The sequence below is a fragment of the Arthrobacter sp. MYb23 genome (genome assembly GCF_002979775.1).
Lineage (GTDB): Bacteria > Actinomycetota > Actinomycetes > Actinomycetales > Micrococcaceae > Arthrobacter.
The window spans coordinates 1-56624 of the sequence record NZ_PCPR01000029.1 but is presented as its reverse complement, the minus strand read 5'-3'; the positions used below and the strand labels follow the sequence as shown (position 1 = coordinate 56624).

Below are 56624 nucleotides of genomic sequence, written 5' to 3'. Positions count from 1 at the left end.
ACTCCCGGTTTCACTCGGCCACAGGGCTGCCCCTCGCACCTTACGGACAGAAATGGACCGCAATGCTGGCTACCGTGGGAAACAAGGACGCTGGGAAACGAGGACACTGAGAGAGGCGTGGACATGCGAATTGCAGTGGCAGCACCAACCGGCCATGTAGGCCGTCATCTTGTGCCGATGCTGATCCGGGCCGGAGTGAAGCCGCTGGTGCTGCTCCGCGACCCTGACCGTCTGGCTCCGGATATCCGCTCCGAAGTAGATGTGGCAAAGGTTGACCTGCTCGACTCCGACGCCGTGGTCCGGGCCGTATCCGGCGTCGATGCCCTTTATTGGGTTGACCCGCCTCCGGCTGGCGGTAACCCTCTGGCTGAGTACAAATTGGCCGCCGCCAGTGTGGCGCGAGCAGTCAATGAGGGCGGCGTGAGCAGGGTGGTTTTCCAGAGCAGCGTCGGGGCTGAGAAGCGGCACGGTGTGGGCGAAATCGATGGGCTGGCCGCTACCGAAGTTGCCCTGAACGCGACGGATGCCAGTGTGATCCATCTGCGCTGTGGCTATTTCTTCACCAATCTTGAGTACCAGCTGGACGCGATTCGAGCAGGAGTGATTCAGGTTCTCCTTCCCGTCAATCAGTCCATGCCCTGGGTCGCGCCCCGGGATATTGCCGAGGTGGCAACCGGACGCTTGCTGTCGGAGGAGTGGCGGGGGCATCACGTTCAGGCCGTTCACGGACCGGCTGATCTCTCGTGGCTGCAGGTGGTCGGGATCATTTCCAAGGTGGTGGGGAAGCCCCTCGACGTGGAACGGATTGCCGAAGAAGCCATGCGCGGCACCTTGGCTGGCTTCGGGATGAGTGCTGAGCAGGTTGACTCATTGGTGGGCATGTCCACGGGGTTCCTCGGCGGTTTTACGCCTGAGCAACAGAGATCAGTCCACAGCACAACGCCCACCACTTTGGCGGAGTGGGCCTGTGCCGAACTGAGGCCGTTGCTCCAATGAGTCCTTTTTAGGTCATATGACCTAGAATCTTTCATATGAACGATCTCCTCGAACTCGATACCGCCGGTCCTGTACTCATCGTCGGCGGCTACGGCACCGTCGGCACAGCCCTCACACACCTGGCTGCCACTGAATGGCCCCTGCTGCTGACGGGCAGGAACCCCGAGCGCGGCAGCCACCTGATGGGCGGCAGGGTGGCAGGTCAAGGTGTGGCAGTCCAGAAATGGGACCTCAACCAGACTGAGCCCTTCGCCGCCAAGGTCAGAGCAGTCATCAGCACCGTCAACGACCCCCACGACAGGGTGCTTCGCGCCGCCGTCGGCTCCGGCATTCCGTACGTTGACGTCACCCGTTGGACCAGCCGCGTCACCAGGGCCATCACCTTGGCCACCCTCCTGAAGCCGACAGCTCCCGTGCTGCTGAGTTCCGGATGGATGGGCGGTGTGACCAACATTGTCGCGGCCTTCCTGGCCCAGGAAGTGGGCGGCGCTGAACAGGTGGACGTCGCCATCCGCTATGACACCAGCGATCAAGCCGGCGTGGATTCCGTCGACTTCATTGACAGGCTGGGAGTGGACTTCGAAGTACGTAAAGGCGGTAAGGCCGCCGTCGTCCGCCCCCTCACTGACACGCGAATGGTGGATATTGCCGGGCACCGCACCAAGGTTGCCCGGCTCGATACGCCCGAACAGTTCACGTTGCCGCTGACTCTGGGAGCTGGCACGGTAGCCACGCGGATCGGGTTCAGTTCCAATACCTCCACGACGGCGTTGCTCGCCGCGCGCACGGCCGGCCTGTTCCGCTGGGGTAGCGGGGAACGGTGGGCGCCGCTGCGGCGGTCACTTTTGTACTCGCCCGGATCGGGTGGAATCGCGCATGTCCGCGTTGACGTGAAGGGGCCGCTCGGGGCAACAACGGCTGTCATTTCTGATCCGCAAGGACAGGCGCACCTCACCGCCTTGGGTGGCCTGCTGGGACTGCACAACGTCCTCGAAGCAGCAGCTGAGCCGGGCGTCGCCTTTCCCGAATCCACCCCGGCGCTGGGCTCAGCAGTCGCGAAACTCGAATCACACGGTGTGACAATATTGAGGTCATGACCGAAAGCAAGGGCGCCCTGAGGAAGGCGGCGCTCCTTGACGCTGCTGAAGCAGTACTGGTCACCAAGGGCAACGCAAACGCCGCGATGCGGGATTTTGCCGCGGCCGCCGGCGTACGAATCGGCCACCTGCAGCACTACTTTCCAACCCGCGCCGACCTCATCCGCGCTGTCCTCGAAAGGACGCTGGACCGCTCACTGCAACGGCTAACGGAAGTTGCAGGACTCGATCTCGAACCCGAGGCGGCGGGCAGCCTGACCCGGGACGATTCCCGCCGACTTCTCACCGCACTGCTCCAGGAGCACTCGGACCTCGAGGACGTGAAAATGCACCTTGAGATCTGGGCCCTGGCGTCCTCGGACGAGCAGGCGGCCTCTGCCCTGCGATCCTTCTATGCACAGTACGCAGCCCATGTGCAGGGTGTGGTTCGGCGGGGGAGGAGCGACCTCCATGACTCGGCCGCAGCTGGCATCGCGGCTGCGATCGTGAGCCTCTTCGAGGGCGCTGCTGTGACACGCTCGGATATCGCCGGCCTGCGAACAGAGCCCGGAGACGAAGCCATCATCCGCACGGCCCAGTGGTTAATCCACGGACAGGAACCATCTCAGTGACTCAGCTTGTTCCTGCTCCAGCCCAGTTCCGCTGGCAGCAGCTCGAATTCGGTGTCTTCATCCACTTCGGCATCAACACCTTTGCCGGCAAGGAGTGGAGCGATGGCACCCTTCCGGCGTCGAGTTTTAACCCGACAGAACTCGACGCCGGCAGCTGGGTCCGCGCGGCCAAGGAGGCCGGTGCCCGGTACTTGATCCTGACGGCCAAGCACCACGACGGTTTCTGTCTCTGGCCGACGGACACCACAGACTACTCCGTCGCGTCGTCGCCGTGGCGGGGCGGTAAGGGAGACGTTGTCAGGGACGTTGCCGAAGCCTGCAAGGAGCAGGGGATGGGCCTTGGGCTCTACCTGTCACCGTGGGATCGCAACGCTGACTGCTACAGCGATCCCGCAGCTTACGACGACTTCTATGTCCGGCAACTCACGGAGCTCTGCACTGGATACGGGCCCCTGATGGAGTTGTGGTTCGATGGCGCGGGCTCGGTGGGCCGCGAGTACAACTGGGACCGGATCATCGCTGTTGTTAAGGAACATCAACCCGATGCCATGATCTTCAACATGGGTCAGCCCACCATTCGCTGGGTGGGTAACGAGAATGGACTGGCCTCGGACCCCGTCAACTATGTGGTGGACCGCACGTCCGACACCCAGTACACCGATTCCAGCTCCGGGCTGCCCGCCGAACACTACTTGCCGCCGGAGTGCGACGTCTCCATTCGTCGCGGGTGGTTCTGGCACCCGGATGACGAACCAAAATCCGTGGAACATCTGCTTGCCATCTACTACCAATCGGTGGGAATGGGCGCGAATCTCCTCTTGAACCTGCCGCCAGACACCCGCGGGCTGATTCCTGACGAGGACGTCCAGGTCCTCACCTCGTGGAAAGCGGAGGTGGATCGTCGCCTCTCCGGGGCAGTTGAGGCGTCTGTGGAACACTACGACGGCGGAGCGACCCTGAGCTTCCCGGCTGCAGTCACGTTCAACCATCTGGAGCTGGTGGAGGACCTCAGCTCGGGGCAGCGAATTGCCCGCCATGTGGTGATGACCGAAGGCGAGAACATTGTTAAGGGTATGACCGTGGGCAGCCGGCGCATCCACCAACTGCCCGTCACCACGGCAACAGAGTTGGACGTGACGATGGCGGGCGGCGGCCGCCTGGTTTCGGCGCGGGTTTATACCGGTGCTCTCGACGCCGTCGTTCCAATAATCCCCGACGGATATGAAGCCCCCACGGACGCGCCGGAGTAGTTCTTCTGCACCGTCCTTGGCCCGAGCCTAAATTGTCGGTGCCTGCTGACATGGTTAGTTCATGGAGCGGATTCGGGAAAGTCGAGCGGGGGCAGTGGCACCTGATGCCCTTGTTCGTGCGCGACTGACAAGTCCCTTCAGCCTGACAAATCCTGTTCAGCCCGGCACGGCTCTAGCGGGCATTGTCCCGGCGGCCACGGTCAGTGGCGATTTGATCGAGCAGTTGCGGGTGTTGGAGGGGATGAAGTCCGCTATCACGGCTTTGCAGGCGCGGGTTGCTGTGGCTTTTGATCTAGCCCAGCGTGCCGAGCAGGCTGAGGCCGGTGTTCCTGCGTCCGAGCGTGGTCAGGGGGTGGGTGCTCAGGTGGCGTTGGCGAGGCGGGAGTCCCCGAACCGTGGCTCGAGGTTGCTGGGTTTTGCCAAAGCTCTTGTTACGGAGATGCCACACACGTTGGCTGCGTTGAACTCGGGGCAGCTCAATGAGTGGCGGGCCACTCTCCTCGTGAGAGAGACAGCTTGTCTGAGTGCTGAGGACCGGGCTGCTGTGGACGAGGAGCTTGCCCCGGATGCCGGGACCTTTGAGGGGAAGGGCGATCGGGCGATCGTTGCGGCGGCGAAGGCTGCTGCGTACCGTCGGGATCCGCGGTCGGTAGCGGGTCGCGCGAGCCGTGCCGCTGCGGAGCGGACCGTGAGCCTGCGTCCTGCGCCGGACACGATGACGTACCTGACCGCGCTCCTTCCCGTGGCCCAGGGGGTGGCGGTTTATGCGGCCTTGAGCCGGGCCGCTGATTCGGCCCGTTCCAGCGGCGATGTGGGATCCAGTGGTGGCTCGGGGTATGGCGGAACTGCGAGGTCTGTCGAGGTTGTCCCGACCCGTGGCCAGGTCATGGCTGACACGCTCGTTGAACGCGTCACCGGTACTCCGGGCGGGTTTTCGGGGATCAACCTGGACCTCGTCATGACCGACCGCACTCTCTTCCAAGGCGACAGTGAGCCAGCGCGGCTTCAGGGGTACGGAATCGTCCCGGCCGACTGGGGACGGGAGCTCCTCGCTGTGGGGCCGGCCGGAAGCTCAAGCCCGCCGGCCAGCTCCGGACGGTCAGCGGGCGCAACGCAGGAAGCCCAGACAACACAGGCGGCCCAGTCAGCGGGGGCGGCCACAGCAACACGGGACCCGGAGTTCGATGTTTGGCTTCGCAGGCTCTACACGGCGCCAGCTACGGGAGAGCTCCTTGCTATGGATTCCAAGGCCCGGTTCTTCACTGGCCGGTTGCGGCGTTTCATTGAGATCCGGGACGATACCTGCCGTACGCCCTACTGCGACGCGCCTATTCGACACATTGACCATGTGGTTCCGTGGCGCTCCGGCGGAAAAACCAGCCTCGCGAACAGTGCCGGGCTCTGCGAAGCCTGCAACCACACCAAGGAAAACCCCGGTTGGAGCACCACATCCCTGCCCGGCGACACCAACGCTGTGCACACCTTGGAAATCAGCACCCCCACCGTGCACACGTACAAATCCAAGGCTCCACCCCTGCCAGGGCATCAGCCCTTCAGAACGTAGACGTCCGCCAGAGACACCCCAGCGCTTCCACCGACCTCACACGCGCACGGTCAAACAAGCTTGGGAAAAAGTTTTGAAAAAAGTTTGTACCCCGCGTAACCCTTTGGGGTGCCGTGACGATTACGTCTTTGAAAGGGCCGAGCTGGAATTTGTCCCCCATCATGTTCCAGCTCGGCTCTTCCTTGTCTCGGGGAGATTGGTCTCGTAGCAGTTTGTCCCGGGGAGTTTGTCTCGGGGAGTGGTCTCGAGGGTGTTTGCTAGGCCAGCGGGTCCTCCTTTGGAAGGCCGGGCAGAGCAGTTACCCTTGGTGGGGTCGTCCGTTGGTGACATGGCGGATGTCCAGGTCCAGGCAACGGACCTGCCGCCGATCGAAAGCCTCATTCCTGTGACCGACGCATTGACCGATGAAGCGCTACATGCACTCAAGGGCAATAACGCGGAACTGTTCGGCGCCGTCTACCAGGCGTATGCCGGCCAGGTTCTCGGTTATCTGACGGCTAAGGGTGTATCAGATCCGGAAGCAGTCACGCAGGACGTGTTCCTTGCCGTCCTGCCCCGGCTGGATGACATCAGCGGCGGGGTCCATGGCCTCCGAACCTTCATTTTCTCGGTGGCTCATGCCCGCATGGTGGATGAGCATCGGAAGCAAAGCAGGTCGCCGGAACAGCACGAGTTTGAGCCGGACCGGGATACCCGGGAAGTGAGTTCCGCAGAGACGGAAGCTATGGGACTCCTGGCGCCCAAGGAGGTCATGAGACTCCTGGACTACCTCGGCGACGAGCAGCGGGAGGTCTTGACCCTTCGCATCGTGGCTGGCCTGACCGTTGAGCAGGTTGCCGACATCATGGGGAAATCCGCCGGGGCAGTGAAACAGCTGCAGCGGCGGGCACTTATTACACTCCGTGAGCATTCGGCTGTAAAGGAATACGTGGCGCCATGACATCCAGAGATAGCGAACGCGAAGCGATGGTGGACGGGCTACTGCTCGACGCCGACGCCGCCGACTCGTCTGACGTCCGGCTTGCTCTCCTCTCCATGGGGTCCTTCGCCAACCTTGCGGCCCCAACTCCGGGTCCGGAGCTTTCCGCCATGCTGGCTGGCCCGCATGATGAAGTCAGCAAACGCCGTTGGAGGCACAAACACCGCACCGCCGTAATAGGCGTTGCCGTGGTGGCAGCCATGGGCTTGGGCGTCAGTGGAGTTGCTGCCTCAAGCTCCGGGTTCACCCGGAACCCGTCCTTCATAGATGAACTTTTGGGCAACGTCCGGCCGCAGCCTGCAGCCGCCGCGCCCGTACTGCCAATTCCCGACGCCCCGCGCGTCATCACAGAACCCGCCCCGGTGGTGGATCCAGCTGCGATTCCGACCATCCCGGCCGCTGGTTCCATACCGGTGCCGGGCAGTGTTGCACCTGCCGAAACTCCCGCACAGGCACAGGCACAGGCACAGGTACAGGCGCAGGCACCCGCGCAGCCGCCGGCACAGGCAAAAGTACAGTCACCGCCGCAGGCACCTGTCGTGGTTCAAGCGCCTGCCGCTGCCCCGGAACAGCCGTCCTCAGGCACCGCCCCACAGCCCAATACTCCGCCGAATCCAGCCTTGAGCCCGCAGGCAAAGCCCGGCTCGGGCAAGGAGGGGAAGCAGCAAGCCGCCAGGCCCGATGCTTCGCTGCAGGGTGCCGGTAAACCAGCAAAGACTTTGCCCGGGGCGGATGGAGCCAAACCAGGACACCTGCCTCCCGGACTCGGCAACGAGCGGGCTGAAGAGCAGTTCAAGGACGCCGCGAATAAGTGGAAGCAGTGGCTTAAACGTTAGGCAAGCACCTGCCGCTTGGAAGAGATCACCCCGGTGTCGAAGCCGGCCAGGTGGAGCCCGCCATGGAAGCGGGCGTGCTCTATCTTCACACAGCGGTCCATCACCACGTTCAGGCCCGCCGTCTCGGCATCGCGTGCAACGTCCTCATGCCACGAACCAAGCTGCAGCCACAAGGTCTTGGCCCCTGCGGCGACGGCTTCATCCAGCACTCCGGGGAGGTCGTCGTGCTTGCGGAACACGTCCACGATGTCAGGCGACTCGGGCAGATCCGCCAGTGACGCGTAGGTCGGCTGGCCCAGGATTTCCTTGACCACGGGGTTCACGAAGTACACCTTGTAGCGTGTTGACGACTGCAGGTAAGTGGCCACGAAGTAGCTGGCCCGGGACGGTTTGTCCGAGGCCCCCACAATGGCGATGGACTTGGCCTGGCGCAGGAGTGACAGGCGCTCGGGCGCGGAAGGGCCTTCCCAAGAACGTTCTGCGGTGCTCATGCTTTCGCTCCTACAGTCTGGGTGCCAACAGTGCAGGCTTCCACGGGTTCTTCAACAACCGCGGAATCAGCCGACTGTGCTTCGGTCAGTGCCTGATCGAGGTCCCAAAGGATGTCCTCCAAGTCCTCCAGGCCCACGGAAATGCGGACCAGGTCCTCGGGGACACCGGCGGACTCGAGCTGTTCGGCGCTGAGCTGCTGGTGCGTTGTGGACCCGGGATGGATGACCAGCGTGCGCGAATCGCCAACGTTGGCCAGGTGCGAGGCCAACTGCAAGGATTCGATGAACTTCTGTCCTGCCGCGCGTCCGCCGGCCACACCGAACGAGAAAACAGAACCCGGGCCCTTGGGCAGGTACTTTTGTGCTCGTTCGAAGTGCGGGTGCGAGGGCAGGCCGGAGTAGTTCACGTAGGCCACGCGGGGATCGGCGTCGAGCCATTCGGCCACAGCTTGTGCGTTCTTCAGGTGCTCGTCCAGGCGCTGGGGGAGTGTTTCAACGCCCTGCAGCAGCTGGAAGGCGGACAGCGGTGAGAGCGCCGGTCCGATGTCGCGCAGATGCTCGCAGCGCAGCTTGGTGAGGAAGCCGTACTCCCCGAAGTTGCCCCACCAGGAGACATTTCCGTAGGAGGGCACGGGTTCGGTCATCATGGGGAACTTGCCGTTGCCCCAGTTGAATCGACCGCTTTCCACGATCACGCCGCCCAAGGTGGTGCCATGTCCGCCCAGGAACTTCGTGGCTGAATGGATCACGATGTCGGCGCCATGCTCGAACGGCCGCACGAGGTAAGGCGTGCTCAAGGTGGCGTCAACCACCAGGGGGATACCGGCGTCGTGCGCTACCTTGGCCAGCCCCGCGAGGTCCTGGACTTCCGACGACGGGTTGGCCACCACCTCGACGAAGAGCGCCTTGGTGTTCTCCTGAATGGCTGCGGCGTAATCGGCAGGATCCGTTCCGGGCACGAACGTGGTGTCCACGCCGAAGCGGCGAAGGGACACGTCCAGCTGCGTGACCGTGCCGCCGTAGAGCTGCGATGCCGCCACGATATGGTCGCCGGACTGGGTCAGCGCGGCGAAAGTAATGAACTCGGCAGCCATGCCCGACGACGTTGCTACCGCCCCGATGCCACCCTCAAGGGATGCGATGCGTTCTTCGAAAGCGGCCACCGTGGGGTTGCCGATGCGCGAGTAGATGTTGCCGTACTTCTGCAGCGCAAAGAGGTTCGCGGCATCGTTGGTGTCTTTGAAAACGAAGGACGTGGTTTGGTAGATCGGCACCGCCCGGGCGCCGTGCTCGGCGTCGGGAGTGCCTCCGGCATGCAGGGCGCGGGTGCGGAAACCGAAAGTGCGGTCAGCCATTAGACGGCCACCGATTCGGCGACGGGGGTGTTGGAGAGATCCAGCTCAGTGCCGTTCTTGCGGGCAAGGTCAGCCTCGAGTTCGCGGACGATCGGCAGGATGTCCTGGCCGAACGCGGCGACTTCTTCCTGGAAGTGCAGGTAACCGGTGAGGAACAGGTTCACGCCGATCTTCTTGTACTCCACCATCCTCTCGGCAATCTGCTCCGGGGTGCCGATCAGCTGGGTCTTGAAACCGTCGTTGTACTGGACCAGGTCCTCGAAGGAGGAATCAGCCCACATGCCCTTGCCGTCCTTGGTGGACGGGCCGGCTTCCTGCACGGCGTCCCGGAACCCCTGGACGGCGGGCTTGTGTGCCTTCTCCACGATCTCGCGGAGGGTATCGCGGGCTTCCTTCTCCGAATCGCGGGCAATGACGAAGCCGTTGAGGCCGAACTTCGGCAAGGACAGTGCGCCCTCGGTGCCGCGCTTTGTCTCACCGGATGCCGCCACCACACCGGCGATGTTTTCCTTGAAGCCCTCTAGGTCCTTGCCGTTGGAGAAGTACCAATCGGCGACGCGACCGGCGGTGGCCTGTGCCGCCGTCGAGTTTCCACCGAAGAAGACCTCCGGGTGGGCGCGGCCGGGAACTTCAACGGGTGCTGGGTTGAGGGTGAAGTCGGTGATGTTGTAGTACTTGCCGCCCTGGCTGTAGCCCTGCTCGGTCCACAGGCCGCGGAGGACCTTGATGAATTCCTCGGTGCGGACGTAGCGTTCGTCGTGCTCCAGCCATTCGAGGCCGAAGTTGGTGAACTCGCTCTTGAGCCAGCCGGAGACGATGTTGACTGCAGCGCGACCGTTGGAGATGTGGTCGGCCGTGATGATGAATTTTGCCAGCACGCCGGGGTGCCACATGCCCGGGTGGACGGCGGCGATGACTTTGAGGCGCTCGGTCGCAGCCAGCAAAGCGAGGCTGAACGACGTCGCCTCGTGCTGCTTGTCCGCGCCATAGGAAGCGGCGTAGCGGGTCTGGGTGAGGGCGTACTCGAAGCCGGAGTTTTCTGCGATCTGCGCCAGCTTCTTGTTGTAGTCGAAGTCCCAACCGGTTCGCTGCTCGATGGTGGACACCACCAAACCACCGGAAACGTTGGGAACCCAATAGGCAAACTTGAGCGGTTCGGAGAGCCGTGCGACGTTGCTGATCTCAGTCATGAATTTTCCTTTACTAGGGCCCGCTCGCGCAGGACGTCCTGGATGCCGGCAATTGCCGGTTCGTTCTGGAGTGAGGTGGTATCGCCCAGGGCGGACCCCTCAAAGAGTTGGGTCAGCAGCCGGCGCATGATCTTGCCACTGCGGGTCTTGGGTACGTCAGCCACCACGACGACGTCGCGCGGCTTGGCGATGGGGCCGATCTCCTTGGCCACGTGGTTGCGCAGCGTGTTGGCGACGTGGGCTGCTGACTCGCTGGATGCGTCACCCGAGGCGTCGCCTCGAAGGACCACAAACGCGACGACGGCGTGGCCTGTGGTGGGATCGGCCACCGGACAGACCCCGGCCTCCACCACATCCGGATGTGAAACCAAAGCGGACTCAATCTCGATGGTGGACAGCAAATGGCCGGAGACATTCAGGGTGTCGTCCACGCGCCCAAGGATCCAAATGTCGCCGTCGGCATCGTATTTCGCACCGTCGCCGGCAAGGAACCAACCCTGCTCGGCGTACTGGCTCCAATAGGAATCGAAGTAGCGGCGCGGGTTGCCCCAAACCGTCCTGGCAATGGCGGGGCCAGGACGGTCCACCACGATGAAGCCCTGGACGCCGGGCGCTGAAAGAGCTCCGGTCTCATCCACTACCCTCGTGCTCACACCGGGAAGTGGCCGCGCGGCGCAGCCCGGCTTGAACTCCGTATCCGTGGGGGCGGGCGACATGATGGTGGCGCCTGTTTCGGACTGCCACCACGTGTCCACCACGGGAGCAGTGCCGCCGCCGATGTTGTCGCGGAGCCAGCGCCAGGCCTCGGGATTCACGGCCTCGCCTACTGTGCCCAGAAGCCGGATGGACGAGAAATCGTAGCTGTCCGGGACGCCGTCCGGGAACCAGCTCATGAGGGAGCGGACCAGCGTGGGCGCCGTGTAGTACTGGGTGACCTTGTAGCGTTCGATGATCTCGAAATGCCGGCCGGGATGCGGGGTGTTGGGCGTGCCCTCGAAGATCACCTGGGTGACGCCGTTGGAGAGCGGTCCGTAAATCTCGTAGGTGTGGGCGGTTACCCATGCCAGGTCAGCGGTGCACCAGTGCACATCGCTGTCCCGCAGCTCAGGGTCCGGGTTGCTGAACAGGTACTCGAAACTCCACGACGCCTGCGTGAGGTAGCCGCCCGAGGTATGGACCAGGCCTTTGGGCTTCCCCGTGGTCCCGGAGGTGTACATGATGAACAGGGGAGTCTCGGCGTCAAATGCCTTGGGCTCGTGGACGTCGGAGGCGGTGTGCACGACGTCGTGCCACCACACATCGCGGCCTTCCTGCATGGTGACGGTGTGAAGGTCCTCGGCGGGAGTGGTCCGGTTGATGACCAGTACGCGCTCGATGGCGTTGTCTCCGGAGACCGCGGCATCGGCATTCGCCTTGACCGGCACAGCCACCCCGCGGCGGTACTGACCGTCCGTGGTCACCAGGAGTTTCGCTTGCGTGTCCTCCACGCGGAAACGCAGCGCTTCCGCGGAGAAACCGCCGAAGACCAAAGAATGGATGGCTCCGATGCGGGCTACCGCCAGGGTAATGATGACGGTCTCGGGAATCACCGGAAGGTAGATGACCACGCGGTCACCCTTGTTGATGCCAAGTTCCAGGAGCGCGTTCGCGGCCTTGGATACCTCGCTCTGCAACTCCGCGTAGGTGATGGCACGCCGGTCACCCGGTTCGCCTTCGAAGTACAGGGCTACCTTGTCACCCCGGCCGGCAAGCACGTGACGGTCCACGCAGTTGTACGCGACGTTGAGTTTGCCGCCGTCGAACCACTTAATGTCAGGGCCCTGGGCCGCTTCCACGTCCGTGGGTGTCCAGCTGTAGGCGGTGTGCCAGGGCGCAGCCCAGTGCAGGCGGCGGGCTTGCTCTTCCCAAAAGCCAACGGCCGAGCCACTCTCATCAAAACCACTGCCATCAAAACCACTGCCATCAAAACCACTGCCATCAAAACCGCGTTGACGCGCCCGCTCGCCCAAGACAGCGCCGTGCACTGCGCCGTCCGTGGGCTCAGTCGAGGACCATCCCGAAGAGCCGTTAAGGGAGCCGGGCGCGTCAAGCAGCCCTTCTTCAGAGGCCGTCGCGTCCGAAGTGGTGTGTGAAATTTTGGGTACGGCTGACGTCATGGGAAATCTCCATGCCTGGAGTCGGCGCTGTGCGGACAAAGGGATGGTCGCCCTCTGTATCGCTGGGATGGTCGTTCTCCACTAAAGCCGATCGTTCATTTTGCTCATAATCAGGCGGTCGCCAGGCGTAATATTCACCGTTCCAGCCGCTGAGGCAGTTAAAGATGCAGAATATTCGGCAAAGTTGCTGCGAGGGGGCCGGGAGTAAGCTGGGGGCATGATGCATGTCAACGATCCGGCCGTCGTGGAGCGGTTGATGCGAACAAAGGGCACTTGGGCGATAGTGGGCCTCAGCACCAATCAATGGCGCTCCGCCTATGACGTCTCGCTCTACGTCCGGGACAAGATGGGCATGGAGATCATCCCCGTCAACCTCAAGGGCGAGGATGTGCACGGAGAAAAGGGCTACAAATCCCTGGCGGAGATCCCCGAGGCCAGGCACCCCATCGATGTTGTGGACTGCTTCGTCAACTCCCAACGCGTGGGGGCGGTGATCGACCAGGCGATTGCGATCGGAGCCAAGGCCGTGTGGCTGCAGCTGGGCGTGTTCGATGACGAGGCCACGCAGCGTGCGCAGGACGCTGGACTAGAGGTCGTGGTGAACTCCTGCCCGGCACGCGAGGGCTGGCATTACGGCTTGTAATTCGCAGGACGCTTTCCTCTGCTAGATTTCACCTGAATCATTTCTTGAGTCTTGGGGGACAGCCATGTTCGGCGGCCGATCTGCGATGCCATTTTCCGTTCCCAGCAGACGGGCCATGCTGGGTGTCATGGGCGCTTCCGTGGTGGCTGGCCTGACGGCATGCGGTGCCGCTGAAACGTCGACGCCGGCGCAGACGCCCAGTGGCGCTGCCGCCTCGCCCGAGGTGCCGGGCCCGAATGGCGCGCTGGCCGTCGGCGGCGAGGTTCCGACGTCGTCCGCTTCTCCAACACCCACCGCCACCAAGCGCATCCGGCGTACCTTCATCCCGGACTATCAACTGCCGCCGATTGTCGGAGGGCTGGCACCGGTGATTACCAAGATCGAGACCAAGCACCCAGTGGTATTCCTGACCATTGATGACGGCAACATCAAAACGCCGGAGTCCGTCAAGCTCATGGCTGAGTACGACTATCCCGCGTCACTCTTCCTCACCAGGGACACCGTGGCGGACAACCCGGCGTTCTTCAATGCGTTCAAAGCCCAGGGCAGCCTGATCGAGAACCACACTGTCACGCACAACATCAACATGGTGCGGCAGTGGGGTTACCAGCAGCAGGTGAACGACATGGTGGGAATGCAGGAGTACGCGTTCCAGCACTACGGACGCCGTCCCACCCTTTTCCGACCCCCGGGAGGCGCATACTCCAACGTGATGCGCCAAGCCGTTGCTGATGCAGGGATGAAGGCGATCGTGACGTGGGAGGCCAAGGCAAACGCCGGGAAGATGGACTACCAGGTGGGCAACTCCCTGCGTCCCGGCGATATTGTGCTCATGCACTTCCGGGCTGAGTTTGCAGCTGACCTGGCCGCCTTCCGCGCTGCCCAATTAGCTGCGGGACTTGAAGTCGTGTTGTTGGAGGACTTCCTGGGCGTCGCGTAGGGGTGGCCCCCAACAGCGTGGCCTCCAGCAGCGTGGCCCCCAGCAGCGTGGCCTCCGGCGTGGAGCGCCAGTAGGCTCTCCCCATGGACGTTCCCACTCTTCGCGAGATCTGCCTCAGCTTTCCCGGCGTGTTCGAAGACTTCCCGTTCGGCCCCGAGACCTCCGTGTTCAAGGTGCGGTCCGCCGTCGCTGGCGGGGCCCGGCATGAGGCCAAGATGTTCGCGTTGTCCTCCATGGATCCGGACAATTGGTCCGTGAGCCTGAAATGCGAGCCGGCATTGGCTGAACAACTCAGGGCAGCAAATCCGGAGATCACCGGCGCCTGGCATATGAACAAGACCCATTGGAACGGAGTCCGCCTGGACGGGGCCCTTTCCGATGACATGATCCGGGACATGGTGGAGGACTCCTATGACCTGGTGGTGGCCACGCTGAGCCGCAAGCAACAGGAGCAGCTCGGCTGGGCACGGCTCGCAAAACGGCAGGGCTCCTGACACGCCCGCAGACCCTCCCCACGGCGCTGACATGGGGCTAGATTGATACTGCATACCTAGAGACCTCAGCCACGCGCTGGTCAGGAGCGGTTTGATGCTGGATCAGAAGACGCCGGATCATCCATGGAACGTTCGCGACCCGGCAGCCTCCAAGGCCCTCGAATGTACCCGAATGGGCCGTGATGAGCGGAGCGAGCGGTGGATGATTGCTTTGCGCGTAGGTCCCCGCTCGTTTCCACAGGGTAAAAAGCGGCTCACCAAGGCCTGGGAGGGGTTCCGAATGGCCGAAAAATGCGCGGTACCACTGGGAACTGAGCGGCAAAGGTGTGTTGCCCGACATGCGATCACAGAGTGCGGAAAGGCCCTCGCAGGCGGCCCGTAGAAAGATCACACTTTGACAAATGTTGATCGAAAGTACCAAGAAAGATTGATTTTCGATCATTCCTGGTGAATTATGTCACAGAAGGTTGGTGCTGCCAGAGCGCCAACCCAGACTGTCTGACTGAACGGCTATCCCGCCGCAACAGTCCTGACACTACGAGTCACTGGAGGGTTTAGAAATGAACGTTCAGCACCAGTCCGTCGGCCGCCGTGGATTCCTGCGCGGAGCACTCGCAGCAGCCGTGCTCGTGCCCATGGGGGGAACCATCGCTTCCTGCGCCGCAGGCGGAGGCACCACCACCACCGGCCCCACAGGCACAGTATCGGACACCAACCCGTTCGGCATGGCTGACAAGGCCGCTCTCGACGCCGTGATCTTCAAGGGCGGTTACGGCATCGATTACGTCGAGTTCGCCGGCAAGATCTTCGAAAAGACGCATGAGGGCTCCACTGCAAAGATTTCTCCGTCCACGGACATTGCGCAGGAACTTCAGCCGCGCTTCGTCGGTGGCAACCCGCCGGACCTGATCGATAACTCCGGCGCGAAGGCCATCGGCTTCAGCACCATCCTTGCCCAGCTTGAAGACCTCACCAGCGTTGTAGAGGCCAAGAACCTTGAGGGCAAGGTCATCAAGGACACCCTGTACACCGGCGTACTGGCTCCAGGTACCTTCGATGGCAAGCTTGCTGCCTTGAACTACGTGCTGACCGTCTTCGCCGTGTGGTATTCGGACTCCCTGCTCAAGGAAAACGGCTGGACCGTTCCCAAGACCTGGGATGAAATGTACGCCTTGGGCGAGCAGGCAAAAGCCAAGGGCAAGTACCTCTTCGTCTGGGGCAAGGAAGCAGCCACCTACTACCAGGAACTGGCCATCGCCTCCGCCATCAAGGAAGGTGGCGACGAAGTCCGCATCGGCTTGGAGAACCTCACAGCAGATTGCTGGTCCCACCCGGCCATCCAATCCGTCTTCGCTGCACTGGATAAGATCGTCAAGGCCGGCTTCTTCAAGCCGGGTGGTTCCGGCACCCAGTTCACCGCAGCCCAGGCTCAGTGGAGCAACGCTCAGGAAGCCGTGTTCTACCCGTCCGGGTCCTGGATTGAGAACGAAATGAAGGACCAAACCAAAGCCGGCTTCAACATGATGGGTGCCCCGGCCCCGTCAGTCAGCGCCAGCCCCAAGATGCCGCAGACCGCACTTCACAGTGCTGCCGGCGAGCCCTTCATTGTTCCGTCACAGGGCAAGAACGCAGCCGGCGGCAAGGAACTGCTGCGCATCATGCTGTCCAAGGAATCTGCAACCAATTTCGCCAAGACCAAGCTCGCGCCCACCATCGTCAAGGACACAGTCCCGGCCGACGGTTTCGGTTCCACGGCCCTGGTTTCGCAAACGAAGATGCTCAGCGATGCCGGCGAGGACATCTACACCTGGAACTTCATTGACCTCTACGGAACCAACAAGGACCAGCTGGTTGTCTGGAACACCTTCCTGGACGGCAAGTCCGACGTAGCAACCCTCACCTCCGCACTGCAGAACATCTCGGACAAGGTCCGCAACGACAGCTCGGTCAAGAAGATCGAAGTGAAGTGACCTCAGTGAAAACTCAGCAGAGCCGGAACGACGACGGCCTGGCCGCCGTCGTTCCGGCGAAAGCCCCACCGCAAGTTATAAGGCGGCGGCGTAAGCCATTGACATGGGACAAGGTCAGTTTCTTTGCGGTGTTCCTCGGGCTGCCGTTGGCGATCTACCTATTGTTCGTGATTTGGCCCTTTATCCAGGCCTTCGGATATTCGCTGACGGACTGGTCCGGTTTCTCTCCCAACCAGAACTTCATCGGCCTCGAAAACTACGTGAAGATCTTTACCGACGACATCTTCATGAAGGCCATGGGGAACAACATCCTCCTGGTCATCTTCCTCCCCATCATCACCATCATCCTGAGCCTGGTGCTTGCCTCGCTGGTGACCGTAGGCGGGAGCAGCAAAGGCCAGATCAAGGGCTTGCGCAACTCCAGCTTCTACCGCGTGGTGTCGTTCTTCCCGTACACCATCCCCGCGGTGGCTATCGGTATCATGTGGGGTCAGATTTACGATCCCTCCGGTGGTCTGCTCAACGGCATCCTGACCGGCCTTGGTCTGGACCAGTTCAAGGACTTCGCCTGGCTGGGTGACAAGAACACCGCCATGATCGCCACCATGTTCGTCATTGTGTGGGGCTTCGTTGGCTTCTACATGGTTCTCTTCGTTGCCGGCATCAAGGGCATTCCCGCCGAGCTCTTCGAGGCTGCCAGGATTGATGGCGCAGGTCGCTTCCGCACCGCGGTGTCCATCACCATTCCACTGATCCGCGACAACATCCAGACCGCCTACATCTACATGGGGATTCTGGCGTTGGATGCGTTCGTTTACATGGCGGCACTGAACTCCGGTGGTGGTCCGGACAACTCCACGCTGGTCATGGCGCAACAGTTGTTCTTCACCGCATTCAGCAAGGGACAGTTCGGCCTCGCCAGTGCCATGGGCGTTGTGCTGGCCATTGCCACGCTGATCTTCTCCGGATTGGTGTTCCTGGTTAACCGGCTCACCGGCGGCGACAAGGATGTGAGCCTGTAATGACAACCAAAGTCTCAACCCCGGAAATGAAGTCACTGCACTTCCAGCCGCGGACCCCGGCAACCACGCCGGGTGACAAAGTGGTGGGAGCGGTGTCCCACACCGCGCTGACCATCTGGACGCTCATCGTCATCCTTCCGCTCCTGTGGACCTTCATGTCCTCCTTCAAGACGTCCAGCGAGATCTTCGCTTCGCCGTTCGCCTTGCCAGGCGAGTGGAAGCTGGACAACTACGTCAAGGCCTGGAGTGAAGCCGGAATCGGCAGCGCCTTCCTCAACTCGATCATCGTTGTGGCCGCAGCCCTGGTGATCGTGATGGTCCTCGGTGCCATGTGCGCCTACGTTCTGGCCCGGTACACCTTCCCGGGAAGCAGGGCCATCTACTACCTGATGCTGGCCGGCCTGACATTCCCGATCTTCCTCGCCATGGTGCCGTTGTTCTTCGTCCTGAAGAACATGGGGCTCTTGAACACCCTGCCGGGACTCATCCTGGTGTACGTGGGCTTCGCGCTCCCGTTCACGGTGTTCTTCCTGTTCTCCTTCTTCAAGTCACTGCCGCACGAAATCACTGAAGCAGCGGCCCTCGACGGAGCAGGGGAGTGGCGGACGTTCTTCCAGGTCATGTTGCCGATGGCCAAGCCGGGCCTCGCGTCGGTTGCCATCTTCAACTTCCTGGGCCTGTGGAACCAGTTCCTGATCCCGGTGTCCATCAACGCCGCCGGTCCGCGCGTCCTTTCCCAGGAACTCGCGGCCTTTGCCGGCCAGATGGGCTACGCCGTGGACTACGGCGCGCTGTTCGCAGCCGTCAGCGTCACGGTCATTCCGGTGCTCATTGTCTACGTGATCTTCCAGCGTCAGCTGCAGGGCTCCGTCTCGCAAGGCACCTCTAAGTAGTACAACCACGCTAAAACAGCGTTCGACGGCGGTCGTCACCTGAGGGTGGCGGCCGCCGTCGGGTTTTAAGTCTGAAAGACTGGGACAGATTCTCTAGTGCAACGAAAGGCAGCTGCCCGTGATCTTTATTGTGGTCAAGTTCAACGTCAAGCCCGATTGGTCCGAGCGCTGGCTGGATCTGGTGGCCGACTTCACCAAGGCGACCCGCGAAGAGCCCGGCAACCTGTGGTTCGACTGGTCCCGCAGCGTGGACAACCCCAACGAGTTCGTCCTGGTAGAAGCCTTCCAGGACGATGCTGCTGAGGCCCACGTCAACAGCGAGCACTTCAAGAAAGCCATGGCAGACATGCCTCAGGCGCTAGTGGAGACCCCGCACATCATCAGCCGCCAGTTCGAAGGCAGCGGCTGGGACCGCATGGGTGAGCTGACAATCGCGTAGCGGCTGTACCGCATCCACCCACTTTGGAAGCAAACCGCCCCCGACACGCCTTCAAAGAGGCGTGTCGGGGGCGGTTGTGATTCAAAGAAGGTCGTGGTGGCACAGGCCCCCGACCGTACTACTCAGAACATCCAGGGGATTTCTGCGTGACCGAAGTCGGAGAACGAGCCGAAACGGCCTGCCTTGAACGCGAGCACCTCGCCGTCCCGGTCCCGGCAGGTGGTGACCTGGCCGAAGAAGACCTGGTGATCGCCGACGTCGTACTGCTGCACAACGGTGCAGTCCGCCTGTGCGAGGGCGCCCTTGATGACCGGCAGTCCACTGTCGGTGATGTCGAAGTCGCCGTCGCCGAAGCGGTCCCCGCCACGGACGGCGAACCGCCGGGCCACTGATTCCTGTTTCGCGCCCAGGATGGATACCGCAAACTTGCCGCTCTCCATCAGTGCCTCTCCGGTCCGGGTACCGAAGTTCAGCGAAATCATGAGGATGGGCGGTTCCAGGCTGATGGAGGTCAGCGAGCTGATGGTCATCCCGTACTGCTCATCCTGGTGCTGAGTGGTCACCACGGCCACGCCCGTGAGGAAGCGGCCCATGGCGCGGCGCATCCCCATGGCATCGGGGATGGTGAAGGCTGGTGCCAGGCTCATGTCAGTTGCTCCGCTCCGCTGGTGCCGGATTCGTGTAGTACCGGACTTCGAACATCCTGGCGCCGTTCTCGGAGACCCACGGGCCGTGCTCCATCCCCGGCGGTCGGGTTGCCCAGTCGCCGGCTTTGAAGGTTTTGCCGAGGCGCTGGTCCACGAACGAGCCCTCGAAAATGAACACCTCTTCCCAGAAGTCATGCGTCAGGACTCCGTTGGGGGAGGTGTCCGTGCCGGGCTCGAACTTGAGGATGCGAGTGACGCTGTCGTTGTCCGAATCCCGGGCAAGGATGGCCTCCGACAGACCCTCGATGTGCGGATTGCAGGGTGCGAAGTCCACCGAGGAAACGGGGGTGAACTCGAATTCGGGCTTTGCCATGGTCAGATCCCCTCAGATTTGGTGGTGCTCGCGATGCTGTAAGAACCCAGGAACGTGTCCAGCTCCGCCACCAGGGCGTCGTAGCCGTAGTTCCTGTAGGTGTAGGCGCCGCGGACCACGAAGGGTGCCCCGGCATAGAACATCTCGTACTGCTGGTGGCGGCCGGCGAACTCGGAGCCGATGATGTCCCAGGCCAGCTTGAACAGCTTCACGCGTTCCTCGCTGGCGACGCCGGGGGACTGAACGTAGCGTTCCATGTCCGGTCGGGTGACACTGCTGGTCATGTCGGCGATGCTGGAGGGCAACTGCAGGACGCCGCCGCCCACCAGGTCGCGGAGGATCGAGATCACTCGTGGGTACGTCTCGGACTGCAGGCCCATGGCCCCGTACAGTGCGCTCTTCCCTGGAATCCTCATGCCGGCATCGTCCGTTGTTGCCGTGTATTCAGAGGCGAGGACGGCCGATTCAACGGACTGCACGATCGCGGCGAGCTCGCCGAGTTTCTCCTGGACCCCTGGGATCTTGTCCGTGCCGTTCACCTGCGTGACCTTGCGGGCCACGGAGGCAATGAACTTCAGCTTGGTGGAGAACCGGATCTGGGCCTGCCAGTTGCCCAAGGCGTGGGCTCCAGTGTCGAAGAACTGGCGGCGCAGGGTGTCGATGTTTCGGTTGATGAACACGCGGTCCCAGGGGATGAGGACGTCGTCGAAGACCACCAGGGCGTCCGGCTCGTCGTAGTGGCTGGTCAGCGGGTAGTCGAAGTCGCTGGTGGCGGCGGGGGCGAACGGGCGTCGGCAGTAGAGCTTCAAGCCGTCGGTGGCTACTGGGATGGCGAAGCTGACGGCGAAGTCAACATCGTCCGGGCCCAGTGGCTTGATACAGGTGACAAAAACTTCATCGGCAATCGCGGCGCCGGTGGCGAGCATCTGCGAACCGCGGACAATGATGCCCTCCTCGGTTTCACGCACGACGCCGACCTGCAGGTATTCGCCTTCCCACCCTGACGCTGTGGTTGCCCGGGATACCTGCGGGGGAATGATCGCGTAGGACAGGTACAGGTTCTCGGACAGGATTTTCTTGTAGTACCGCTCCACGTTGCCGGCGAAGTCGCGTTCCTCGTTCTTGAAGACCTCCGGGTGGGAGCCGAACGCTGCGAAAAACGTACCAACATGGTCCGGGCTCCGGCCTACCCAGCCGTGTGTGTGCTTGGCCCACTTCTCGATCGCCTGGCGCCGCAGTACCAGGTCCTCCTGCGTGCGGGGAGCGGCGAAGGTGCGGTTTGCGGGTCCGTCGATTTCCTCGGAGTGGAACTGCATGCCGTTGGCGGGATCGGCCGCGATGTCGAACAGTTCGGACATGGTCTGGGCAACCTTCGCGAAGGCCGGGTGTTCCAGGACGTTGCCGACTACCTCGCCATCGAGGATCACTGTCCGGCCGTCGTTCAGGGACTTCAAATACTGCTTACCGGTTCTCATCGAAGTGAGCCTTTCTTGATTTTGTAGTTATGTTCGATTGTGGTCCCATTCGGGAAAGAGAGCTCCAACTTCCAGGAAGTTCCATCCACGAACTTTCCGTCCAGCAGCGGCAGCGTGCCGCCGAGGCACATGAAATCGGCGTCACCGATGTCGGTGCGGGCTAAAAGGCGCTCGACGACGTCGGCGGGCTTGCGCAGACCGCTCAGCGAACCCGCCTGATACAGTTCCCCGTCCACCCACGAGCGTGCGGTGCATTGGTCGAGGTCGAGGTTCTCCAGGGATTCGACGGCGATGACGGCACCGGCGACCGGCTTGGGGCAGGCCCGCTTGGAGTCTCCGATGTCCTGGGCTTCGATGTCACGGTCTGTGTGGTCGGAACCGATGCCCAAGTAGTACTGGCCGTCGTGGCGAATGTAGAGGGGTTCGATCTCGCCGGAGGTCAGGTTTTCCGACGTGTCATGCTCGCCGGAGGTTTCGAACAGGTCCGAATCCATCCGGTAGAACATGGGAACCTCCGGTGGGGGAGCTACGCCGATGGCTGCCAGCTCGTCGATGTGATGCTGGACTGCCTTAGGATCCCGGCCTGTGTAGCCGGCTACTACTCCGTGGAAGTCCGAGACCACGATTGTCTCGTCCGTGCCCACCACCCTGAAGGTGAGTGGGACTTGCCTTGTTGTTTCCATTCCGTCTCCTTAGACAGCCAATGTGTTGTAGTCCGCGAGGCGGTCATTGATGACAGGGAATTCCTTGCGGACGGTGCTCACCTGCTGCGGATCAATGTCCACCATGAGTACTGACTCGCGGGCGTCTGCTTCGGCGATGACGTTGCCAGCTGGATCCACCACCCTGCTGTGCCCGCCGAGTTCCACGCCTTCCTGGGTTCCGGCGGCGTTGCAGGCAATCACGAAGATTTGGTGTTCCACCGCACGGGCCGTGGTGAGCAGGCGCCAGTGCTCCCTGCGCGCTGCGGGCCACGCCGCTGGGACGATGACCATCTCGGCGCCGCGGGTGCTCAGCTCCATCCACAATCCGGGGAAGCGCAGGTCGTAGCAGGTAATTCCGGCAACTGCACCGAACGGCAAGCGCACCACGGGCAAGGCGGAACCGGCTGTCAGGAGGCTGGCTTCCTTGGATTTGTAACCGAAGACGTGGATTTTCCGGTATGTGTGGATCACGCTGCCGTCCGGTCCGAGCAGGATGGAGGTGTTGCTGAGCTGGCCATCCTGACCGGCTTCGATAATGCTGCCGAGGTGAAGGTGGACGCCAAGATCTGCGGCTACCCGTGAGCACATGGAGACGGTTGGCCCGTCGAGCGTTTCTGACAGGGCCTCGTACTCGTCGAAGTGGAAGTAGCCGGCGCTCCACAGTTCGGGCAGAACGATCAGATCGGCGCCCTCGATACCCCGAAGGATCGCTTCGACCCTGTCAATCCGGTCTTCGCGGGCCTCAGAGTCAGGGCTTGCCACCTGGACCAGTGCGATTTTCATGCTTGTTCCTTCTCTTTACTGGTCGGCTCGTCCAAATCGCTGAGCTTCAGGCCCTTGGTTTCCTTGGCAAACATCACCGAGACCATGGAGATCAAGCCCATGATGGCGAGATAGACGCCGATTGCGTAGCCGGTGCCGAAGGCGCTGTAGAGGGCCAGGGCAATGATCGGGGACAGCGAGCCGGCGATCAGCGACGCCAAGTTGTAGGACACGGAGGTGCCGCTGTAACGCACGTCCGTGGGGAAGAGCTCGGAGAAGAACGCTCCGATGACCGAGCTGTACGCTGCGAAGATCAACAGGCCACCAACTGCGGCGGCGATGATCCCCCACAGCTGGCCGGTGTTCAGCAGGAAGAAGAAGGCGAAGGCCCACACCATGGTGGCGATCGAGGCGCCGATCAGGATGGGCTTGCGGCCCACCTTGTCTGCGTAGAGCGCCAGGACAGGAATCGCGACGACGGCGACGCCCTGGCCGATCATGACGGCAGTGAGCCCAGTCTGCCTCTGAAGTCCCATGATCTGTGTGACGTAGGTGATGATGAACAGCGAGTAGATGTAAAAACCTGCGTTCTCGCCCATCCGGCTGCCGGTGGCGATGAGGATTTCCCGCCAGTTACGGCGGAACAGGATGGTCAACGGCATTTTGCGTTCCTTGTTGCCTTCGGCCTCGCGCTTCCGCTGTGCTTCCTTGAAGAGCGGGGTTTCCTGCACGTAGAGCCGCAAGATAAGGCCAATGACCACCAGCAGGGCAGACAATCCGAACGCGATGCGCCAACCCCATGCTAGGAACTCGCTCTCCGGCATGGTGGCAGCCAGTATGGCCAGGACACCGGCCGCCATCAGGTTGCCAAGGGGCGGTCCCATGTTGGGCCAGGACGCCCAGAACGCACGCCGGGTGCTTTCGTTGCTGTGTTCGGAGACGAGAAGGACGGCCCCGCCCCACTCGCCGCCCAGGGCAAATCCCTGGATCAGGCGGAGCAGCAAGAGCAGCAATGGAGCGGCTATGCCGATGGCAGCGTATGAAGGAATGAAGGCAATGAGGGTGGTGGCGACACCCATGAGCATCAGGCTGGCCACCAGCGTGGCGCGGCGTCCGTGCTTGTCGCCGAGATGGCCCAGGACGATGGCTCCGATCGGGCGGGCCAGGAAGCCGGCAGCGAATGTTCCCAGTGCCAGCATGGTGCCCACCAGGGGATCGTCGGTGGGGAAGTAGAGCTTGTTGAATACCAGCGCGGCGGCTGTGCCGTAGAGAAAGAAGTCGTACCATTCCACCGCGGTGCCGGCCAGGCTCGAAGCGGCCACAACAGGGAGGCTTGAGTGCTTCTGTTGCCTCAGTTCTGCTTTCTTCAAATCGGTCATTCTGGGGATCCTTTGCGATGGGGAGCCGCGGGCTTTCGGTGAAACAGGCGGCGGGGGCTCCCAGGAAAAATGGGGTCTTTCCGATGCGTGAGCGGAGTCACTGAACTTCACTGTAGACGGGTTGTATACAACCTGTCTATATTTGGAGGAGAAGTTTTTCGGGACGTCCGGAACATCCTGAATGCAACTCGTATACTGTGGGCTTCGCGAGAAAGGCTCTGCATGATCCAGATGACCCCCGCTGCACAGTCGCAGCCAGAAGTGGCCTACCAGTGGATGAAAAGCTACATCGCAGCCCTGCCCCGGGAGGAAGAAACCTTCCTGAACGAGGCAGTCCTGGCCAAGACCACGGGCACCTCACGTACGCCCGTGCGTGAGGCCTTGCTGCGCCTCGAAGCGGAAGGGTTCGTCAAGCGGATCCCCCACAAGGGCGCTTACGTGCCGCCCATCTCCGACCCCGATGTCCGGGCTATCCTGCAGGCCAGGTCCGTGGTGGAGAAGTGGGCAGTGTCTGCGCTGGAGTCCATGCTGGACGCCCAGATCGACGCGTTCCAGCGAGTCATCGACCAGCAGCGGGAAGCCAAGGATGATCCGGCCCGTTTCATTGAGTTGGACACCGAGTTCCACACCCTCATGGTCCGTGCCGGAGGAAATCCCGTCCTGGCCGACTTCTACGCTTCGCTCCGGCAAAAGCAACTCAGGATCGGCGTCAAAGCAGTCAGCCAGGGAACGGACCGCGCAGGGGACGTTCTTAGGGAGCATCAGCTCATTGTGGACGCACTGCGCAGCCGAAGCCTGGATGCGGCCCACCAAGCGATCGACGCCCACCTGGACTCAACGCGCTTGGCCGTCATCGGTTACTAGTCCTCGCTGTGCAGCTCCCGCTGCCGGGCGCTCAGCAGCTCAAACTCGGGCCGGGCAGCCACGAACCGTTCAACGGCGTCGAGCACTTGCTGGAGATGCGCGTGGTCAGGGGCCACCAGCGCAGCCCCAATCAGTGTGCGCCGATGCTGGTCCTGCAACCCTGTTTCGGCAGCAGAAACATCGAAGCGCCGCTTCAGCTCGGCCAGCAGGGGCCGGACCAGCGAGCGCTTCTCCTTGAGGCTATGGACGTCGCCCAAAAGGACGTCGAACTCAATCCAACCGATCCACATGATTCATTATCACCGCAGGTCAGCGAGCCGGATCACGTGGACTTGATGAAATCTTGATCAAACCCAGCAACACTCCTTGAGATCTCTTCGGCAGTGTCTATGAGGTTGGCCTAAAACGGCCGACGGACTCATTCGCTGCTAGTTACTCAGGACTGACATCGTGCCCCAAACCCCTGCCCGAACCCGCAACCGACCCCATGCTGCGGGCATCATCCTCGCATGCGCCGCAACCTTGGCGCTCAGTGCACTCGCTTCTCCGGTGGCCTACGCCGCGCCACCTGAGGGCGGAGCCCTCCAAACGTCCTCCGGAGTCTCGGCACTGGCCGGCCAAGCTGAGCAGACGCTGGTGGTGCCGGTGACGGCAGGCCTGGAACCCACCCGGATCAAGGGCAGCATCATGGTCGCAGGGACGCCCGAAAGCGCAGGGAAGCCCGAAGGCACAGTGCGGGCGACGGTGAACGGCCGGGTAGTCCTCGAAACCACTGCGGCGGCCATCATTCCGCTCGACGCCGCAGTGAGCAGTGCCGACGTCACCATCGCTGGTACTGCCAGCCAGCAGCTGAGCGTGGGGCTGCAGTTCGTCCCGGCAACACCCACCATGTGCGTGGTTTCCAACGCCACGGCCACCCTCAATAACGTGGTGGTGGATTTCAGCGGAACGGCTAAGGCTCCCACCACGGTAGGCGAGTTCTTCCCGGCGGCCGTGCCCGCCGTCGTGCTTCCCGTCCCCGCGGCGCCCGGTGCGGACGTTTCGGCTGCGATCATGACCGCTTCCGCTGCCATGTCCCACCGCTACCCGGCCGCTGCCGTCAGCGTGGTTCCGGACGCCGAGCTTGAGGCGCGCGCCGCGACCCTTCCCGCGGGCAGCCGCATCCTCAGTGTCGTCGCGGACCAAGGAGAAACCGGCACCCGGCTCGCCACCGCAGCCGGCCTCCCGCAACTCATCCTCAGCGGCCACGACGAACAACTCCGCACCGCCGCCCGCGCGCTCGCCAGCGACAAGACGGCGCTCGCCGTGACGTCATCGGTGTCCGGGCTGACCTCGGCGCTGCCTGCTTCGCCCGGCTTGACGCAGAGCCTGAAAGACCTCGGCAGCACTACCCTCAAGCTGTCCGGCTACGGCACCCCGGAATCGTATGTGGGCGTTACCCAGTCGCAGTTCGGCGGCCCGGTCTCCTCAGTGAAAGTCCAGCTCAAGGGTACGCACACGGCGGTCCCGGACAATGCCCAAGCCCAGCTTTCCGTCTTTTGGAACGACTACCTGCTGAGTTCAAGGAACCTCGACGGCGGTGACACCTTCACAGTGGACGCGGACGTTCCGGCGGGCCAGCTTCAGGCGAAGAACGGTCTGCGGATCCGCTTGGCGGCCCTTCCTGCAGGCGGAGATTGCTCGGGACCGGCGGGCGTCATGCCCATGGAGGTCACCCTGGACACGGCGGGCAGCACACTCACAGCCGTCCGCGGCGGCTCCACGAAAGCCGGATTCGCCCGCTTCCCGCAGGCGTTTGGCCAGAGCGTCCCTGTGGCCTTCGGCGACGACAACACCCAGGCGAACACCGTGAACGCTGCCACGCTGGTGGCGTCCTTGCAGCGTGACAGTGCCTCTTTGCTGGATCCCCGCGTGGTGGGCCTTGATACTTTGGCTGGTTCCAGTGATTCGGGGTTGGTGGTTGGTGCCACCGCAGAGGCAGCCAACAAGCTTTCGGCACCGCTGCGCTTGGCGGAGTTCCGCACCATCTCACCGGACGACGTCGAATATGGCGTGGGTGCCTCTGCCCCGTTCGGCGTGTTGGAGGCTTTTGAACAGGGTGGCCGCGATCTGTTGCTTTTGGGCGCGTGGGCCCCGGACAGTGACCTGGCTGCGACGTCCACCCTTCAGGCATCGTTGGCCTCGCATGTGGGCGGCGTCGAAGGAGGCTGGGCCTCGCTGTCCCGGAACCTGCTGGTCACGCAGCCCTCAGGGACTCCCGTGCTGTTGGAAAGCAATGCCCTTGTTCCCCAGAAGGCCGTTACTGACGACTACCGCCCGTATGCCTGGTGGATCGGCGGGGTGGTGCTTGTGCTGGGCCTCGCGTTCGCTGTGCGTACTTTGCTGATGAGGCGCCGCGCCAAGGAAGCACGGGCGTACGTGGATGCTGAAGAAAAGGCGAGCGAACCAGACTCCACAGGAACGCCGGAACCGGGTCATGGCAACTAGCGTTGCCACGCCTCGCCGGGCTGCCCACCGGCAGCCGGCGGTCCCCGCCGCGTTTGCCGTGGTGATGCGGGGCTGGGAACGGCTCGGCGCCCCGGTAGCTGGCCGCAAGGTTCCCGGCACCAGGATCATCGCGTTAACGGCCCTGTTGGTGGGCTACCTCGCGTGCTTGTACACGATTGGTCACGGCACCAACCTGGATTACTCCGATGCCCAAAGCCACCTGACCATCGCACGCCGCATCTTTGACAGCAAGGCTCCTGGATTCGAACAGCTGGGTACCGTATGGCTGCCCATGCCACACCTGCTGCTGGCACCGTTCGTGCTGAACATGTGGCTGTTCAGCACGGGCTGGGCGGCTGGACTGCTGGGCATTCTGGCGCTGTCCGCCACAGCCACCGGGTTGTATCTCATTGCTGCCCGACTCGGTTTGGGCCGTGCCGGCCGGCTTGCCACCACCTTGGTGGTCCTCGCGAATCCGGCAATCCTGTACGTCTACACCACGGCGCTGACCGAGCCCGTGCTCATCATGTGCATGGTGGGCGGCATGGCGGGCCTGGCGCACTGGGCTACCAGCCGCCGTCGAATGAGTGCCGGAGAACTTGCCGTCTTCGCCGGTATTCCTTCGGCAGCTGCAGTTCTCTCGCGGTATGAAGGCTGGGCCTTGGTGATGACTGGAACGCTGTTCGTGGTGATCGTTTCCAAGCGTCGAACCGGCGATTGGCGCGAGGCCCTCATTATGGCCGGGGGCTACGTCATGATTCCTGCCGCGGCGGTGCTCTGGTGGATCTCCTATAACTGGGCCATCTACGGGGACCCGTTGGAGTTCATGTTCGGGCAGTACTCGGCTTACGCTCAGCAGAAGAACATCACCGACGGCGGGTTGCTGCCTACCAAGGGCAACGCCGGGCTGACGCTGACTACTTTCCATTGGTCGCTGCTGGAGACGGTGGGCGTGGTGGTCCTCGCGCTGGCGGCGTGCGGCGCCGTCGTGCTGGTCTTCCGGCGGGGCTTTGCCAACAGCACCTTGCTGGTGGCGGTGACCGGCAGCGCCTATGCGTTCGCGCTGCTGAGCCTCTTCCTGGGCCAAACGGCCATCAATAACGATCATTCGTTGCCCTCCACCTGGTGGAACAACCGTTTTGCGCTGACGGCCTTGCCGTTGGTGGCCGTTCTGGTGGCAGTGTTCGTGCACGAAATCTCCCGGCCCGCGCGGCTCAGGCCTTGGGTGTCCGCTGCCCTGTTGGCGGGGCTGGTGATGCAAAACGTTTGGTGGAACGAGGATCCCACAGGGCGGCTTGCCGTGCTGGCGGAGGGCAGGATGTCCGCTGAATCCACCAGCAATTCAACTGCTGCCGCACGGTGGCTCAACGAGCACTATGAGTCCGGTGGAATCCTGATGGACGAAAGTGCCCGCGGCAATGCGGTGCTTCCGGTCATGGGAGTCCCGCTCAAGGAGATCTTCAACCGCGCTTCCGGCGACTACTTTGGACCTGCTCTGGAGGACCCGGCGAAGTATGCCAAATGGGTGTTCGTCAACGTTGAAGCGGGGACCGGGGCACGCGACTCCGGCCCCACGGACTTGGTGTACCGGGCCATGGTCAAAAGCCCCTCCTTCACTGTCCGTTATTCTCTGGCGTTCTCCACGCCAACCCATCGGATCTATGAAAGGTCCTCAGACTCATGACACCCACATCCCGCTCCGCAGCCGGTCAACTGGACGGGCAACTCAACCGGCAGTCGATCGGACAGACGCTGCTCGCAGCAGGGCTGGTGACCCCCGAACAGCTCGAACGGGCGCTGGAACGTGCCGCGAGCGAAGGCGGGTTGCTGGGCCGGCACCTCATCCTGGAAGCCGGCCTGGACCGCCGTCGGGTATATGAAGTCCTTGCCCGGCAATGGGATGCCCCGCTGGTTGACCTGATGGCCGAACCGCCCGCCGACGCGCTCATGGAGAAGCTCGGCTACAGCGAGGTGGGGGAGCCGCAGTGGCTGCCATGGCGGATGGACGGCGATGTGCTGGTGGTGGCAAGTGCGGTGGCTCCGTCGGCCCAAATAGCTGAGGAAGCAACGGGCCGCTTCGATGCGGCTGGGGTGGAGTTCCGCACCACCACGGATTGGGACATCAATCAGTCCATCCAGCGTTCCTTCCGCCGCCACCTCCTCTACGAATCAGCTGAGCGCCTCGCCGAGGAACGGCCGGGGGAGTCCGCACGCATCGCCCTGACGCAGTGGCAGCGTTACCTTCCGGTGGTTCTGGTGGCAGGAATCATGCTGGCGTTCGTGATCTCGCCGCTAACCGCCATCATCGTGTTACTGGCCGCGGCCAACATCGTTTTCCTGGTGAGTATCGGCTTCAAATCCCTGGCCAGCCTCCGGTATCCCTTTGATCAACTGCACGATTCTGCGGTGGCGAGGGCCAGGGACCGGGAACGTGCACGTCGTGGCCTTCCGCCGGTGGCTCAGGAGCGGGTTCCAGACTCCGAGCTGCCCGTGTACACCATCCTGGTGCCGGTGTTCCGTGAGGCGAACATCATCGACAAACTGCTGACCAACCTCGGTCAGCTGGACTACCCCAGGTCCAAGCTTGATGTGCTTGTCCTCCTCGAAGAGGACGACGCGGAGACGATCGCTGCCGCGAAGGCCTCACGACCCCCGGAGTACGTCCGCATCCTGGTGGTACCCAGGGGTGACCCCCAAACCAAACCCCGGGCCTGCAACTATGGGCTGACCTTTGCCCGCGGCGAATACGTGGTGATCTACGACGCCGAGGACCGTCCGGACCCGGGCCAACTCAGGGCATCCATCGCAGCCTTCGCGCAGGACGAATTCGAGCGGGAGCATCTCAATCCCAACCGCAAGCCGCTGATCTGCGTCCAGGCCGCCCTCAACTACTTCAATGCAGACCAAAACGTCCTCACCCGCATGTTCACCATCGAATACACACACTGGTTCGACTCCATGCTGCCGGGCTTGGACAACTCGGGCATCCCGTTGCCGTTGGGCGGTACGTCCAACCACTTTGTCACCTCCCTGCTGAAGGAAGTGGGTGCGTGGGATCCCTGGAACGTCACCGAGGATGCGGACCTGGGGCTGCGGGCAGCCGTGGACGGGTACCGTGTGGGAGTCATCAACTCCACCACCTGGGAAGAAGCGTGCTCTCAGGTGCCGGCGTGGATCAAGCAGCGCACCCGGTGGATCAAGGGCTACATGATCACCTCCGCGGTGAATACCCGGAACTCCGTGCGCTACATGAAGAGCACAGGGGTTGCCGGCACCGTCGGGTTCCTCGGACTGATCCTGGGAACACCCCTGGCCTTCCTGGCCTACCCGCTGGTAGTGGGATTCACCGTGGTGACCTACATCGGCTACGACATCGTGGGGTTGTTCCTGCCGTCCTGGCTGCTGGTGGGCGGGGTGGTGTCCATGCTGTTCGGCAACGCCATGATGATCATCGTCTCCGGCCTGGCCACCTTGCGCCGCCATGGATGGCGGATTGCGATCTTCGCGTTGCTCAACCCGTTCTACTGGGTGTTGCACTCAGTGGCGGCCTGGCGGGCCGCATGGCAGATGCTCACCAGCCCGCACAAATGGGAGAAGACACCTCACGGACTGGAGGCGGAATATCACGACGACGGCCACTGGGTTGGGTGATGACCGCACCTGATCTTGATCCAATCTTGAGCAAACCCAGCATGGAGGTTGAGGAAGCACCGGGACACTGAACTCAAAGCGAAGGATGACCAGCTGAGGGGGTTGGCATGGAGCTCGATGCATTCTCAGTGAGAGTTGCCCTGGGCGTGGTCACCGTGACGCTTCTGATGCTTTTCTGTACCTCCTTCCACCGCACACGCTCGCCGTACGCAGGCTGGTGGAGCCTGGCTCTCCTCGAGTTTATGGTGGGCAACGCGGCCTTCCTCCTCAACGGCACCCCCCACCAAGTGTGGGCAAACCCCATGGGCAACGTCCTTGTGGTGGCAGGTGCCTTCAGCGTTTGGGCCGGAGCTAAGACCCTCCGGGACCGGAAAGCCGCACCGTGGCAGCTGGCCGTTGGTCCCGCCGTCACCGCTGTCGCATCCTTTCTGGAAAGCCCGGGGAACAACGTCTGGTCCGGTGGCTTCGTCTATCTGGCCATGATGACCGTGGGCATAGCATTGGCCGCCTACGATCTCTGGTTCATCAAGTCCTCGCATTCCCAGGTCCACAAAGCATTGTCCCTGGCTGCAGGCCTTCTGGCCGCCTACTACCTGGGCCGATGGATGGTTTATGCCTTTGAAGGGCCGGCCAGCCACGCGTTCCGTACATATTTTGGGCCCGGACCGTCCGCACTGATATCCATGGTCCTCCTGGTCACCGTTTCCTTCAGCATGACGGCCCTGACCAGCGACCAACTCATCAAAGGCCTCCGCGAACGTGCCACCCGCGACCACCTGACGGGACTCCTCAACCGCGGAGCGTTCCTGGACCTTGCCACCACTGAGCTTGACCGCCTGCACTCCACAGGATCCGGAGCAGCCGTGGTCCTGGCGGATCTGGACCACTTCAAAGCCGTCAATGACGAACACGGCCACGGCGCCGGAGATGTGGCCTTGCGCGCCTTTGCTGAAGCCTGCGTCGCCTCGGTCCGGTCCACAGACCTCATTGGACGTTATGGAGGGGAAGAGTTTGTCCTCTTCCTTCCGGGGGCAACGCAGGACCGGGCAGAGGACATCGCCACTGAAATCAGCCACCGGATGGCAGCCATGCCTGCCCCGGACGGCGTGGTGTTCCCCACCATCAGCTACGGAGTGACATCAAGCATTCCCGCGTCCGCCGACCTCAATTTCATGATCGAGGTAGCTGACGCAGCCCTTTACAGCGCAAAGGCGCAGGGCAGAAACAGGATTGTAGGAGCCGACCGCCCGGAGGCGGCCACTATAGCGGATGAGGCAAGATCATGACCTTCAACGAACTGACCACCCGGATCCAGATCCAGCACACCCAGGAACTGTCCGCGTTCCGCCAGGACATCACCAGCGCACCCTACAAAGCAGGAACAGCCACCACGCTGAACGCTGACCGCCGCTCAGTCCGGATGGGTCCCGTTCAATCGGTGGAGGACAGCAACGCGAACCTGACCATAGTGGCCGACGTCGAAGGCCTCGCCTGGTTCACGGCGGACAAAGGCCTCCTGGGCAGCTGCATCACGGTGTCCATCGCCGGCCACCGCAGGAACACCGGGACCCGCGTTCATCTTCCCCTCGCAGAATGCGATGCCTGGATTGAGGCGATCCTCGGCGGGGCCTGGATCACCCACGTGTACCGCGCAGGCAACAAGGTGGAGCCGGGTGGCAGGTTGGACATCGCCTCCTACCGGCTGTTCCTGGACGAACGCCGCAACCCCGTCTCCAAGCCCCAGGCTGTTGCCGACTCAACGCTCCGACGCCTGGAAGAGTCGTGAGCTCCACGAAGCCCCACAAACTGATCTCCGCTGATTCGAGGGTCGGGAAACTGGAGCGGCACGTCCAGGCGTTGATGGCAGAACTCCATCAAGCACGCTCTGAACAGCGCCGGGAGGCCCTCACGGACGCCCTCACCGGTCTCGGTAACCGCCTGGCATTGGTTGATGCCTTCATCGAAGCCCAGGAAGCCACGGCCAACGGCGCCGTCCCGCCGGCACTCCTCCTCCTGAACCTGGACGGGTTCAGGGCACTGAAGAACTCCGCCGGCCATGCCGCGGCGGACCAGATTCTGATCACCGTTGCCATGCGCATCCGCTCGGCCGTCCGGGAGAACGACGTCGTCACCCGCCTGGGCGGCGACGAATTCGCCGTACTGTTGCCCGCCACCCCGCAAAACCGGGCCGCCGCCGTCGGAAACCGCATCCTTGCCGCGCTGGAACCGAACATCGACCTCGGAAACAACAGCATCCGCTGCGGTGCAAGCGTTGGCCTGCGCACTGCGGAACCGCATCACAGCATTGAGGATCTGCTCCAAGAGGCCGATCTTGCCGTGGAAGAGTCCAAGAACGAGGGCCGGAACAAACTCAAGGTGTTCGACCCCGCAACGCTGCACGCGCGGCTGCTGCAGCGGCAGATCGTGGGGGAACTCCGCGAAGCCATCCGCTCGGATCAGTTGGTCCTTTACTACCAGCCAATCGTGGAGCTCTCCACCGGCAGGATCGAAGGCTGCGAGGCTTTGGTCAGATGGAAACACCCCGTGCATGGCCTGATCATGCCGGACCAGTTCATCCCTGTTGCCGAGGCGACCGGCCTGATTGCGGAATTGGGCAGGTGGGTCCTGCGCACGGCGGTGGGTCAATTGCGGCGATGGCGGAATGCCCCGGCCACCGCACATCAGCTCTTCTCCATGAGGATCAACGTCTCTGCCGCCGATCTTCAAAGCCTGGAGTTCGTGGACGACGTCAGCGAAGCTCTGGCGGAAGAAGGCCTGGCCCCGGAATCACTGGTGCTGGAACTTACCGAGAGCGCCATCATCCACAACAACGAGCTGGACCGTTACACCCTGGCGAGCCTGCACAGGCTGGGTGTGGGGCTTGAGATCGACGACTTCGGTGCCGGCTATTCGTCCATGGGGTACCTGAGGAAACTACCCGTGGACAGGGTAAAAGTGGACCGGCAGTTCGTGAAGGACCTGGGCAAGGATCCTTCCCAGCTGGATTTCCTGTCCGCGATCCAGCAAGTCATCCGCTCCTGTGGCCTGGAGGGTGTGTGGGAAGGGATCGAGACCGCTGAACAGGCAGAAGCCCTTCGGAGCATCGGCTGTGCGAGCGGCCAGGGCTACTACTTCGGCAGGCCATTGCCGGCAACGGAGTTCACGGAACAGTTGGCGCGGCTGCGGACCTGGCCGGCGTAAGCCCTCGCAGACACGCGTAAGGCCCCGGCACTCTTCGAGCGCCGGGGCCTTACGCGTTAGCTGTCCTTAGCCGAAGTACTTCGGCAGGGTGGCTTCGTGTGCTTCGCGGAGAGCGTCCAAGGAGAGCTCGTCCACGCCGTTGATCTCCAGCTTTCCACCGGCAGCGTCAACGACGCCGATCCGGAGGTGGGCGAAGCCGCGGGCGGTGCACATGTCCTTGAAACGGACTTCCTCGGAGCGCGGCACGGACACGATTGCCCGGGCCTGGGTCTCGGAGAAGAGGGCCGTGAACAGGTCCACGCCGTCGCGCTCCATGAGTTCCTCAAGGGCGATGCGTGCGCCGACGCCGTAGCGCAGCGAGGACTCCACCAGAGCAGCCGCGAGGCCACCTTCGGAGAGGTCGTGTGCTGCGTCAACCATGCCGTCGCGGGAAGCGTTGATCAGGATTTCGCCCAAGGCGCGCTCTGCTGCGAGGTCAACCTTCGGCGGCAAGCCACCAAGGTGTCCGCGGAGGTTGGACCACTCCGAACCATCCAACTCTGCTGCAGTGGTGCCCAGCAGGTAGATGGCCTGGCCGTCCTCACGCCAGCCCGACGGCGTGCGGCGGGCGACGTCGTCGAGCTTGCCCAGAACTGCCACCACAGGGGAGGGGTGGATCGGCGTGGTGCCGGTCTGGTTGTAGAGCGAGACGTTGCCGCCGGTCACGGGGATGCCGAGTTCCATGCAGGCGTCGGAGAGGCCACGGATGGCTTCGGCCAGCTGCCACATGACATCCGGATCCTCGGGGGAACCGAAGTTCAGGCAGTCGCTGACGGCCATCGGAACGGCGCCGGAGGTGGCAACGTTGCGGTAGGCCTCAGCCAATGCGAGCTGTGCACCCTGGTAGGGCTCGAGGTAGGTGTAGCGTCCATTGGCGTCGGTGGCCAAGGCAACGCCCAGGCCGGTTTCCTCGTCAACGCGGACCACGCCGGCATCGTCCGGGAATGCCATGGCAGTGTTGCCGCCAACGTAGCGGTCGTACTGCTTGGTGATCCAGGCCTTGCTGCACATGTTGGGCGATGCAACGAGTTCGGTGACGGCTGCGGCCAGCTCGGTGGGAGCCGACGGGCGGCCCGCATCCTCAACGGAACCGGTGAAGGAGTTGGCCTGCACCGAGTCCTGCCACTCCGGGCGGGCGAACGGACGGTCGTAGACCGGGCCGTCGTGCGCAACGGTGCGGGGATCGACGTCGACGATTACTTCGCCTTCCCAGGTGATGATGAGGCGACCGGTGTCGGTGACCTCACCCAACCAGGAGTACTCCACGGCCCACTTGTCCATAACAGCCTCGAACGCTGCGATGTTCTCCGGGGTGACCACGGCCATCATGCGTTCCTGCGACTCGGACATGAGGATCTCGCCCGGGGTCAGGGTGGGATCGCGCAGCAGCACAGAGGTGAGTTCAACTTCCATGCCGCCGTCACCGTTGGACGCGAGCTCGGACGTGGCGCAGGAAATGCCTGCAGCGCCGAGGTCCTGGATGCCTTCAACCAGCGAGCCCTTGAAGAGCTCCAGGCAGCACTCAATGAGGACCTTCTCAGCGAAGGGGTCACCCACCTGGACGGCCGGACGCTTGGAGGGCTTGGTGTCGTCGAAGGACTCCGAAGCCAGCACCGAAGCGCCGCCAATGCCGTCGCCACCCGTGCGGGCACCGAACAGGACAACCTTGTTGCCCTTGCCGGATGCGTTGGCCAGGCGGATGTCCTCGTGGCGCATGACGCCTACGGCCAGTGCGTTCACCAGCGGGTTGCCCTGATAGACGGAGTCGAAGACCATTTCGCCACCGATGTTCGGCAGGCCGAGGCAGTTTCCGTAGCCACCGATGCCGGCAACAGCACCGTGCATGACGCGGGCGGTGTCCGGGTGGTCGATCGCACCGAAGCGCAACGGGTCCATCACGGCAACCGGGCGGGCACCCATGGAGATGATGTCGCGGACAATGCCGCCGATGCCGGTAGCGGCACCCTGGTACGGCTCAACGAACGACGGCGAGTTGTGGGACTCGATCTTGAACGTCACGGCCCAGCCGTCGCCCAGGTTGGTGACGCCGGCGTTCTCGCCGATGCCCACCAGCATGTCCTTCTTCATTTCCTCGGTGACCTTTTCGCCGAACTGGCGGAGGTGGTTCTTGGAGGACTTGTAGGAGCAGTGCTCGCTCCACATGACGGAGTACATGGCCAGCTCGGCGCCGGTGGGGCGGCGGCCAAGGACCTTGACGATCTCGTCAAACTCGTTCTGCTTCAGGCCCAGCTCGGCCCACGGGAGTTCCGTGTCCGGGGTCTTGGCAGCGTGCTCAACGGTGTCGATGTTGAACTTCTTGGTGGTTTCCGTGGTCACTTGTCGCCTCCCACAATCTTGGTCAAAACGGAGGTGAAGAAACCGAGGCCGTCGGTGTCGCGGGAATCTCCGGCCGAGCCGGTCAAACCAGACTCGGGGCCGAAGCCGGCCTCCACTGCGTGCTCGGGGTGCGGCATGAGGCCCACCACGTTGCCTGCGGCGTTGGAGATGCCGGCGATGTCGCGGCGGGAGCCGTTCGGGTTGAAGCCCACATAACGGAACACCACGCGGCCCTCAGCCTCAAGGGCATCCAGGGTCTTCTCGTCAGCGATGTACTGGCCGTCCTGGTTCTTCAACGGCACAATGATTTCCTGGCCATCGGTGTAGTCCACGGTCCAGGCGGTGTTGGCGTTCTCCACGCGCAGCGTCTGGTCGCGGCAGATGAACTTCAGGTGGTCGTTCTTGATCATGGAACCGGGCAGCAGGTGCGACTCGGTCAGGATCTGGAAACCATTGCAAATACCCAAAACCGGAAGCTTCGCGTCCGAGTTGGCAGCATCGATGATCTTGGACATCAGCGGAGCGAAACGCGAAATGGCGCCTGCGCGGAGATAGTCACCGTAGGAGAAACCGCCGGGGATGATGACTGCGTCAACGTCGCCGAGTTCGCTGTCGGCATGCCAGAGCGAAACGGCAGTGCCGCCTGCAAGCCGCACTGCACGGGCGGCGTCGCGGTCATCAAGAGTTCCGGGGAAGGTCACGACGCCGATCTTGGCGCCTGCCAAGCGGGGTTCCGCGGCGACGGCTACAGCCTCGCCAATCAGGGGGATCGACGTCATATCAGGCCTCGACGACCTCGACGTTGACAACATCCTCGATCACCGGGTTGGACAGGAGGGTCTCGGCAGCTTCGCGGGCCTGGGCCAGGATAGCGTCGGTCACCTCGCCGTCGACGGTCAGTTCGAAACGCTTGCCTTGGCGGACTGCGCTGAAGCTGTTGAAGCCGAGGCGGGGCAGTGCACCCACGATGGCCTTCCCCTGGGGGTCCAGAATCTCGGGCTTGGGCATGACGTCAACGACGATCCGGGGCATCCGGTAACTCCTGTGCGGTGAGTTGGGTGAACCTTAAATAAGGCTGCCGCGGAGGTGCCGTCTCACGCCGTTCAGCCCATTCAAACAGCGTCTTGAACACAGGGTTAAACACGGTGGTGAACTGCAATGTTTGAACGGCATGGGGGGCGCTCCGCGAGCTTGCACACCCATTCTACCGGGAGCGGCGCACATACCCTATTCAGCCCGATTGCGCGAGGACACCCCGCCGCGGCGGGGGAAAAAGACCCAACTGACGGCCCGACGGCGGCACTTTCCCCGGGTGGTTCGCGTCACTAGGATTGCGGCATGGCTGAGAAACCGAAATCGATGGTGCTGGGCGTTGTGGCCGCAGCCGTTTTTGCTGGATTGGGCCGAATGGTCATCCAAAAGGTCCTGGCGGACCGGGCAGCGCGCAATAGCAGAGTGACCGCTCCTTTGGACGCTGAAACGCGTGCCAAAATCAGTGACGCCCTGCGCACCCCAAGTAAGGAAAACCTCAGCTAATAACCTCTGTTTTTCGGCGTAATGGCGCGGATTAGGGCACATACAAATGCGCTATTCAAAGGGGTTAAAGGGCGTGATTCCGGCGTAGTTTGGGTAGTACACGAGGGGCCCTGCCCCAGTACCTTTCAGATCCAACCAGGAGGAACAATGACCGAACATGTTGCCGAAGTATCCGCCTGTAGCGTCGGCAGCTGCGGATTCAACCACGATGGCTGCACTGCCTTTGGAATCACCATTGGTGGAACCGCGGATCACGCTTCCTGCGCGACGTTCATCGACACCAATGCCATGGGTGGCCTTCCCAAGGTCCTCGCCCACGTTGGTGCCTGCCAGCGTTCCGAGTGCGTCCACAATAACAACCTCATGTGCGAGGCGCATGACGTCAAGGTGGGTCCCGGCCGCGAAGCTGCTGACTGCCTGACGTACGAGCACTCCTGATTTTTCCTGACAAGCAAAAAGGGTCCCCGGCTCGGTTGAGGCGGGGACCCTTTTGTTGGGCGTTACTTCTTCTTGGCTGCCTTGGGCTTAGTGGCGTCGTTTGATGCGGCTTCCTTGGGGCTGTCCGCGTCCTTCATTTCCTGTTCGGCCGTGGCTTGGATCAGGGCCATCAATTCCGGATCCAACCCAGGCGCAAATTCTTCCTTGCGTTCGGGGGAGATGGTGATCGGGTACCCGTCAGGCATGACGTCGGTGCTCAGCTCCGTCCCATCATTGGAGGGCGAGGCCCCGCGGTAAAGCTTGCCTGCTTCGCTGAGGTTGTCTGCGCTGAAGGTGTACTGGATGCTCTGCAGGCCCTTGTCCAAGAGCTTCTTCACCTCGGGGAACTGCTCGGCGTTGGTTTTGGGAATGGGCAGTAGCTTGCCCCAGTTCACGCCCAAACTCTCCAGTGCCTTGGCATAAGCATTCTCGTGCGCCTGGTCACGGACAATCAGGTACGCGATGGTGGAACGCGCGGTCTTGTTGTCCGTCATTTCGTAGATGCGGCATTTTTGCAGCCTGCCCGTTGACTCCAGCATCAGGTTGTAGAGCAGGTCCAGAACCAGGTTGCCGCTGTTGTAGACGTAGGAGCCGCTCCATGGATTGCCGGCGGCATCCACGGGCAAGGCCCCTTGGGCGCCCACCAGGTAGTGGTGGATGTTGCTGGTGTCCAGTGCAATCTTCAGGGGAGTAGCTCCCCCTGCGCCCGGCTGGTCCACGGGATCGGACTTCTTGCCCTGGTAGCGGGGTGATCCATCAAGGAGCTGCGAGATGGTGGTGCCGATGAGCTCCACGTGGCTGATCTCTTCGGTGCCGATGCCCTGCAGAAGATCCTTATAGGGTTTCGAGGCAGCGTCACCCCGGAAATTCATGCTCTGGAACAGGTATTGCATCATGGTGCGCATCTCGCCGAACTGGCCGCCCAGACCTTCCTGGAGGGCGTTTGCTGCAGCGGGATCGGGCTCGTCAGCGGCGATTTCGTTGATGAGAAGTTGGGTGTGCAGGTACATTGCGATTCCTCACGTTGTTCATGCTGCGTGTTGGAGTGGAAACCCTCTGCTGGCCACCCCGGACGCACCTACCATAAGCATGCTTACTATTCGGAGGCAATGAAAAGTATGGACTGATCGTCAGGTGTCAGCCTGCAACCTAGGTGGTGTCAGGCTGCGACGTGATTAGCCTGCAACTTGATTGGTCAGCGGCTTGCCGTCCTTGAGGGCGGTGACGTTCTCCGTGACCAGGCGGGCAGAGCCTTTAGGGCGGTTGCCTGCCACGTGGGGCGTGATGATGAGGTTTGGTGCGCTCCACAGCGGCGAGTCGGCGGGCAGGGGTTCAACCTTGGTCACGTCCAGTGCTGCAGCGCGCAGGCGGCCTTCGGTCAGCGCTGCAAGAAGCGCGTCTTCGTCAACGGTGGCACCGCGCCCAACGTTCACGAAGATTGCCGACGACGGCAGGGCGGCCAGGATCTCTTTGTTCAGCGAGTCGTTGGTTTCCGGGGTGGCGGGCAATATGGAGATCAGGACATCCGTGGTCCCGAGGACATCCGGCAGTTCTTCGGTTGAGACCACCGGGAAGCCGTAGCGGTCACCCTTTGAGTTGGCTACGCCGGTGACCTTAGCGCCCAATGTGGCCAGCAGGGGAGCGAGCCGCCCAGCAATGGAACCGAAACCCCAAATGGTGACCTTGGCGCCGTCGAGCGTGTAAAGCTGTTCCGTTGCAGGGTCCGACTGTGCCGCGTTGTAAGGCTGGTTCCAGGTGCCGGACTTTTGGGAGTCCTGCAGAACATCCAGGCGGCGCACGGCTGCCAAAACCAGGGCCAGTGCGTGTTCGGCCACGGGGCCGTCGTGGAGCGAGCGGCCGGAGGTGATAGCGACGCCGTCCGCAAAGCCGGCGGAGAGTACGGAGTCGGGACCGGCGGCGAGCGTCTGCACGAGCCTGAGATGGGGCATCGAGCGGGCGGCGTCGGTCAGGTTGTCAGAAGTGTTCCGCCAGACAACCAGGACTTCGGCATCCCGGTGTTCTGCAGGAATCGGCTGGTCCACCTGATAGACGAAGACCTGGTCCTCAAGGGTGGAGAGGTCCAGCTTGATGGTGTCCGGGACGAGGATTTTCACAGCAACTCCAGTGCTCAAGGGTGCGGGTTCCGGTTTTGAGGCTACCGCTTCGCCGCTCCGGGAGGCTCACTCCGGCTTCATCTCTAGCAATGTGACGCCGAGCACTCTATGGTTGTAGGACGTTCGACGTAGCACGTAATACGAGCGTCCATCCTGGAGTTGATTTGAAAGGACACTGGATTTGAAATCCATTCCCCCTGCACCATCGCTCGCCCGAATCGCAGCTGCCGGAGCACTAAGCCTGGGCCTCCTGGCCGGGCTCGGTCTTCCGGCCACAGCCGCCCCGATTCCGCCCAACAACCCCGCAGCAGCCCCGGGCACATTCACCGAGGCCAACATCGGCGCGGATCGCACCGCAGCCAACTTCTTCTACCGGATCCCCGCCCTGACCTACCTGGGCAACAACGTGGTGCTCTCCGCCTGGGACGGACGTCCGGATTCAGCGGCGGATGCCCCCAACCCCAACTCGATCGTGCAGCGCCGCAGCACAGACGGTGGCCAGACGTGGGGTCCGGTCACCGTCATTGCGGCAGGACATGTTGGCGATGCCAGCGGCCCCAAGTTCGGGTACAGCGACCCCTCCTACATTTACGATGCTGAGGTCGGCAAGGTTTTCGCCTTCTTTGTCTATTCCAAGGACCAGGGCTTCGGCGGCAGCCAGTTCGGCAACAGCGACGCGGACCGGACAGTGATTTCCTCGGCAGTCATCGAATCCTCAGATGGCGGTGTCACCTGGAGTCAGCCGCGTCTCATCACCAACGTGACCAAGCCGGGGACCAGCAAGACCAGCCCCGTAGCCGGTGATGTCCGTTCCAACTTCGCGTCCTCCGGCGAAGGCATCCAGCTCAAGTACGGCCAGTACAAAGGCCGCCTGATCCAGCAGTACGCCGGCGACATCCGCCAGGCGGACGGCACCAACAAGATCCAGGCGTACTCCGTCTACTCCGATGACCATGGCGCCACCTGGCACAAGGGAGCCAATGTCGGGGACCGCATGGACGAGAACAAGACCGTTGAACTCTCCGACGGCCGCGTGCTCCTGAACTCCCGGGACAACGCTAACCAGGGCTACCGCAAGGTGGCCGTCTCCACGGACGGCGGCGCTACGTACGGTCCGGTCACCCAGGACACCGAACTCCCGGATCCCGCCAACAACGGTGCGATTGCACGCATGTTCCCCAACGCAGCGCAGGGCTCTGCCGACGCGAAGAAGCTGATTTTCACCAACGCCAACTCCAAGACCGGCCGCGAAAACGTCTCGGCCCGCGTCTCCTGCGACGACGGCGCCACCTGGCCCGGCGTCCGCACCATCCGTTCCGGCTTCTCCGCCTACTCCACGGTGACCCGTTTGGAAGACGGCAAATTTGGCGTGCTTTATGAGGGCAACTACACGGACAACATGCCCTTCGCAAAGTTCGATGACGCCTGGCTGAACTACGCCTGCGCCCCGCTGTCCGTCCCGGCCGTCACCACTGCGCCGGGCGCTACGCAGCAGGTGCCCGTGACCGTCACCAACCAGGAAGCCAGCACGTTGTCCGGCGCAACTGCCACCGTCTACACGCCCTCCGGCTGGTCAGCCACCACGGTGCCGGTTCCCGACGTCGCAACCGGCGCCTCGGTCACCGTCAACGTTGCGCTGACGGCACCGGCCAACGCCAGCGGTCCACAGAACCTGAATGCGGCGTTCATTACCGCTAATGGCAAGGTTTCGCAGTTCACCTTCACCGCCACCGTGCCGGTGGCTCCGCAGGTGGGCCTGACCATCACGGGAACAGCACCGGCCCGCGACGTCGTGGCCAGCCCCTACCAAGTGGGCGACGTCTTGAGCTACTCGCTCAACGTCAAAAGCACCGCCAACGTCACGGCCAACGCGGTGCCGGTTTCCGGGACCTTCGACTTCGGCTTCCTTCCGCCGTCGGCCCCTAACTGCCGGTACAACAACCTGGCCGCAGGAGCCAATTACACCTGCACCACCGCCAAGCATGTGATCACGGCGGCCGATATTGAGCGCGGCTACTTTGTGCCGGAGGCGAGCTTCAGCATCACGGCCAGCACGACGCCGGCACTCACCAAAACCGTCCCGTTCACCGGCGCTGCTGTGGCCCTGCGCGACGGACTGCTGACGGCGGAGATCACCGGGGCGCGTGCCGACGTCGGGCGTGATCTGGCAACCCAGCCGTACGCTGCCGGTGACCTGGTCCCGTACACCTTCACCGTGAAGAACACGAGCCCACTGGTTGAAAAGGTTGTCCCGACGGCCGGCAACTTCAGCCCGTTCCTTCCGGAAGGCCCGGGCAACTGCCGCTACAGCGTGCTGCCGTCCGGCCAGAGCTACCAGTGCACCACCCCGCGGCACACGGTGACCGCGGAAGAAGCTGCTCAGGGGTTCTTCGTTCCTTTGACCACCTGGGAGATCAGTTCGGCGGGGCAGGGCAGCAAAACCATCACCGTGAATGGTGAGCCGGTGGAGCTGAGGACCAAGCCGTCCTCTGAACCGGCCGTGACGCGCCAGAACCTGGGGACACCGCCCATTGACCTGGGCACCGAGGACAAGTACCGCGCGGGCCAGGAAGTGGCGCTGAAAGGCCTCGAACAGGGGCAGTGGTACTACGTGTACCTGAACAAAACGGGGTACCGCCTCGGCTGGAACTTTCCAGGCACGGATAACTCTGTGAAGTTCACCCTTCCTGAGGACGTCAAGAACGGCCGCGACGACGTGGTGGTGCTGGATCAGACTGGCGCCCAGGTGTCCTTCGACCGGCTTCAGGTGACGCCTAAGGGCTGACGTTTACTGGTACGAACAGGCGGCGGACCGCAGGTCATTTCCTGCGGTCCGCTGTTTGTCGTCCCATGAAGAATCACCGGTGCTGTGACAAGACAAAATTCCTGAAATGTGCTCTATGTCATATTCGGCTCTCACTAGGTACTCTGTGACTCGGCTGGTTGCGCGGCTTTGACAAGAACTGTCAAAGGTTCAACCAACTAAAAGTTGACAGGCCCGGGCGATGGAGCCTCGGCCTCCCTCAGTGAAAGGTGCAACCACTCGTGAAATCACAAGGAAAGAGCTTCGTCAGAAGCGGGGGGCTTCGGAAGGCCGCGGCGCTCGCCGTCGGACTGCCGTTGCTGCTCTCTTCGATGGCGATGCCGGCCCAGGCCGCTCCCGCCCCGGAGACGCCCGGGAATGTTGCAGGCGTGGCCAAGAAGAACCTTGACCCCAGCGCATATAAGGACGGCCGCTACATGGTGGTCCTTGCCGAGAAGCCTGCGGCAACTTACGACGGCGGGACGGCGGGACTCGCGCCCACCAAGCCGGAGGAGGGCAAAAAGCTCGACGGCGACAGCGCCGAGGTGAAGGAATACCAGCAGCACCTCCAACAGAAGCAGCAGGAAGTCGCCCAGCAGGAAAACATCACCATCGAGCGTGACTTCACCACCGCAGTCAACGGCTTCAGTGCCAACCTGACCGCAGACCAGGCCATCAACCTGGCCAAGGATCCCAAGGTCCTCATGGTGGCACCGGACACGCAGTACGCCCCGGATTACTCCACCACCGACTTCCTCAAGCTCAGCGGCCCCAACGGTACCTGGGCCACGCAATACGGCGGTCAGGACAACGCCGGCAAGGGCACCGTTGTTGGCGTGATCGACACCGGCTACACCCCGTCCAACCCATTCTTTGCAGGCGAGCCAGTCGGCCCGCTGGTAGGTAACCCCCAAGTGGGCGTTCCTTACCGCACCGCTGACGGCAAGATCGCCATGCTGAAGGCCGACGGCGATACTTTCGTCGGCGAATGCCAGGCCGGTACCGACACCGGGGCTGACTATGACGGCAGCGCCTGCAACTCCAAGGTCCTCAGCACCCACTACTTCGCTGACGCCTTCCTGGAAACAGTCCCGCCGGAAAACCGCGCCTCGGAAGAAGTCATCTCGCCCGTTGACGTGGACAGCCACGGCACCCACACGGCCAGCACCGCGGCGGGCAACGCCAACGTCGACGCCGTAGTGGACGGCCGCAGCTTCGGAACCACCAGCGGCATTGCACCCGCCGCCAAGCTCTCCGTGTACAAGGTCTGCTGGGAAGACACCGATCCTGCCACAGGCGGCTGCTACGGCTCCGCTTCCGTGGACGCGATTGAGCAGGCCATCCTGGACGGCGTGGACGTGCTGAACTACTCCATCTCGGGCTCAACCACCTCCACCACGGATCCTGTTTCCTTGGCATTCCTCTCAGCCGCTTCCGCAGGCATCTTCGTGGCTACCTCGGCCGGCAACTCCGGACCAACCGCCAGCACCGTGAACCACGGAGCACCGTGGCTGACCACGGTTGCCGCGACCTCGTTCTCGCAGGAACTCCAAGGCACCGTCGAGTTCTCCGATGGCAGCAAATTCCGCGGAGCGTCCATCATGAACCGCGAGGTTCGCGGGGCCGGCGTCGTGCTTTCCACCAATGCTGCAAGCGGTGAAGGCAACGCGGCACTCTGCGCCCCAGGGTCCCTGGATCCGGCCAAGGTGACCGGCAAGGTTGTGGTCTGCGACCGCGGCGTTGTTGACCGTACCGCCAAGAGCGCCGAAGTCCTGCGTGGCGGCGGCGTGGGCATGATCCTGGTGAACCTGACGGACTCCTCGCTGGACACGGACAAGCACGTGATTCCCACCGTCCACGTGAACCCGCCCGCAACGCAGACCATCAAGGACAAGGTCACAGCCAACCCGGCCGTCACCGTCTCCCTGATCAACCGCGACACCACGGGCCTGCCTGCTGAAGCACAGCCGCAGATCGCTGGATTCTCCTCCCGCGGTCCGCTGCTCGCTACCGACTCGGATCTGTTGAAGCCTGACGTATCCGCTCCCGGCGTCGCCATCCTCGCGGGTGTCTCGCCGATCGGAACAGGCGGAGACAACTTCGGCTTCCTCTCCGGAACGTCCATGGCCTCACCGCACGTGGCCGGTTTCGGCGCGCTGATCCTGGGCAAGAACCCGCAGTGGTCCCCGGCCACCGTGAAGTCCGCCATGATGACCACCGCAGGCCCGGTCAAGCTGGCCAACGGCGCCATCAACAAGGACGTCTTCGCAACCGGTGCCGGACAGGTTGACCCCGCCAAGGTCCTCTCGCCGGGCCTCGTGTACGACGCCACCACGGAGGACTACCTCAAGTTCATCCAGGGCACGGGCATGGACCTGGGCATGGAAGGACTCGGCACCACCGCTGCCCGCGACATGAACGTACCGTCCTTCGCCCTCGGCAACCTGGCCGGCAAGATCGAGGTCACCCGCACAGTCACCGCACTGACCCCAGGCCTCTACCGCGCCTCGGTCAACGTCCCCGGCGTCAACGTCAAGGTCACCCCGTCCGTCCTGAACTTCGGGGCAGCCGGCGAGAAGAAGACGTTCAAGGTGCAGTTCGAGAACAACAATGCAGCCCTGGGCAAGTTCGCCATGGGTTCGCTGAGCTGGCAGGGTGCCAACAAGACTGTCACCTCGCCCATCGCCGTCCGGCCGCAGTCCGTCATTGCGGACAAGGCCCTGGCGTTCACCGGCACAGGGCCCAACGGCTCCGCCACCATCAACATCACCTCCGGCACCAACCTGCCGGTAGGTGTCACCGTTGACGGCCTGTCCAAGGCTGATTCCTCGGCAGTGGAACTGGTTCCGGGTCCCTTCGCCGGCGAGACCAACGCGTCCAACTACGTGAAGAAAGTGACTGTTGGCGAGGGCAGCGCGCTTGCCAAGTTCTCGGTCATTTCCTCCAACGAAGCAGCGGACTTCGACATGCTGGTCCTCACGCCTTCCGGCCAGCAACTGCCCGCCGCGACAGCCTCGGCCAGTGAGACCCTGTCCGTCCCCAACCCGGCACCCGGCGACTACTACGTCTTCGCCAACCTCTACGCCAGCCCCAACAACCAGCCCACCAAGGCCACTGTTGATGCTGCCGTATTGGGCGCCAACCAGGGCAACGCCACCGTGACGCCGAATCCGATCCGCCTGGCCAACGGCAAGACGGGCCAGATCTCGCTGAACTGGAAGAACCTGACCCCGGGTTCCTACATCGGCCGCCTGACCTTCGCAGGAACCAGCGAGCCGAGCTTCGTCACCGTCCTGGTCAACCCGGGCGGAGCTGTAGTGGTCCCGGACGAGGAAGACCCCAAGAAGGACAAGAAAGACAAGAAGCCCCGTGGCAAGATCCGCGCTGACGAGCCGACGCAGAGCAACAACGCCGGCTAAGTCTTCTTGATGCAGTAACTGATTCAGTGACGGCAGTGGCCGGCGGGGATTCCCGCCGGCCACTGCCGTTCACGCAGTCGCCGCGAGCCCGATGATAGGTTCGAAGCAGTTCCCACACGACGATTCGCAATGAAAGGCCGGCATGTCGCAGCCAGCATCCGAACCCCAGCCCGAGCACCAGTTGGACGGGCAGCACGCCTTCGCCGGCCAGCCTTACCCGCAGACGTATCCTCAGCAGCCGTACGGCCAGCAGGCCTACCCGCAGCAGCCGTACGGCCAGCAGGATGGTCCGCCGTTCTACTTCCCGGACCTTGAGGGCGCCAACTTCAAGTCCAAAGCCACCATGTACGCCGTCATCGGGATCTTTGTCTTCGGCATCATCTTTGGGCCCTTGGCCATCCGCAATGCCAGCCGGGCAGAGGCCAACGGCGTACCGGCCACTTTTGGCAAGGTGGCCGGCTGGATTGTCACGGTGTTGTCAATCATCAACATCGTTTTCTGGGCAGCGATCCTTATTTTTGGAGCGGTCTACGGCGGCATGGGAGGAAGCTAGTCCCTACACAGCGCCTGTTGAGCCCCCGGTGTTGCCCAGCAGCGAGGCCAACGCCTTCCACCGTGCGATCTCACAGCCATCAGTCCTGCTGAACTGGCTGTGGACCTTCCGTCCCCGGAACCATCCCTTGACCACGGCTACCTGCGGGCCGCCGTACTGCTGAGTGCAGATCCGGTCCGGGCGGGGCTCAGGGAAGAAGACTTCCTCTCCGAACTGCTCGACGGCGGCCACTGCCGCAGTAGCGTCCGGCAAGTTTGAGTCCACCGCGTCAGGGTCGGGCGAGATGATGCCTGCGGCGGACCGGAGATGGAACACCCGGCTTTCCGCGCCGGGCGCCTCTGTCAGCGTCACCGTCAGGTCGATGTCGTACTCGCTCGTGCCTGTATCGCTGTTGTCAGTGTCGCTATTCTCTGCGGAAACCATGGTTACCTTTCGCTGATGGCGGCGGGTGCTCAGGCAGCCAAGCCACTCAGCTCGTCCAAGAGCGGCCCTACTGCCTGGAGCACACGGGCCCGCAGCTCCTGGGATTCGGCCGCGAAAGCCCGCTGGTATTCAACGTACTCGGACTTGCCCTGCGGTGTCTCAATCCTGATGGGCGGGTAGCCCCATTCTTCAAGATCGTAGGGTGATGCTTGCATATCCATCGTCCGGATGCGCCACGACAACTCGAACGCGTCCATCACCAGCTCGCTCGGCAAGGCAGGGGTCAACTTGTACGCCCACTTATAGAGGTCCATGTTGGCGTGCAGGCACCCCGGCTGTTCCATGGTCCGCTGGTTCTCGCGGGTGGGGGTGAGCTCGTTCAGCGGGGTAGCGTCCGGTGTGTAGAAACGGAAAGCATCAAAGTGCGAGCAACGGATGCGGTTCTCTTCCACCACGGTGTCAGTGCCCTCGCCGCCGAGCCTCAGCTTCAGGTATTCATGGCGCAGCTCAAACTTTTCCTGCCGGTACACCATGGCCCACTCGTGCAGCCCAAAGCACCCAAATTGGGCAGGCCGCTTGGCGGTGCCTGCGAGGATGATTCCGGCAAAGCGCACGGCCTCTGCGCGGTCGGCCAGAAAGCCGTCCCGGTCAAAGGTGACCGCAGGCGTTCCTGGAGCCAGCCCCACTAAGGCGAGTTCGCCGTCGTCGGGCATTCTGTAGAACTTCCACGCGACGCGTTCCAGGGCGCGTTCGCCGCTGAGGACCACGCCATGGCCGGGATGCCAGCGCTGCAACTGGCCTGGCTTCTGCGTGTAATACGTGAAGAGGAAGTCCTCCACGGGGTGCTTCTTGCCGGCCGAACGCCTGGCCAGATACGGATCTGCGTACCGCGCGACGCGCGCGTGGTGGGCTGCCTCCAGCCCGAGCCATTGCTCCTGGGGGAGGTGCCGCAGCCTAGAGGCCGCCATCTGATCCGAGGACGCTCTTCGCGGCGTCCCAGAGGCCGATTTGGCAGCCGTCCGTGCGGTTGAAGGATGCGTTGACTTCTTTTCCGTCCACTGAACCGGTCACCTTGGCCGTTGCCGGGCCGCCGTACTGCATGGTGCAGGCCTGGTCCGTCCGGGTGGGTGCGGGGCTCAGGATGGCGGGGCTGTTCTTGAGTGTGCTGCAGGCCTCTGCGGCGGACGGATGCTTGCTTTCGGCCGCGGGCGTGCCGCCTGTGCAGACGAGGGTGAAGGTCTGGGGCGCGGCTTCCGCAGTCTCAAGGAGCGTGATGGACAGTTCGGCGTTGCCCGCGCCGGGGGCCACTGATGCGCTGGGCGTTGCAGTTTTGCTTGGGCTGCTGTTTGAAGCGGACGACGACGGCGCCTGGGATCCGCTGCCTGTGGAGCCTGGTGTGGGGGTGCCTGAGCATGCGGCGAGACCGGCGACGGCCAGTAGTGCCAGTAAGGGCCGAACAAATCGCGTGCGCATGGGATCTCCTAGGTTGCGTCCATTTTACGTGGCACTTGTGGTGCCCGTTTCTCTGTTCGCTTCAAGGAGACCACTGGGCCAGTGTGCTTGGCTAGGGCTATGCGGGTTTGCTAGAGGGCGGTGTGCCGCTGGGTAGCGGCGATCAGCCCGGTCATGGCTTGGTGGAGCTCAGCTACTTCTTCGCGGCTGAGCTGCAGGCGTTCACGGATCTCGCCCGGAACAGCTGTGGCCTGTTCGCGGAGTGCAGCACCCTTCTCTGTGAGCTTGACCGCCAATGCCCGTTCATTGCCGGGAACGCGCTCGCGGGTAACGAGCTCTGCTTCCTCGAGGCGGCGAAGCAGCGGAGAGAGTGTGGCCGGCTCGTGGAGAAGGCTGTCGCTGATGTCCTTCAGGGTCCGGGGGCTTCGTTCCCAGAGGGCCAGCATCACCAAATACTGGGGATGGGTGAGTCCGAGCCGCTCCAGCACTGGCTTGTACACGCCCACAACACTGCGCGAGGCCACGGTCAGGGCGAAACACAGCTGGCGTTCCAAGAGGAGGTCGTCGGTCTCCCGGGTGGATTCATCAATGGCTGTCATGGCTGCCTCCTGTGCTCGCTGCCAGATCTATTAGCGCACACTCTCCAATTAGTTAGTGCACTAATGATTAGCGTACTATGGACTCATTGAACCGCCTAAAAGAGGAGTCGATCCGCGTGGCCAAGGAGTCCTACACACGGAAATTCATGCGCGCCACAGGGAAGTTCCGGGTGATTTTCGGCCCCGCGCACAGCAGCTCCCTCGACCATGAGATGACCGAGGCAAACCGGAAGCTGCTCGCCCAGCGCCAGGCTGAGACTCAGCAATGGGAAACCCTCCGCCGTCCCGATGGCAGCACCTATGTGGTGCCCCGCAACCCGGACGACAAATCCCTGCGGTAGAGAGTCCTCTTTCCCTCGTCTTTGGCGGGATTTCGGGCGTAAAATTGCCTCATTGAACGGCGCGCACCAGCCCTGCCGCTTTTCTCTCTCCGGTAAGGAAGGAGGTGGAAAACATGGGACGCAGAATGGAAGGCTTCGTCCATGTGACCGAGCGGCTGCAGTCCGTTTTTGGACCGGCAACCCACGGCGATACGGACAGCCCGGTGGTGCACAGGCATGATGATTTCGAGACCGCTTCCGAGGCGGATCTGAAGAACTTCGACGTCGAGACCGATTCCCAGGGCCATCACTACGCTGTCCGGAACAATGATTCCGGACCCACCAGCACGGACTACAGCGTCTAACTGAGGCGCTGGATACCGAAGGGCCGGACTGCGAACTCCGGCCCTTCCTCAACTTTTGGGGCTGCTCCCACCTTGACCCTGCTCGGGTCACCGTGCAACTGTTGAGCAGCTAGTCAGCATACTTATTATATGAGTGGCATATAGGTGCTGGCGTATAAGGGGGCCATCAAATGAGTTTCCAGGACGATGCAGCAAGGGTCCCGGGGAGTGCCTCCCGCCCGGATTCAGGTAGTTCCGAGCCCCAGGAGCGGGTGATCCCGCCGGCGTCAGGCCACCACAGGCCAACCCGTACCGCAGCTCTATGGGTGGCAGTAGCTGTGGGTCTGGTGGTCCTGGTGGTGTTGATAGCGTTCTTTGTCCAAAATCAGGACATGATCACGGTCCGGTTCTTTGGGCTGGAAGGGACGCTCGCCTTGGGCACCACACTTTTCATCGCCGCTGTAGGTGGAGGAGTGCTGGTTGCTCTTGCAGGTGGGGCGCGAATCCTTCAACTCAGGCTCTCGGACCACCGTCGCAAGAAGGCGGTTGGTGGGCCAGGAGGCGGTTACTAACGTTAAATGCGGAAGGACCGGAGCGTGTGCTCCGGTCCTTCCGCAATTTAATCCCGACGGCGGCACTCCCTGACGATGTAAGTCCGCCGGGGTGGTGGGTCGTCTTAGCCTTCGCAGTCAGTGCAGTAGGCGACGCCATCTTTTTCGCGGGCAATCTGCGAACGGTGGCGGACCAGGAAGCAGGAGTGACAAGTGAACTCGTCATTTGCCTGCGGGATGACCTGGATGACCAGTTCTTCGGCGACGATTTCGCCGCCGGGGCCGTTGGCGTCAAGGCCATCGGTTTCGTCCAGTTCAAGCACGACACTCTTGGCCGTGGGAGCGCTGGCGGACTGGAGCGCCTGGAGGGACTGCTCCTGGTTCTCTTTTACATCGGTACGGAGTTCGTCGTAATCGGCTGCCACTTTTTAATGCCTCTTCGTGTTAGGGGGTTACCGGGTATGCAACGTACAGCATGCCACGAAAATTCCATACCATACCCCAGTTCCACAGCTTGTGGCGAAAACCACGTGGGTGACGGGCAAAAAAACCCGCCACCCAGCGTCATTTTGCCTCTGTATTACCGAAGTTCGATGTCCAGCTCTTGGAAGTCGTCGGCCGCGTGGCGGCCAACCAGCAAACGGAACGTGCCCTGCTCAAACTGCCAGCCGGCGTCGTAATGTGCAAACGCCTTGGCCGGGATGAGTATTTCCACGCTCTCCGTGCCGGCCGGGGCGAGGTGCGTTCCAGTGTAGCCAGCGAGCCAGCGCACGGGCCTCTCCATGGCAGATTCGGGGCGCTCCAGATAAACCTGGACTACTTCCCGCCCAGTGCGGCTGCCGGTGTTCTTGACGGGAACGTGGACCACAACATCATTGCCTGCAGTGACCACCTGCGGTGCGTGGGTCTTGCCGAACTCGAACGTGGTGTAGCCAAGACCATAACCGAACGGCAGGGCCGGAGCCGCCCCGCCTTCGGCTTCCTGCTTCAGCCATGCCCGGTAGCCGATGTGGATTCCCTCCGTGTAGACCACCTTGCCGTCAACGGGCGTGGTGCTGAGGACGGGAACATCTTCCAGCGCGGCGGGCCAGGTGGTGGGAAGGCGTCCACCTGGTTCCTCGACACCCAGCAGGATGTCAGCGATGGCGCTGCCGAATTCCTGTCCACCGAACCAGCCCAGGAGGACAGCGTCCACCGCATCGAGCCACGGCATGAGCACAGGCGAACCCGAGTTCACCACCACCACCGTGCGCGGATTCGCCGCAGCCACGGCCTCCACCAGCTGGTTCTGGTGGCCGGGAAGGTCCAGGTTCTTGCGGTCGAAGCCCTCGGATTCAATGGCCGCGTTGGTGCCAACAACCACCACGGCTACGTCGGAGTTGCGGGCAGCTTCCACGGCGGCGTCGATCTCCGCCTGTGGATCCGCCACCACGGTTTCCTCGCCCAAGAGGATGGCCGTGAAGGGGATGATCTGTTCCTTGGGAAGTTGGTACTCCGCTTCGATCCGGACAGCCTGACCGGCGGAGGTTTCCACGGCATGGACAGTCTTGGGCGGATCGAAAAGCGCGGCGCCCAGAACTTCGGTGTCGTCCTTGATTTCGTCGTTGAAGACTTCCGTGCCGTCCAGGACAAAGCGGATGCGGCCCACGGTGCCGACGCCCACGTGGTGGACGCCTTCTGTTTCGGCCGTCCAGTCCGTTTCCATGCGGATGGAGGCCGCGCCGTCGGGAATTCCAATGCCGAACCAGATCAGGTGCGAGGCCAAACGGTCTTCGCCGGAAATCTCCGTGCCGTCTTCCGCCAGGAAAGTCACACGGATTCCGGGCACATTGGACACTGGGTTGTGCAGGGAGTGGCGAGGGAAGGCCTGGATGCCCTCGGCAACCTTGGCGCCCCGCGCGTAGGTGACCGTGACGTCGTCGGGCAGTGCCTTCCGCAGCCCCTCCAACGGCGAGACCGTGTACTTGGGCATGACGGTGGCGCTTCCGCCGCCTTGGGTGCGGGCTTCATCTGCGTTGTGGCCGATCACGGCGACGCTGCTGAGTGCCTTGGCGTCCAGCGGCAGGAGCCCCTTGTTGCGGACCAACACGGCGCCGCGGACGGCTACTTCACGCGCGACGGCGGCCCCGTCCAGTTGAGTTGGGAGCTGGGTGACTGCAGGTTCGAAGCCTTCGAGTGAACCGACGCGGGCTGCCAGGCGCAGGATCCGGGTGACCTTCTCCAGGATGGCTTCCCGGCTGACGCGGCCATCGTTGACGGCGGCGAGGAGCTTCGGTCCCCAGTGGCCTACAGGTCCCGGCATTTCCAGGTCCTGGTGGGCGTTCGCTGCGTCCACGGAACGTACGCCGGTCCAGTCGGACACTACAACGCCGTCGAAGCCCCACTCGGTGGACAGCGGCGTTTCCAGCAGCTTGTTCTCGCTGGCCGTGGTGCCGTTGATGGAGTTGTAGGAACTCATCACCAGCCAGGCGCGGGCCTCCGTGATGGCATCCTCGAAGGCGGCCAAGTACAGCTCGCGGAGCGGGCGTTCGTCCACTACGGAGTCTGCGGTGAAGCGCTCGGTCTCGGCCTCGTTGGCGAGGTAGTGCTTGGGGGTGGCGCCCACGCCCATGGACTGCACGCCGGCAACGTACCCGGCGGCCATGGTGGCGGTGAGCCGCGGATCCTCGCTCATGCACTCGAAGTGGCGGCCACCCAGGGGTGAGCGGTGGAGGTTGATGGTGGGGCCGAGGACGGCGTGGATTCCCTTCCGGCGGGCTTCCTGGCCCAGGACCTGGCCGTAGCGGCGGGCCGTTTCGACACTCCACGTCGCGGACAAGGCCGACGAGGACGGGAGGGAAACGGAGTCGTGGCGCTCATCGAAGTCTTCGCCGCGGACACCTGCCGGGCCGTCGGACATCACCACGCGGGACAGGCCGATCTCCGGGATGGCGTGGGTGGACCAGACGTCTGCGCCCGTGAGCAGTTGTACTTGCTGCTCAAGGGACAGGCTCGTGGCGAGTTCACGGATCTTCGCTTCGGCGTCCGGGGATCCGGCCTGCGGTGCCGTGACGGCAGCTGCGAGTGTGGGATTCATTTACTTGACTCCTTTGATACGTGTGACGAGGAGGGCGCCGATGATGCCGACTGCCGCACCTCCGAGGAACAATGCGGGGTACCCACCCAGGGCGATGACGGGGAAGGCGATAGCAGGCACCAGGGATTGGGGGAGGGCCTGGGCGATGTTGAAGACTCCAAAGGTCTTGGCATTCTCTGACTGGTTACTGGGCAGCAAATCGGTAATGAGGGCTACATCCACGGCACTGAAGACGCCAAGGCCCAAGCCCAGGATTCCCTGGCCTACCAGCACCTGACCGGTGTTGGTGCTGGTGGCGATGACCACCAGGCCACCCATCATGATGAGGGCGGAGATGATGACCATGCTTTTGCGCTTACCAAGACGATCGCTGATCCAGCCGCCGGCAAGGCTGGTGATGACGGTGCCGGCAGAGCTCACCAGGGTTGCTTGGAACACCAGGCTGGTGACCTGCGTTTCGGCGACGCGGAGGTGGTCCGTGAAGAAGTACGGCAGGTAGAGAAGGCCGGCACAGTAACCCACGTAGACCAGGAACTTGGTGACCCAAGCCCACCCCAGGCCGGGGTAATCCTTGGGGTTGAAGTAGAAGGAACCGAGGATTTCCTTGAGGTTCAGCGGCGCCGGTTTCTCGGTGAGGACGCGGTCCTTGAAAGTGAAGGCGAAAGCAATGGCTATTGCGGAGCCTACGATCCCGGGCACAACGGCCATTTGCAAGGCGGTCTCGAACATTTGCGCGAAGAAGGCCGCCGCCACGAGGCCAATGGGCAACGTCATGCCGATGAGTCCGGAAAGGCGTCCGCGCTCCGCCGGACCCGCTTGGTCGGGAAGTGTTGCGACAAGAGCGGCCAGGGCTGCGTTGAAGCCCAGCTGTGCTACAACCCAGGCAACGAGGACGGCGCCGACTTCAGTGGCCGAACCCAATATGAAGAGTGCTGCAAGGCCGATGAGGGAGCCGCCCACAATCCACGGTTTGCGCATCCCGAAGCGGGATGTGGTTCGGTCGCTGAGACGGCCAAAGAACGGGTTGGCGAGCAAAGCGACAGCCGCTCCAACGCCCGCCACGAGGCTGAGCGCTCCGGCGCGTGTATCCGGCGTGGTGATCTCTGAGACCTTGATGGCAAGGACTACCAAGGCGGGGGCAAGAACAGCCATCCAGAGGCCGGCGCTTGCGATGGGCATGCCTATGACGTAGGCGCGGGAAGCTGCTTTAGGTGGGGTGCTTCCGAGCCCCGGGCTGACGCTTTCTGCGCTTGCCACCTGCTGATTGAGATTGAGGGCCACACTGCCTCCTGATGAACGGACGACCCACCGTTGGGTCTCTGCAAAAGACTGTAGCGACAAAAATCTAGTGTGACTAGGTTTTTAGGAAAAAAGTCGAGTGATCCTCGATATTTGAACCGTGAAATAGACTGAGCGGATGTCTACGACGAGGGCCCGGGGCCAGTACGCCAAAGGGGCAGAACGCCGCGAACAGATCATCCAGACGGCAACCGACGTCTTCGCCACCGAAGGATTTGAGGGAACAGCGCTCAAGCGCGTTGCCGAGTTGGTAGGTGTCAAGGAAGCCACCTTGTTCCACTACTTCAAGGGCAAGCAGGAACTATTGACCGCGGTCTTGGCTGAACGGGACCGCCGTTCGTTGGCCGTTGGCGGCGAATCAGAAGTTGGGTTGAGTCTCATGCCCGTCATCGCTGAACGGAACGAGCAGGAGCCAGGGCTGACTACTCTGTACGCGGTGGCATCCGCCACGGCCAACGATCCCGGGCACGCCTCCCACGCCTACTTCAAAGAGCGCTACGAGACAGTGATTCGGGATGTAGCAGCCGACATTGAGCGGCGACAGAAGGCCGGCGAGGTACGCACCGACGTCGACGCCGTGATGCTGGCCAGGCTGACAGTGGCCGCCTTTGACGGCCTGCAGCTGCAGTGGCTCTATGACAAGTCCGTGGATATGGCCCAAGGGCTGACCCAGCTGGTGGACGTCCTGCTGGCGCCCACCCACCCAACTAAGTAGCAGATAAGGCCGTTCTGAGAGGGCGGTTTCTAGCGGTTATCGCAACAGGAAGGTTCTGATCATCTCATTGGGGGTGCAGAAGTCGAATCGCTGGCGGG

At 62.8% G+C, this 56624-nt stretch carries 53 protein-coding genes; 30 read left to right on the top strand and 23 right to left on the bottom strand.

Features of this window, described 5'->3' with window-relative positions:
- Nucleotides 1-123 precede the first annotated feature (123 nt).
- From CQ020_RS21345 to CQ020_RS21315, 7 genes are all read left to right on the top strand, one after another.
- Nucleotides 124-996, top strand: coding sequence for an NAD(P)H-binding protein (locus tag CQ020_RS21345; RefSeq protein WP_105693895.1), 873 nt, complete (start codon nt 124-126; stop codon nt 994-996).
- Between the two features lie 35 nt (nt 997-1031).
- A complete protein-coding gene (locus CQ020_RS21340) occupies nt 1032-2093 on the top strand; it encodes a saccharopine dehydrogenase (RefSeq protein WP_105693888.1) in 1062 nt (353 codons plus the stop codon).
- Nucleotides 2090-2704: a TetR/AcrR family transcriptional regulator gene (locus CQ020_RS21335; RefSeq protein ID WP_105693887.1), complete on the top strand. Its 615-nt coding sequence runs from the start codon at nt 2090-2092 to the stop codon at nt 2702-2704. Before CQ020_RS21340 ends, CQ020_RS21335 begins: the two co-directional genes overlap by 4 nt.
- A complete protein-coding gene (locus tag CQ020_RS21330) occupies nt 2701-3954 on the top strand; it encodes an alpha-L-fucosidase (protein ID WP_258142147.1) in 1254 nt (417 codons plus the stop codon). The genes CQ020_RS21335 and CQ020_RS21330 overlap by 4 nt, the downstream gene beginning before the upstream one ends.
- A gap of 61 nt (nt 3955-4015) precedes the next feature.
- The gene (locus CQ020_RS21325) at nt 4016-5518 is read left to right on the top strand and encodes an HNH endonuclease signature motif containing protein (protein WP_105693885.1); all 1503 of its coding nucleotides are present in this window, start codon (nt 4016-4018) and stop codon (nt 5516-5518) included.
- A gap of 385 nt (nt 5519-5903) precedes the next feature.
- Nucleotides 5904-6458: an RNA polymerase sigma factor gene (locus CQ020_RS21320; RefSeq protein WP_105693894.1), complete on the top strand. Its 555-nt coding sequence runs from the start codon at nt 5904-5906 to the stop codon at nt 6456-6458.
- Nucleotides 6455-7333 carry a hypothetical protein gene (locus tag CQ020_RS21315; RefSeq protein ID WP_105693884.1) on the top strand — a complete coding sequence of 293 codons (879 nt, stop codon included), beginning with the start codon at nt 6455-6457 and terminating at the stop codon, nt 7331-7333. Before CQ020_RS21320 ends, CQ020_RS21315 begins: the two co-directional genes overlap by 4 nt.
- Here CQ020_RS21315 and CQ020_RS21310 read toward each other — a convergent pair.
- The 4 genes from CQ020_RS21310 to acs are packed head-to-tail and all read right to left on the bottom strand — an operon-like array spanning nt 7330 to nt 12525.
- Nucleotides 7330-7824: a CoA-binding protein gene (locus CQ020_RS21310; RefSeq protein ID WP_105693883.1), complete on the bottom strand. Its 495-nt coding sequence runs from the start codon at nt 7822-7824 to the stop codon at nt 7330-7332. The genes CQ020_RS21315 and CQ020_RS21310 overlap by 4 nt on opposite strands.
- The gene (locus tag CQ020_RS21305) at nt 7821-9179 is read right to left on the bottom strand and encodes an O-acetylhomoserine aminocarboxypropyltransferase/cysteine synthase family protein (protein WP_024819410.1); all 1359 of its coding nucleotides are present in this window, start codon (nt 9177-9179) and stop codon (nt 7821-7823) included. Before CQ020_RS21305 ends, CQ020_RS21310 begins: the two co-directional genes overlap by 4 nt.
- Nucleotides 9179-10369, bottom strand: coding sequence for a dimethylsulfone monooxygenase SfnG (sfnG, locus tag CQ020_RS21300; protein WP_105693882.1), 1191 nt, complete (start codon nt 10367-10369; stop codon nt 9179-9181). The genes CQ020_RS21305 and sfnG overlap by 1 nt, the downstream gene beginning before the upstream one ends.
- Complete coding sequence (gene acs / locus CQ020_RS21295; RefSeq protein WP_258142146.1) at nt 10366-12525, bottom strand: acetate--CoA ligase; 2160 nt, start codon at nt 12523-12525, stop codon at nt 10366-10368. Before acs ends, sfnG begins: the two co-directional genes overlap by 4 nt.
- A gap of 217 nt (nt 12526-12742) precedes the next feature.
- Between acs and CQ020_RS21290 the strand changes: the two genes are divergently transcribed.
- The 7 genes from CQ020_RS21290 to CQ020_RS21260 all read left to right on the top strand — a co-directional run bounded on the left by CQ020_RS21290 (nt 12743) and on the right by CQ020_RS21260 (nt 18926).
- Nucleotides 12743-13168 carry a CoA-binding protein gene (locus CQ020_RS21290; RefSeq protein WP_105693881.1) on the top strand — a complete coding sequence of 142 codons (426 nt, stop codon included), beginning with the start codon at nt 12743-12745 and terminating at the stop codon, nt 13166-13168.
- A 127-nt stretch (nt 13169-13295) separates the two neighbouring features.
- A complete protein-coding gene (locus tag CQ020_RS21285; RefSeq protein ID WP_258142145.1) occupies nt 13296-14108 on the top strand; it encodes a polysaccharide deacetylase family protein in 813 nt (270 codons plus the stop codon).
- A gap of 83 nt (nt 14109-14191) precedes the next feature.
- Nucleotides 14192-14602 (top strand): MmcQ/YjbR family DNA-binding protein, encoded by a 411-nt coding sequence (locus CQ020_RS21280; RefSeq protein ID WP_105568125.1) that lies wholly within the window; start codon nt 14192-14194, stop codon nt 14600-14602.
- 560 nt (nt 14603-15162) lie between these two features.
- Nucleotides 15163-16572, top strand: coding sequence for an N-acetylglucosamine/diacetylchitobiose ABC transporter substrate-binding protein (gene ngcE / locus CQ020_RS21275; RefSeq protein WP_105693879.1), 1410 nt, complete (start codon nt 15163-15165; stop codon nt 16570-16572).
- Between the two features lie 5 nt (nt 16573-16577).
- Nucleotides 16578-17594, top strand: coding sequence for a carbohydrate ABC transporter permease (locus tag CQ020_RS21270; RefSeq protein ID WP_105693892.1), 1017 nt, complete (start codon nt 16578-16580; stop codon nt 17592-17594).
- Nucleotides 17594-18487 carry a carbohydrate ABC transporter permease gene (locus CQ020_RS21265; RefSeq protein WP_105693878.1) on the top strand — a complete coding sequence of 298 codons (894 nt, stop codon included), beginning with the start codon at nt 17594-17596 and terminating at the stop codon, nt 18485-18487. Before CQ020_RS21270 ends, CQ020_RS21265 begins: the two co-directional genes overlap by 1 nt.
- A gap of 118 nt (nt 18488-18605) precedes the next feature.
- Nucleotides 18606-18926 (top strand): putative quinol monooxygenase, encoded by a 321-nt coding sequence (locus tag CQ020_RS21260; protein WP_024819418.1) that lies wholly within the window; start codon nt 18606-18608, stop codon nt 18924-18926.
- A gap of 122 nt (nt 18927-19048) precedes the next feature.
- Here CQ020_RS21260 and CQ020_RS21255 read toward each other — a convergent pair whose 3' ends face one another.
- From CQ020_RS21255 to CQ020_RS21230, 6 genes are read right to left on the bottom strand one after another with little or no spacing between them, the layout of a single operon-like run.
- Nucleotides 19049-19573, bottom strand: a complete 525-nt coding sequence (locus CQ020_RS21255; RefSeq protein ID WP_105693877.1) for a flavin reductase family protein — start codon at nt 19571-19573, stop codon at nt 19049-19051.
- 1 nt (nt 19574) lies between these two features.
- A complete protein-coding gene (locus CQ020_RS21250; RefSeq protein ID WP_105693876.1) occupies nt 19575-19946 on the bottom strand; it encodes a cupin domain-containing protein in 372 nt (123 codons plus the stop codon).
- Between the two features lie 2 nt (nt 19947-19948).
- Entirely contained in the window at nt 19949-21421 is a 1473-nt protein-coding gene (locus CQ020_RS21245) for a 4-hydroxyphenylacetate 3-hydroxylase family protein (protein ID WP_105693875.1), read from the bottom strand.
- Nucleotides 21418-22104, bottom strand: a complete 687-nt coding sequence (locus CQ020_RS21240) for a DUF2848 family protein (RefSeq protein WP_105693874.1) — start codon at nt 22102-22104, stop codon at nt 21418-21420. Before CQ020_RS21240 ends, CQ020_RS21245 begins: the two co-directional genes overlap by 4 nt.
- 9 nt (nt 22105-22113) lie before the next feature.
- Nucleotides 22114-22908: a carbon-nitrogen family hydrolase gene (locus CQ020_RS21235; protein ID WP_105693873.1), complete on the bottom strand. Its 795-nt coding sequence runs from the start codon at nt 22906-22908 to the stop codon at nt 22114-22116.
- Nucleotides 22905-24266 (bottom strand): MFS transporter, encoded by a 1362-nt coding sequence (locus CQ020_RS21230; protein ID WP_105693872.1) that lies wholly within the window; start codon nt 24264-24266, stop codon nt 22905-22907. Before CQ020_RS21230 ends, CQ020_RS21235 begins: the two co-directional genes overlap by 4 nt.
- Nucleotides 24267-24488: 222 nt before the next feature.
- Here CQ020_RS21230 and CQ020_RS21225 point away from each other — a divergent pair, with 222 nt between their 5' ends.
- Nucleotides 24489-25130, top strand: a complete 642-nt coding sequence (locus CQ020_RS21225) for a GntR family transcriptional regulator (RefSeq protein ID WP_105693871.1) — start codon at nt 24489-24491, stop codon at nt 25128-25130.
- Here CQ020_RS21225 and CQ020_RS21220 read toward each other — a convergent pair.
- Nucleotides 25127-25420, bottom strand: coding sequence for a DUF503 domain-containing protein (locus tag CQ020_RS21220; RefSeq protein ID WP_105693870.1), 294 nt, complete (start codon nt 25418-25420; stop codon nt 25127-25129). The two genes, CQ020_RS21225 and CQ020_RS21220, sit on opposite strands and share 4 nt — an antisense overlap.
- 160 nt (nt 25421-25580) lie before the next feature.
- On the opposite strand from CQ020_RS21220, the gene CQ020_RS21215 reads away from it, so the two are divergent.
- From CQ020_RS21215 to CQ020_RS21190, 6 genes are all read left to right on the top strand, one after another.
- Nucleotides 25581-27617: a cellulose biosynthesis cyclic di-GMP-binding regulatory protein BcsB gene (locus tag CQ020_RS21215; RefSeq protein ID WP_105693869.1), complete on the top strand. Its 2037-nt coding sequence runs from the start codon at nt 25581-25583 to the stop codon at nt 27615-27617.
- Nucleotides 27607-29301: a glycosyltransferase family 39 protein gene (locus CQ020_RS21210; RefSeq protein ID WP_105693868.1), complete on the top strand. Its 1695-nt coding sequence runs from the start codon at nt 27607-27609 to the stop codon at nt 29299-29301. Before CQ020_RS21215 ends, CQ020_RS21210 begins: the two co-directional genes overlap by 11 nt.
- The gene (locus CQ020_RS21205) at nt 29298-31268 is read left to right on the top strand and encodes a glycosyltransferase family 2 protein (RefSeq protein WP_105693867.1); all 1971 of its coding nucleotides are present in this window, start codon (nt 29298-29300) and stop codon (nt 31266-31268) included. Before CQ020_RS21210 ends, CQ020_RS21205 begins: the two co-directional genes overlap by 4 nt.
- A gap of 107 nt (nt 31269-31375) precedes the next feature.
- On the top strand, nt 31376-32554 hold the full coding sequence (locus CQ020_RS21200) for a GGDEF domain-containing protein (RefSeq protein WP_105693866.1): 1179 nt from the start codon (nt 31376-31378) through the stop codon (nt 32552-32554).
- Entirely contained in the window at nt 32551-33054 is a 504-nt protein-coding gene (locus tag CQ020_RS21195; protein WP_024819424.1) for a hypothetical protein, read from the top strand. The genes CQ020_RS21200 and CQ020_RS21195 overlap by 4 nt, the downstream gene beginning before the upstream one ends.
- Nucleotides 33051-34469 (top strand): bifunctional diguanylate cyclase/phosphodiesterase, encoded by a 1419-nt coding sequence (locus tag CQ020_RS21190; RefSeq protein ID WP_105693865.1) that lies wholly within the window; start codon nt 33051-33053, stop codon nt 34467-34469. The genes CQ020_RS21195 and CQ020_RS21190 overlap by 4 nt, the downstream gene beginning before the upstream one ends.
- Before the next feature lie 66 nt (nt 34470-34535).
- Here CQ020_RS21190 and purL read toward each other — a convergent pair whose 3' ends face one another.
- From purL to purS, 3 genes are read right to left on the bottom strand one after another with little or no spacing between them, the layout of a single operon-like run.
- Nucleotides 34536-36845, bottom strand: coding sequence for a phosphoribosylformylglycinamidine synthase subunit PurL (gene purL / locus CQ020_RS21185; protein ID WP_024819426.1), 2310 nt, complete (start codon nt 36843-36845; stop codon nt 34536-34538).
- On the bottom strand, nt 36842-37624 hold the full coding sequence (gene purQ / locus CQ020_RS21180) for a phosphoribosylformylglycinamidine synthase subunit PurQ (protein WP_105693864.1): 783 nt from the start codon (nt 37622-37624) through the stop codon (nt 36842-36844). The genes purL and purQ overlap by 4 nt, the downstream gene beginning before the upstream one ends.
- Before the next feature lies 1 nt (nt 37625).
- Nucleotides 37626-37877 (bottom strand): phosphoribosylformylglycinamidine synthase subunit PurS, encoded by a 252-nt coding sequence (purS, locus tag CQ020_RS21175; protein WP_011773385.1) that lies wholly within the window; start codon nt 37875-37877, stop codon nt 37626-37628.
- Nucleotides 37878-38183: 306 nt separating this feature from the next.
- Here purS and CQ020_RS21170 point away from each other — a divergent pair, with 306 nt between their 5' ends.
- Together CQ020_RS21170 and CQ020_RS21165 are read left to right on the top strand one after the other, a co-directional pair.
- On the top strand, nt 38184-38381 hold the full coding sequence (locus tag CQ020_RS21170) for a hypothetical protein (protein ID WP_105693863.1): 198 nt from the start codon (nt 38184-38186) through the stop codon (nt 38379-38381).
- A gap of 147 nt (nt 38382-38528) precedes the next feature.
- A complete protein-coding gene (locus CQ020_RS21165; RefSeq protein WP_105693862.1) occupies nt 38529-38819 on the top strand; it encodes a DUF1540 domain-containing protein in 291 nt (96 codons plus the stop codon).
- 62 nt (nt 38820-38881) lie between these two features.
- Here CQ020_RS21165 and CQ020_RS21160 read toward each other — a convergent pair whose 3' ends face one another.
- Nucleotides 38882-39868 carry a manganese catalase family protein gene (locus CQ020_RS21160; RefSeq protein WP_105693861.1) on the bottom strand — a complete coding sequence of 329 codons (987 nt, stop codon included), beginning with the start codon at nt 39866-39868 and terminating at the stop codon, nt 38882-38884.
- Between the two features lie 165 nt (nt 39869-40033).
- The gene (locus tag CQ020_RS21155) at nt 40034-40972 is read right to left on the bottom strand and encodes a phosphoglycerate dehydrogenase (protein ID WP_105693860.1); all 939 of its coding nucleotides are present in this window, start codon (nt 40970-40972) and stop codon (nt 40034-40036) included.
- 181 nt (nt 40973-41153) lie between these two features.
- Here CQ020_RS21155 and CQ020_RS21150 point away from each other — a divergent pair, with 181 nt between their 5' ends.
- The 3 genes from CQ020_RS21150 to CQ020_RS24270 all read left to right on the top strand — a co-directional run bounded on the left by CQ020_RS21150 (nt 41154) and on the right by CQ020_RS24270 (nt 47747).
- Nucleotides 41154-43757 (top strand): exo-alpha-sialidase, encoded by a 2604-nt coding sequence (locus CQ020_RS21150; RefSeq protein ID WP_105693859.1) that lies wholly within the window; start codon nt 41154-41156, stop codon nt 43755-43757.
- A 350-nt stretch (nt 43758-44107) separates the two neighbouring features.
- Nucleotides 44108-47194 (top strand): S8 family serine peptidase, encoded by a 3087-nt coding sequence (locus CQ020_RS21145; protein ID WP_105693891.1) that lies wholly within the window; start codon nt 44108-44110, stop codon nt 47192-47194.
- 142 nt (nt 47195-47336) lie between these two features.
- Complete coding sequence (locus tag CQ020_RS24270) at nt 47337-47747, top strand: hypothetical protein (RefSeq protein ID WP_181151986.1); 411 nt, start codon at nt 47337-47339, stop codon at nt 47745-47747.
- 3 nt (nt 47748-47750) lie between these two features.
- On the opposite strand, the gene CQ020_RS21135 is transcribed toward CQ020_RS24270, so the two are convergent.
- The 4 genes from CQ020_RS21135 to CQ020_RS21120 all read right to left on the bottom strand — a co-directional run bounded on the left by CQ020_RS21135 (nt 47751) and on the right by CQ020_RS21120 (nt 50221).
- Nucleotides 47751-48170 carry a serine protease inhibitor gene (locus tag CQ020_RS21135; RefSeq protein WP_105693858.1) on the bottom strand — a complete coding sequence of 140 codons (420 nt, stop codon included), beginning with the start codon at nt 48168-48170 and terminating at the stop codon, nt 47751-47753.
- 29 nt (nt 48171-48199) lie between these two features.
- Entirely contained in the window at nt 48200-49138 is a 939-nt protein-coding gene (locus tag CQ020_RS21130) for a 3-methyladenine DNA glycosylase (RefSeq protein ID WP_105693857.1), read from the bottom strand.
- Complete coding sequence (locus CQ020_RS21125) at nt 49125-49643, bottom strand: SSI family serine proteinase inhibitor (RefSeq protein ID WP_105693856.1); 519 nt, start codon at nt 49641-49643, stop codon at nt 49125-49127. Before CQ020_RS21125 ends, CQ020_RS21130 begins: the two co-directional genes overlap by 14 nt.
- 110 nt (nt 49644-49753) lie before the next feature.
- The gene (locus CQ020_RS21120) at nt 49754-50221 is read right to left on the bottom strand and encodes a MarR family winged helix-turn-helix transcriptional regulator (RefSeq protein WP_105693855.1); all 468 of its coding nucleotides are present in this window, start codon (nt 50219-50221) and stop codon (nt 49754-49756) included.
- 116 nt (nt 50222-50337) lie between these two features.
- On the opposite strand from CQ020_RS21120, the gene CQ020_RS21115 reads away from it, so the two are divergent.
- The 3 genes from CQ020_RS21115 to CQ020_RS21105 all read left to right on the top strand — a co-directional run bounded on the left by CQ020_RS21115 (nt 50338) and on the right by CQ020_RS21105 (nt 51457).
- Nucleotides 50338-50562 carry a hypothetical protein gene (locus CQ020_RS21115; RefSeq protein ID WP_024819442.1) on the top strand — a complete coding sequence of 75 codons (225 nt, stop codon included), beginning with the start codon at nt 50338-50340 and terminating at the stop codon, nt 50560-50562.
- 113 nt (nt 50563-50675) lie between these two features.
- On the top strand, nt 50676-50906 hold the full coding sequence (locus tag CQ020_RS21110; protein ID WP_181151985.1) for a hypothetical protein: 231 nt from the start codon (nt 50676-50678) through the stop codon (nt 50904-50906).
- A 170-nt stretch (nt 50907-51076) separates the two neighbouring features.
- Complete coding sequence (locus tag CQ020_RS21105) at nt 51077-51457, top strand: lipopolysaccharide assembly LapA domain-containing protein (RefSeq protein WP_105693853.1); 381 nt, start codon at nt 51077-51079, stop codon at nt 51455-51457.
- A 104-nt stretch (nt 51458-51561) separates the two neighbouring features.
- Here CQ020_RS21105 and CQ020_RS21100 read toward each other — a convergent pair whose 3' ends face one another.
- The 3 genes from CQ020_RS21100 to CQ020_RS21090 all read right to left on the bottom strand — a co-directional run bounded on the left by CQ020_RS21100 (nt 51562) and on the right by CQ020_RS21090 (nt 55793).
- Complete coding sequence (locus CQ020_RS21100) at nt 51562-51861, bottom strand: DUF4193 domain-containing protein (RefSeq protein WP_011773410.1); 300 nt, start codon at nt 51859-51861, stop codon at nt 51562-51564.
- 155 nt (nt 51862-52016) lie between these two features.
- Nucleotides 52017-54512 carry a beta-glucosidase gene (locus CQ020_RS21095; RefSeq protein WP_105693852.1) on the bottom strand — a complete coding sequence of 832 codons (2496 nt, stop codon included), beginning with the start codon at nt 54510-54512 and terminating at the stop codon, nt 52017-52019.
- Nucleotides 54513-55793: an MFS transporter gene (locus CQ020_RS21090; RefSeq protein WP_258142144.1), complete on the bottom strand. Its 1281-nt coding sequence runs from the start codon at nt 55791-55793 to the stop codon at nt 54513-54515.
- A 136-nt stretch (nt 55794-55929) separates the two neighbouring features.
- On the opposite strand from CQ020_RS21090, the gene CQ020_RS21085 reads away from it, so the two are divergent.
- Nucleotides 55930-56526: a TetR/AcrR family transcriptional regulator gene (locus CQ020_RS21085; protein ID WP_105693850.1), complete on the top strand. Its 597-nt coding sequence runs from the start codon at nt 55930-55932 to the stop codon at nt 56524-56526.
- Nucleotides 56527-56624 lie beyond the last annotated feature (98 nt).

What these genes read in the sequence shown, in the direction of transcription:
- CQ020_RS21205 (WP_105693867.1), top strand. Translation starts at nt 29,298, where the DNA reads ATGACACCCACATCCCGCTCCGCAGCCGGTCAACTGGACGGGCAACTC.
- CQ020_RS21325 (WP_105693885.1), top strand. Translation starts at nt 4,016, where the DNA reads ATGGAGCGGATTCGGGAAAGTCGAGCGGGGGCAGTGGCACCTGATGCC.
- CQ020_RS21220 (WP_105693870.1), bottom strand. Translation starts at nt 25,420, where the DNA reads ATGTGGATCGGTTGGATTGAGTTCGACGTCCTTTTGGGCGACGTCCAT.
- CQ020_RS21340 (WP_105693888.1), top strand. Translation starts at nt 1,032, where the DNA reads ATGAACGATCTCCTCGAACTCGATACCGCCGGTCCTGTACTCATCGTC.
- CQ020_RS21145 (WP_105693891.1), top strand. Translation starts at nt 44,108, where the DNA reads ATGGCGATGCCGGCCCAGGCCGCTCCCGCCCCGGAGACGCCCGGGAAT.
- CQ020_RS21160 (WP_105693861.1), bottom strand. Translation starts at nt 39,868, where the DNA reads ATGTACCTGCACACCCAACTTCTCATCAACGAAATCGCCGCTGACGAG.
- ngcE (WP_105693879.1), top strand. Translation starts at nt 15,163, where the DNA reads ATGAACGTTCAGCACCAGTCCGTCGGCCGCCGTGGATTCCTGCGCGGA.
- CQ020_RS21085 (WP_105693850.1), top strand. Translation starts at nt 55,930, where the DNA reads ATGTCTACGACGAGGGCCCGGGGCCAGTACGCCAAAGGGGCAGAACGC.
- CQ020_RS21200 (WP_105693866.1), top strand. Translation starts at nt 31,376, where the DNA reads ATGGAGCTCGATGCATTCTCAGTGAGAGTTGCCCTGGGCGTGGTCACC.
- CQ020_RS21240 (WP_105693874.1), bottom strand. Translation starts at nt 22,104, where the DNA reads ATGGAAACAACAAGGCAAGTCCCACTCACCTTCAGGGTGGTGGGCACG.
- CQ020_RS21210 (WP_105693868.1), top strand. Translation starts at nt 27,607, where the DNA reads ATGGCAACTAGCGTTGCCACGCCTCGCCGGGCTGCCCACCGGCAGCCG.
- CQ020_RS21255 (WP_105693877.1), bottom strand. Translation starts at nt 19,573, where the DNA reads ATGAGCCTGGCACCAGCCTTCACCATCCCCGATGCCATGGGGATGCGC.
- purS (WP_011773385.1), bottom strand. Translation starts at nt 37,877, where the DNA reads ATGCCCCGGATCGTCGTTGACGTCATGCCCAAGCCCGAGATTCTGGAC.
- sfnG (WP_105693882.1), bottom strand. Translation starts at nt 10,369, where the DNA reads ATGACTGAGATCAGCAACGTCGCACGGCTCTCCGAACCGCTCAAGTTT.
- CQ020_RS21110 (WP_181151985.1), top strand. Translation starts at nt 50,676, where the DNA reads ATGGGACGCAGAATGGAAGGCTTCGTCCATGTGACCGAGCGGCTGCAG.
- CQ020_RS24270 (WP_181151986.1), top strand. Translation starts at nt 47,337, where the DNA reads ATGTCGCAGCCAGCATCCGAACCCCAGCCCGAGCACCAGTTGGACGGG.
- CQ020_RS21125 (WP_105693856.1), bottom strand. Translation starts at nt 49,643, where the DNA reads ATGCGCACGCGATTTGTTCGGCCCTTACTGGCACTACTGGCCGTCGCC.
- CQ020_RS21135 (WP_105693858.1), bottom strand. Translation starts at nt 48,170, where the DNA reads ATGGTTTCCGCAGAGAATAGCGACACTGACAACAGCGATACAGGCACG.
- purQ (WP_105693864.1), bottom strand. Translation starts at nt 37,624, where the DNA reads ATGACGTCGATCCCCCTGATTGGCGAGGCTGTAGCCGTCGCCGCGGAA.
- CQ020_RS21265 (WP_105693878.1), top strand. Translation starts at nt 17,594, where the DNA reads ATGACAACCAAAGTCTCAACCCCGGAAATGAAGTCACTGCACTTCCAG.
- CQ020_RS21310 (WP_105693883.1), bottom strand. Translation starts at nt 7,824, where the DNA reads ATGAGCACCGCAGAACGTTCTTGGGAAGGCCCTTCCGCGCCCGAGCGC.
- CQ020_RS21195 (WP_024819424.1), top strand. Translation starts at nt 32,551, where the DNA reads ATGACCTTCAACGAACTGACCACCCGGATCCAGATCCAGCACACCCAG.
- CQ020_RS21285 (WP_258142145.1), top strand. Translation starts at nt 13,296, where the DNA reads ATGGGCGCTTCCGTGGTGGCTGGCCTGACGGCATGCGGTGCCGCTGAA.
- acs (WP_258142146.1), bottom strand. Translation starts at nt 12,525, where the DNA reads ATGACGTCAGCCGTACCCAAAATTTCACACACCACTTCGGACGCGACG.
- CQ020_RS21290 (WP_105693881.1), top strand. Translation starts at nt 12,743, where the DNA reads ATGATGCATGTCAACGATCCGGCCGTCGTGGAGCGGTTGATGCGAACA.
- CQ020_RS21170 (WP_105693863.1), top strand. Translation starts at nt 38,184, where the DNA reads ATGGCTGAGAAACCGAAATCGATGGTGCTGGGCGTTGTGGCCGCAGCC.
- CQ020_RS21280 (WP_105568125.1), top strand. Translation starts at nt 14,192, where the DNA reads ATGGACGTTCCCACTCTTCGCGAGATCTGCCTCAGCTTTCCCGGCGTG.
- CQ020_RS21230 (WP_105693872.1), bottom strand. Translation starts at nt 24,266, where the DNA reads ATGACCGATTTGAAGAAAGCAGAACTGAGGCAACAGAAGCACTCAAGC.
- CQ020_RS21095 (WP_105693852.1), bottom strand. Translation starts at nt 54,512, where the DNA reads ATGAATCCCACACTCGCAGCTGCCGTCACGGCACCGCAGGCCGGATCC.
- CQ020_RS21335 (WP_105693887.1), top strand. Translation starts at nt 2,090, where the DNA reads ATGACCGAAAGCAAGGGCGCCCTGAGGAAGGCGGCGCTCCTTGACGCT.
- CQ020_RS21305 (WP_024819410.1), bottom strand. Translation starts at nt 9,179, where the DNA reads ATGGCTGACCGCACTTTCGGTTTCCGCACCCGCGCCCTGCATGCCGGA.
- CQ020_RS21235 (WP_105693873.1), bottom strand. Translation starts at nt 22,908, where the DNA reads ATGAAAATCGCACTGGTCCAGGTGGCAAGCCCTGACTCTGAGGCCCGC.
- CQ020_RS21120 (WP_105693855.1), bottom strand. Translation starts at nt 50,221, where the DNA reads ATGACAGCCATTGATGAATCCACCCGGGAGACCGACGACCTCCTCTTG.
- CQ020_RS21245 (WP_105693875.1), bottom strand. Translation starts at nt 21,421, where the DNA reads ATGAGAACCGGTAAGCAGTATTTGAAGTCCCTGAACGACGGCCGGACA.
- CQ020_RS21250 (WP_105693876.1), bottom strand. Translation starts at nt 19,946, where the DNA reads ATGGCAAAGCCCGAATTCGAGTTCACCCCCGTTTCCTCGGTGGACTTC.
- CQ020_RS21315 (WP_105693884.1), top strand. Translation starts at nt 6,455, where the DNA reads ATGACATCCAGAGATAGCGAACGCGAAGCGATGGTGGACGGGCTACTG.
- CQ020_RS21165 (WP_105693862.1), top strand. Translation starts at nt 38,529, where the DNA reads ATGACCGAACATGTTGCCGAAGTATCCGCCTGTAGCGTCGGCAGCTGC.
- CQ020_RS21105 (WP_105693853.1), top strand. Translation starts at nt 51,077, where the DNA reads ATGAGTTTCCAGGACGATGCAGCAAGGGTCCCGGGGAGTGCCTCCCGC.
- CQ020_RS21225 (WP_105693871.1), top strand. Translation starts at nt 24,489, where the DNA reads ATGATCCAGATGACCCCCGCTGCACAGTCGCAGCCAGAAGTGGCCTAC.
- CQ020_RS21130 (WP_105693857.1), bottom strand. Translation starts at nt 49,138, where the DNA reads ATGGCGGCCTCTAGGCTGCGGCACCTCCCCCAGGAGCAATGGCTCGGG.
- CQ020_RS21345 (WP_105693895.1), top strand. Translation starts at nt 124, where the DNA reads ATGCGAATTGCAGTGGCAGCACCAACCGGCCATGTAGGCCGTCATCTT.